The sequence below is a fragment of the Gammaproteobacteria bacterium genome (assembly GCA_016195665.1).
Taxonomy (GTDB): Bacteria; Pseudomonadota; Gammaproteobacteria; order SURF-13; family SURF-13; genus JACPZD01.
Genome location: JACPZD010000022.1, coordinates 1 through 57,181, shown reverse-complemented (window position 1 = coordinate 57,181; position 57,181 = coordinate 1). Strand labels below are relative to the sequence as shown.

Below are 57,181 nucleotides of genomic sequence, written 5' to 3'. Positions count from 1 at the left end.
ATAAAGTTTGTGGGCGGAGAGGCTCATGAGCTGTGCGCCCAGCGCGGCAAAGTCCACCTTGATCTTGCCGGCAGCCTGGGTGGCGTCGGTATGGAAAACGATTCCGGTCTTGTGGGTGGCCCTACTCAATGAGGCGATATCTTGCAGGATGCCGGTTTCGTTATTGGCCAGCATGATGGAGACGAGCCGGGTGTTGGAATGAAGGTGTGCTTGTAACGTGGCGGTGGTGACTCGCCCCAGTGTATCAACGGGGAGCGTGTCCACGTCCCAGCCTTGCTCAGCCAGTGCTTGCGCGGGGCTGCGTACCGAGGCGTGATCGACCGCGCTGATTAGAATGCGCCCCTTTTTGTATTGCGCTGCAATGCCCTTAATGGCGAGATTGTTGGCTTCGGTGCCGCTGCCGGTGAAGATGATTTGCTGCGGTTTGGCGTTGACGAGTTTCGCTACGTACTTACGCGCCCGGTCCACAGCAGCACGTGCGGCGCGTCCGAGACTGTGGGCGCTGGAGGCGTTGCCGTACTGATCGCTGAGATAGGGCAACATCGCATCCAACACCCCCTCGGCCAGCGGGGTGGTGGCGTTGTGGTCGAGGTAAGCGGGCATCAGCCGGGGGTGACGGCCTCTTTTCCCCGCGCAGGTTTAGCCTGTTCACGCGGGAAAAAATGCAGGAGTTCTTCTTGGCGCGCGGAAACCTCTTGGACACCACGGCGTTCTATCAACTGGGCCAGGCTGATGTCATTCAAAAACTCATGAATCTGATTGCTGAGATCGGACCATAAATCATGGGTGAGGCAGCGTTCTTCACCCTGACAATTCATCTTGCCGCCGCAGCGGGTGGCGTCCACCTTTTCGTCCACCGCGCTGATCACGTCGGCGACCGAGATCGCGGCCGTGGGATGACCCAATCTGTAGCCGCCGCCCGGGCCGCGCGCGCTTTCCACCAAGCCCTGTTTGCGCAGCTTGGCGAAGAGCTGTTCGAGATACGAGAGCGAGATGTCTTGCCGGCGGGCGATGTCGGCGAGCGTGACCGGCTTCTTCTGCTGGTGTATGGCCAAATCCAGCATCGCGGTGACCGCATAGCGGCCTTTGGTGGTTAAGCGCATGGTGCTCTCTCCTTCATGAACATATTCGGCCGAATGAATTCGGCCCTAGCCGCTCCCGGCTTCCTGCCTCTCGCGACATTAGTACATCCATGTACGTCACAATTCGATGGGGGTGGTCAGGGGCTTGTCCTTATCCGTTTGCATGTCAGACATTTCCACGTCCGGCAGCTTGACCTCCTCGATCTGCGCGCCTAACTGGCGCAGCGCCCGGTTCATCGCCTCGATCTGCTTATCCATCACGTGCACATGATCGAGCAGCGTATCAATGGCGTTGGCCACCGGATCGGGCATGTCCTGGGCGCCGCCGTAGGCCTCGAAACCGATTTTCTTGGCGAAATCCTTGCGCCGTAGCATCTCTTCGTCGCTGGCGCGCTTGACGATATGCCCCGGGATACCTACCACCGTCGCGCCGGAGGGGACGTCTTTGACCACCACCGCATTGGAGCCGATGCGCGCGCCCTCCCCCACCGTGATCGGACCCAATACCTTGGCGCCCGCGCCGACCACGACATTGCTGCCCAGGGTGGGATGCCGTTTTCCCCTGCGCCAGGTGGTGCCGCCCAGGGTCACGCCGTGATACAGCGTGCAGTCGTCGCCGATCTCGGCGGTCTCGCCGATCACCACACCCATGCCGTGGTCTATAAAGAAGCGCCGGCCAATAGTCGCGCCGGGATGAATCTCCACGCCGGTGAACCAGCGCGCCACGGTGGACAGCCAGCGCGCCAGCCACTTCCAGTTCGCGCGCCACAAACGGTGGGTCAGCCGGTGCCACAGCACCGCGTGCAGCCCGGGGTAAGTGGTCAACACCTCCCAGGTAGTGCGCGCCGCCGGGTCGCGTTCAAAGGTGCAGCGGATGTCTTCTTTCAGACGCTCAAACATACTGCATTATATACCTGACTAATTTCGTCAACAATACCTATTCCTCATGCCTCAGTTTGTTTTGGGTCTGCGCGGCAGCCAATATGCCCCGCAAGATATTAACCTCGATCTTGTCCAGTTGAGGGCGATTGAATAAGCGCCGCAACCGGCGCATCAACTGGCGCGGGTTGGCCGGGTCGAGAAAGCCGATGTCCGTCAAGGCCTGCTGCATGTGGGCATAAAGCAACTCCAGTTCCGCTGCGGTGGCGGGTTCTTCCTCCGTGTCACTGATTGCGTGCGGGGTGGGCTCCAGACTCGTCAACATAATTTCGTAGGCCAGGATTTGCACCGCGGCGGCGATATTGAGAGAACTGAAATCCGGGTTGCTCGGGATGCGCACCAGGGCGTTGCAGCGCTCCAGCTCGCTATTGGTAAGACCGGAATGTTCCCGCCCGAACACCAGCGCGACGGGCGCGCGGGCGCACTGTGCGATCACCTGCCGTGCACATTCGCGCGGTGTCAGCTCCGGCCAGGCAATGGTACGCTGCCTGGCGCTGGCGCCGATCACCAGGACGCAGCCGGCCAGCGCCGCGTCCAGCGTCTCAAAGACCTGCGCCCCAGCCAAGACGTCGTCCGCACCGGAGGCCCGCGCGGTGGCTTCGGCGCTGGGGAAGACCTTCGGTTGCACCAGGTTGAGGCCGGACAGATTCATGGTCTTCATGGCGCGCGCGCAGGCGCCGATGTTGCCGGGATGGCTGGTGTTTACCAGGACGATGCGGATATTGGAGAGAGACACAGATACAAGATACAAGAGAAAAGATACAAGGGGAAAGGGAAAAGGCGCATGCAAAGCACCTCATTTGGTCTGCGGCCTGTATTTTTCCCCTTTTCTCTTGTATCTTGTATCTTTTCTCTGAATTTATGCACCCCCTGCTCAATATCGCGGTACGCGCCGCCCGCACCGCCGGCAACACTATCGCGCGCGCCGCCGAACGGCTGGACAGCTATGGAGTCTCGCTGAAGGGCAAAAACGATTACGTGAGCGAGGTGGACCTGCTCGCCGAGCAGGATATCGTCAAGGTCATCCGCAAGGCCTATCCCAGCCACGCCATTTTGGCCGAAGAGAGCGGCGCCCATGCGGGCGACGACTACCAGTGGATCATTGATCCGCTGGACGGCACCACCAACTTTCTGCACGGCTTTCCGCAGTTCGCCGTGTCCATCGCCGTGCAGCATAAAGGCGAGCTTGAGCACGCGGTGGTCTACGATCCCCTGCGTCAGGAGTTATACACCGCCAGCCGGGGCGCCGGGGCGCAACTCAACGATCGCCGCCTCCGCGTGACCAAGGCTAAGACATTGGACGGCACACTGCTCGGCACCGGTTTCCCTTTTCGCAAAACCGAACACCTGGACGCCTATCTGCACATGTTCAAGGAACTCACGCTGCTCACCGCCGGCATCCGCCGCGCCGGTTCCGCGGCGCTCGATCTCGCCTATGTGGCGGCGGGCCGTCTGGACGGTTTTTGGGAGATCGGCCTCGCGCCCTGGGATATGGCGGCGGGCGCCTTGCTCATCACAGAGGCGGGCGGTATGGTGGGAGACTTCGGCGGCGGACAGGATTTTTTGACTACCGGCAATATCGTGGGAGGCAGTCCCAGGGTCTACAAGGCCCTCCTTAAGACCCTTCACCCCTATCTCACCGCGGGGCTGGAAAAATAGCGCTGTCTGTTTGAAAAATCTGTGGGATAATTTCAGGGAAGCACCTCTGAGAAATATATCGCCAACCGCCAAGACGCCAAGGTCACCAAGAAAAAAGGATTGAATTGTAAGGAAAAATCTTGGCGTTCTCGGCGTCTTGGCGGTTCAACATGACACATCAGGGATTTCCTTTTAGATTAGTAATCAGAGTGAGGTAATGCTATGGACGACAACAAGAAAAAGGCCTTGAGCGCGGCGCTCGGCCAGATTGAAAAGCAATTCGGCAAGGGCGCGGTGATGCGCATGGGTGACGCGGGCATGGTGCGGGACGTGGAGGCTGTCTCTACCGGCTCGCTTGGTCTGGACATCGCGCTCGGCATCGGCGGCCTGCCGCGCGGGCGGGTGGTGGAAATTTACGGCCCGGAGTCGTCCGGCAAGACCACTCTCACCCTGCAAGTCATCGCCGAGGTGCAGAAACTGGGCGGCGCCGCCGCCTTCGTGGACGCCGAGCATGCCCTCGACCCGCAATACGCGCAGAAGCTCGGTGTGAACGTGGACGATCTCCTGGTCTCGCAGCCTGACACTGGCGAACAGGCGCTGGAAATCACCGACATGCTGGTGCGTTCCAGCGCCGTAGACATCGTGGTGGTGGATTCGGTCGCCGCGCTCACCCCCAAGGCCGAGATCGAGGGCGAGATGGGCGATTCGCACATGGGCCTGCAGGCGCGCCTCATGTCGCAGGCGCTCAGAAAACTCACCGCCAACATCAAGCGTTCCAACACGCTGGTGATCTTTATCAACCAGATCCGCATGAAGATCGGCGTGATGTTCGGCAACCCCGAGACCACCACCGGCGGCAACGCCCTCAAATTCTACGCCTCGGTGCGCCTCGACATCCGCCGCATCGGCTCCATCAAAAAGGGTGACGAAGTCATCGGCAGCGAGACGCGCGTCAAGGTGGTAAAAAACAAAGTGGCCCCGCCGTTCAAGCAGGCCGAATTTGAAATCCTCTACGGCGAAGGCATCTCGCGCGAGGGCGAGGCCATCGAACTGGGCGTGCAGGCCGGCATCGTGGAGAAGTCCGGCACGTGGTACAGCTACGGCGGCAACCGCATCGGCCAGGGCAAGGACAACGCACGCACCTTCCTGAAGGAACACCCCGACATCGCGCGCGAGATCGAAGATCTAATCCGCGCCAAGCTGATTACCAAACCCGTCCCGAGCGAAACGGAGCCTGCCGAGGTTGAGGGCTGATATTTTACAGTATTCGGTAAGTCTGCTTGCCCGGCGCGAGCACAGCTCTCTCGAATTGCAGCGCAAATTACTTGCCAAGGGCTTTCCCGAGCCGCTCATCGAAGCGACCCTGCAACGGCTTGCCGCCGACAAACTACTCAGCGATGAACGCTTCGCCGAGGCCTATGTCCAATCTCGTATGAATAGAGGTTTTGGGCCGCTGCGCATCGAGGCCGAATTGCGCGAACGAGGAACACCCGCAGACCTGATTAAGGCGTGGGTAACCCCAAACGCCCAACACTGGCGTGAGCAGGCGCGTGTGACCTGGCGCAAGCGTTTTGGACGGGAGCCGAAGGACTATCAGGAACGCGCGCGGCAAATGCGCTTTCTGCAACAGCGCGGTTATACCACCGATCAGATCAATGCCGTATTTAAGACCCTCAAGAACTATGATGACCAGTAGCGATTTACGCAAGGCCTTTCTGGATTACTTCCACCAGCACGGTCACACCATCGTGCCGAGCAGTCCGCTCATCCCGGCCAACGACCCCACCCTGCTGTTCACCAATGCCGGCATGGTGCAATTCAAGGAGGTGTTCCTCGGCCTCGACCATCGCCCCTACCAACGCGCCGTGAGCAGCCAGCGTTGCGTGCGCGCAGGCGGCAAACACAACGATTTGGAAAATGTCGGTTACACCGCGCGCCATCACACCTTCTTCGAGATGCTGGGCAATTTCAGTTTCGGCGATTACTTCAAGCGCGAGGCCATAGGCTATGCCTGGGAATTTCTGACCCGGGTTTTGAAGCTGCCCGCGGAGAAACTGTGGATCACCGTGTACGAGGAAGACAACGAGGCCGCCGACATCTGGCTCAATGAGATCAAGACGGACCCCAAGCGTTTCTCGCGCTGCGGGATGAAGGACAACTTCTGGTCCATGGGCGACACCGGCCCGTGCGGCCCGTGCTCGGAGATCTTCTACGATCACGGCCCCGGCATAAAAGGCGGCCCGCCGGGCGGTAAAGAAGCGGACGGCGACCGTTACGTCGAGATCTGGAATCTGGTGTTCATGCAATACAACCGCAGCGCGGACGGCACGCTCACCCCACTGCCGCACCCGTCGGTGGACACCGGCATGGGTCTCGAACGTCTTGCCGCCGTAATGCAAGGCGTGCACAGCAACTACGAGATAGACCTGTTCCGGAATCTCATGCAGGCCGCCGCCGCGCTGGCCGGCGTCACCGATCTCGACAACAGCTCGCTGCGGGTGATCGCCGATCACATCCGCGCCTGCTCTTTTCTGGTGCTGGACGGCGTGGTCCCTTCCAACGAAGGACGCGGCTATGTGTTGCGCCGCATCATGCGCCGCGCGCTGCGGCATGGACATAAATTGGGCCTCACCGAGCCCTTTTTTTACAAACTGGTTGCGCCGCTCGCCAAGGAAATGGGCGCGGCATATCCCGACCTGCCCAAGGCCCGGACGCAGATCGAGCGCGTCTTGCGTCAAGAGGAAGAACGTTTCGGGCAAACCCTGGAACAGGGCCTGCGCATTCTGGAGCAGGACATCGCCGCACTGAACGACGATCTCATTGCCGGCGAAACCGTGTTTCGTTTGTATGATACCTACGGCTTTCCGGTGGACCTCACCGCCGACATCGCGCGCGAGCGCGGGTTGCGTATAGACATGGCCGGTTTTGAACAGGAGATGACACAACAGCGCGAGCGGGCGCGCGCCGCGAGTCACTTCACCGCGGTACAGGTGGAGCAGGCCGAGGTTGTGGAAACCGACTTCACCGGTTACGAGACCTTGACGGGACAGGGCCAGGTCGTCGCGTTGTATATAGATGGCAAACCGGTCACCGAGGTCAACGCCGGACAACACGCCGCGATGATACTGGATCGCACGCCCTTTTATGCCGAGTCGGGCGGGCAGGTCGGCGACCGCGGTTATTTGCACAAGACCCATGCCACGTTTGAAGTCCAGGACACGCGCAAACACGGCGCCGCCCACGCCCACTACGGCGTGCTCAAGTCCGGCCACATCAAGCTCGGCGATCACCTGCAAGCCCAGGTGGACGGGCAGGCCCGCATCGCGACCGCTTACAATCACTCCGCCACTCACCTGCTGCACGCCGCATTGCGCCGCGTGCTGGGCGAGCACGTCCAGCAAAAGGGATCGCTGGTGGATGCGGAACGCCTGCGCTTTGATTTCGCTCACTTCGAACCGGTGACGGCGGAGCAGATCAAGGAGATCGAGCACCTGGTCAACGCCCAGATCCGCGCCAACAACGCCGTCGAGACACGCATCATGTCGATAGACAAAGCCATGAAGAGTGGCGCACTGGCGTTGTTCGGCGAAAAATACGGCGAACAGGTGCGCGTGCTTCGCATGGGCGATTTCTCGACCGAACTGTGCGGTGGCACGCACGTGAACCGCAGCGGGGACATCGGACTCTTCAAGATCGTCAGCGAAGGCGGTGTCGCTGCGGGCGTGCGCCGCATCGAGGCGGTCACCGGCGAGGCGTCGCTGAAAATATTGGAAGAAAACGAGCAGCGTCTGCTGCGGGTGGCCGACCTGGTCAAGGGCGGGCGCGACAACGTGGACGACAAGGTACGGCAGTTGCTGGAGCGTACCCGCAGGCTTGAAAAGGAACTTGAACACCTCAAGGGCAAGCTCGCCAGCTCCGCGGGCGACGACCTCGCCGGGCAGGCGCAACAGATCAACGGCATCCAGGTGCTCGCGGCGCGGCTGGACGGCGCGGACGCCAAATCATTGCGCGACACCGTGGATCAACTCAAGAACAAACTCGGCTCCGCCGCCGTGGTGCTGGCGGCGGTGAGCGAGGGCAAGGTCAGCCTGGTGGCGGGTGTCACCAACGACTATAACGCTCGCATCAAGGCGGGAGACCTGGTGAACATGGTCGCCCAACAGGTGGGAGGCAAGGGCGGCGGGCGCGCCGATATGGCGCAGGCCGGCGGCACTCATCCCGAGGCGCTCGATGGTGCGCTCAAATCCGTCGCCGAGTGGGTACAGACGCAGCTTCGTTAAACTCCATAGCTACTTTTTGTTTGTCTATTTCACCATCAGGTGCTAATCTGCGCCATTTTCACAAGACGCTAAGATGTCATTGATCGTACAAAAATACGGGGGCACCTCGGTCGGCAGTCCGCAGCGCATCCAGCACGTTGCGGAAAAAGTCATGAACTGCCGCGAGCAAGGCGATGATGTCGTCGTCGTGGTGTCCGCCATGAGCGGCGAGACGGACCGCCTGATCCGGCTCGCCAAGGAGATCGCTCAGCGTCCCAGCGCACGTGAACTCGATGTCCTGCTCTCCACCGGCGAACAGGCGACCATCGCCCTGCTCAGCATGGCGCTGGAGGAACGCGGCTGTAAGGCGCGCTCGTACACCGGCGCGCAGGTGCATATCCTCACCGACAACGCCTACAACAAGGCCCGCATCGTGGACATAGACTCCGCGCGCATCCATAAGGATCTCGCCGAGGGCCGCGTGGTGGTGGTGGCCGGTTTTCAGGGCGTGGACTGCGAAGGCAACATCACCACTTTGGGGCGCGGCGGCTCGGACACCACCGCGGTCGCGCTCGCCGCGGCGCTCAAGGCGGACGAATGCCAGATCTACACCGACGTGGACGGCGTCTACACCACCGACCCTCGCGTGGTGCCGCAGGCGCGCCGCCTGGACCGCATCACCTACGAGGAGATGCTGGAGATGGCGAGCCTGGGCGCCAAGGTGTTGCAGATCCGCTCGGTGGAATTCGCCAGCAAGTACAACGTGCCGCTGCGCGTGCTCTCTTCCTTTGAAGAAGGCGCAGGCACCCTGATCACCTCTGAGGAAGCCGCCATGGAACAAGCCCTGATCTCCGGCATTGCATTCAATCGTGATGAGGCCAAGCTCACTATGATCGGGGTGCCCGATCAGCCCGGCGTGGCGTATCGTATCCTCGGCCCCATCGCCGAGGCGAATATCGAGGTAGACATGATCGTGCAAAATGTCGGCGAGGACGGTCTCACCGATTTCACCTTCACCGTACACCGCAACGACTACGACAAGGCCCTGGAGATCGTCAAGCGTACCGCCCAGCAAATGGGTGCGCGCGAGGTCGAGGGCGACAACCACATCGTCAAGGTCTCTATCGTGGGCGTAGGCATGCGCTCCCACGCGGGCATCGCCAGCCAGATGTTTCAAACCCTGGCCGGGGAAGGCATCAACATCCGCATGATCTCGACCTCAGAGATCAAGATATCCGTGGTGGTGGACGAAAAATATCTGGAGCTTGCGGTGCGCGCCCTGCATGCGGCATTCAAGTTAGACCAGGCCGAGCCGAAATAGAAAGGCAGGCTGATCTAATACGGCATATTTCCTGGACGGCGGCTCGAGATTGCGGGTTATAATGCCTCACTTTACTGACTTATTAGCGGGCTCACAGGGGTGAGCCCCCTAGGATGGCGAGCCGCAGCCACACTTCATTGAAGTGATGTAACAAGGAGTCAACGAATGCTGATTTTGACGCGACGGGTAGGCGAAAGCCTGATGATAGGCGATCAGGTAACGGTCACCGTGCTCGGGGTAAAAGGCAATCAGGTACGCATTGGCGTCAATGCACCCAAGGATGTCACCGTGCACCGGGAAGAAATCTACGAGCGTATCCAGAAGGAAAAGTCGGAGGGCGAGCGGCGGGATTAGGGCGAGAAGCGGGATAGGAGCTTCGAGCGCTCATACGATGGATGTATGGGCCGGACTTCGAGCGAAGCAGGATTGCACAGCGCTGAAGCGCGAACGACAGTACAGGATGTACTGGCTGGGGTCCAGATAATGAACTGAAGTCTCGCCATGGATGGCTTTACTAAAGATCCAATGGCAGGAGCCGCGAACGCCCAGCCATGGAGGGCTGGGCCGGGGGCCGATCAAGAAAATTGAAGCCTCGCCAGGGAGGGCGTCATAAGATGTTAAACATATTTGGAGAGATGGCCGAGAGGTCGAAGGCGCTCCCCTGCTAAGGGAGTATGGGGTTAAAAGCTCCATCGAGGGTTCGAATCCCTCTCTCTCCGCCATATCTTCCTTATGAGGAGGCTGGTTTTTTAGCCTCCTCATAAGGAAGATTATACGATAGGCATTCGAACCCTCGAGAAATCATAAGCAGGGTTCGACCAAATCGCCTGGAGCGATTTGGAGCAGCCGAAGGCTGGCCCGCAGGGCGGAGTACAAGGAAGTGCGGAGTAATCCCTCTCTCCGCCATATCCCTAGTGAGCCATCCCTTAATCGGGTAAAATACCCAACACGCGCCCGTAGCTCAGCTGGATAGAGTACCTGGCTACGAACCAGGCGGTCGGGAGTTCGAATCTCTCCGGGCGCGCCATCTTCCAATGAGGCATCCGTCAATCATTAATCATTGACAAACAGCCGGCTTTAGCTTCTAAATATAAAGGCCAATCTCGCATTTCCCTAATAAATCGAAGGAGTATAACGATGAAACTAAAAAACTACCTTACTTTATCTGGCCTCATCACGCTGCTTATGTTCAATGCGGAAGCCCTTGCGGGTTTCGTTCCGCCACCCCCGGTGCAAGCGCCTGCGCTGGATGAATGGGGTTTGCTCGGTCTAAGCATGCTCGTGGGCGTAGCCGGATTGGTTGCACTCTTCAAAAAACGCAAATAGCCTATCCTAAGCATTCTGGAATGCCATCCTACATGTAGAGGAAATAGCTCATGAAATTAAAAGAACATATTGTCCTTGCAGCCCTATCTTTGTTATTCTCTGCTCAGGCCTTTGCGCAAGCACCACCCCCGGTGCAAGCGCCCGCGCTGGATGAGTGGGGTTTAGTCGGTCTGACCGCACTCGTGGGAGTAGCCGGGTTAATCGCGCTCTTCAAACGCAAGTAATCCCTAAAGCATTCTGGAATGCCTTCTGCCAATTTGGATAAGTTGAGGCAGCTAGGCGGGTATTTCGTCAGGCTGCGGGGGCGATTTTTCACCCGTGACGGCGCCCTTCATCTCCCGCGCCGCCAATTCCTTAAACTGACCTTGGGCGCGGCGCTGCTGGCGTGGTCCGGTTATCTTGTTCAACGCATCCTCTGGCCATCAGCACTCGGCAAGGATGAACTGCACACCCTGGCCTATTACCTCGACACGCTCATCCCGGCCGATCAAACGCCCAGCGCCACAGCGTTGGACGTAGACAAAAAGATCGCCGCGGCGGCCACCCCGAATCATCGTCTCCGGCGCCTGATAAAAACGGGCTGCACCTGGCTGGATACACAGGCCAAAGATCACTATGGTGTTGAGAATTTTTCTTCCCTTTCCGAAACGCAGAGGGAACACGTCATCGCCCTGGCCGCAGCAGAAAAAATGGACACGCTGCCGCGCGTCTTTTTCGAGCGTCTGCGCCAAGACGCCTTTTTTCACTACTATGCCCAACCCCCGAGCTGGGCCGGACTGTCGTATGCCGGCCCGCCCCAACCCAAGGGCCACCTGGACTTCTATCTGCCGCCACGGGCTGCTTCCTGATGCAGGGACCTCAGTACGACGCCGTCATCGTGGGTTCCGGTGCGGGAGGGGGGGCCAGCGCCTGGGCGCTCACCCGCTATGGGATGCGAGTGCTGGTACTCGAAGCGGGACCCGACTATAACTTCACCAAGGACTATTTACTGGACCAGAACAGTTGGGAACAAACCCTTTTCCCCACTCGGCCGCGCAGTCAGGTACGCTACAGCTTTGCACCGCTACAGAAATTAGACCCCCGTTGGCAGCATCTGCGTTCCTGGAATCACATCACCGGGGCCATGAATCCCGGCGAGACCCGCAAGGGCAATGCCTACCATCACGTGCGCGGGGTAGGCGGCAGCACCCTGCACTTTACCGGCGAGGCGCATCGTCTCCATCCGCAAGCGATGAAGATGTACAGCCGGTTTGGCGTGGGTGCGGATTGGCCGTTCGATTACCAGGAACTCGAACCTTTCTACTGCGAAGCGGAGCGCATCGTCGGTGTCGCCGGGCCGACTGAGAATACAACACGACCGCGCAGCGAAGCGTATCCTCTCCCGCCCCACCGCTTGAGCTACACGAGCAGCAAGATTGTTGAGGGGGGTCGTAAACTGGGCATGCATTGGGAGATGAACCCGATCGCCACACTCTCCGCTTCGTATGACGGCCGCCCGGCGTGCAACTATTGCGCAAATTGCAGCCGCGGCTGCCCGCGCAGCGATAAAGGCAGCGTGGACGTCACCTTTATCCGTAAGGCGCGCGCGTCCGGACTGTGCGCCATCCAGAGTCTGTGCCAGGTGCTGCATATCGAAGCCGGGGATAACGGCAGGGTAACCAGCGTGTATTATGCGGATCGTACCGGCGCACAGCATAAAGTCTCTGCACAGGTGGTCATCGTCTCCTGCGGTGCGGTGGAGACGCCACGGCTATTGCTGACTTCCAGCAATCGGCACGCGCCGCATGGACTCGCCAATGAAAGCGGTTTGGTGGGCCGTAATTTTATGGAGACTCTGGCTTGGGACAGCGCCGGACTGCATCCGGAGCCGCTGGGCAGCATGCGCGGCGTGCCGTCGGATATCATCTGCTGGGACTTTAACGCCCCTGACGCCGTAGCCGGGATCGTGGGCGGCAGCCGGTATGCCCCGAGCACGGCGTCAGCCGACTTGATAGGTCCAATCAGTTACGCGACCCGTGTGATCAAGGGCTGGGGCCGGCAGCACAAGGCCGACATGCGCGCCAGCTACGGCCGGGCGCTCGTCATGGGGGCGGTAGCAGAATGCCTACCCAACGAGAAATCCTTTATTGACCTTGATCCTGATGAAAAGGACGAGTTCGGCATGCCCATCGCCCGCATCCACAGCCACCTCGATGAGATGGCGCTGCGCAGAGTGGAGTTCATGGCCAAGACGTGCCGAGAGATGCTAGACGCCGCCGGGGTAGAGCAGCTATTCGAGGAATACGGGAGCTATGATTTCTTCTCCTCCACGCACGTGTTTGGCACCTGCCGGATGGGAAACGACCCGCAACATTCCGTCGTGGACAGCCATTGCCGCAGCCATCGCTGGCGCAATCTCTTTATCGTGGACGCCAGTGTGTTCCCCAGCACGGGGGGCGGCGAAGCGCCCTCTCTCACCATCGAGGCGCTAGCGATACGCACCGCCGCGCACATTCACGAGCTAGCGCTACGCAAAGAAATATGAAATTGCGTCGTTACCAGCACCTCAGCCACTTCGCCCATTGGACACCTAGCCAGAAAGAATCCAGGAATGATTGTCTGGCTGGAAATAAGGTGTTAAAAGGGGACGCTACCCTTATTCATCATTCGTTTTTCTCGGTCGCCCGCGTGGGCGGTACTGTAACGCTCTGCCCGTCAATTTCTCAAGTTTCTGGATGAACTTCTCTGATCGCAGGGCAGGCCTTTATCCACGTTACGCCGTAATACTTCCAGCTTCTCCGGCTCGTCACCCTCGGCTAGCCAGGCTGACCAGTCGCCTATGCCTTCAAACTGCCTGCGCCACGTCGGCTTTGTCGTCAGTAACGGGTCTGGTCTCAATCCGCAGTGCCAGCCCGCGCTGGACCAATGGTAATTCTCCGCCTTCCGAACCATTCTGGCTCTTATCGGGTTACGCTCCACGTAGCGTATAGCCGCCCAAAGATAGTCATCATCCAGGGCAGAAGAGAAATACCGTCCTTGCCATATATGCCCTTTCCAGCCGCGCTCACGATTGATCCGCTGGGCATAGCGCATGTGTAAGGGTTTAAGTACTTGTTGCAGGCCCTCCTCGGTAGACGGTACGGCGATGAAGTGTATGTGGTTGGTCATCAGACAATACGCGAGAATATCCCCCTTCAGTGCGGGCAAGGCGGGGCATAAGCAGAATTTATCATTATGGCGGCCAAGAATAAAGGGTAGCGTCCCCTTTTGTTCAAAACCAGCAAGGTCGAAGTGTTCGACGCCCCGCGCGGCCGCGGCCCATACGGCATCTGCACCGCGCCGGATGGCAGCGTGTATTACGCTTCGCTCGCCGGTTCACACATTGCGCGCATCGACACCCAAACCGGCAAGGCAACAATCATCGAGCCACCCACGCCTAAGCAGGGCGCGCGCCGCGTGTGGGCGGATTCCCAAAACCGCATCTGGGTCAGCGAATGGCTCTCCGGCCAGGTGTCGATGTACGACCCCAAAACTAATCAGTGGCGCGCCTGGAAAGCCCCCGGCGACAGCCCGCAGATCTACGCCGTGTACGTGGACCACAAGGACATCGTCTGGCTGTCTGATTTCGGTGCCAACGCCACGCTGCGTTTCGACCCCAAAACCGAAAAGTTCACCGTGCTCAAGAGCAACAGCCGCAATGCGCGCGTGCGCCAGATCCTCGGCCGGCCCGGCGAGGTGTGGTTGCCGGAGTCGGGGGCAGATAAGCTTGTGGTGATTCGGGAGTGAGGAAAGAGAATGACTAGTGCGCGCCCCAATGGGCGCGCACTTCGTCACGATGCAGAGCCAGCCATTGCAGTGCGATGATAGGGCTGGCAGAGCGGATTCTGCCTTCCGTGACGGCGCGCAACGCTTCCTGCAGCGGCAGCACGTGCACCATGATGTCTTCTCCCTCCTCGTGAACGCCGTGCACGCCGTTCACCGTGGTGCTGTCCACGCGCCCGCAGAACAGGCTGATGCGCTCGCTCGTGCCGCCTGGGCTGACCAGAAACTCGCAAATCGGCTGTAGCTCCAGGAGCACGCAGCCCGCCTCTTCCACCGCTTCGCGCCGCACCAGGCTCTCCTCACCCTCGCCCGCTTCCATCACCCCGGCCACGATCTCCAGCAGCCACGGGCCATGCGCGTCGTCGAGTGCGCCGATACGGAACTGCTCAATCAGCACTACCGCATCTCGTTCAGGGTCGTAGGGCAGCACGGCGGCGGGGCGTGGCCGCGCTCGAACAGCTCGCGCGTAAGCACACGACTCATCCCTCCGGAAAACAATTCATGACGCAAGCGGTAGCGCTCCAGGCGAAAGAAACCCTGATAGCGTACCTCGCGCTCGATAATTTCATATTTTCGCGTCATAGAGGTCGCGCCTAATCTTCCAGATAGGTGTAACCGGTCAAACCCTCTTGCAACTCCTGCAAGCAGCCCTCACGCTGCGCCGCGTTTAATGTCGAGGCGGCGATCTTGGCGCGAAAGGTCTGCAACAACTCCTCGGCATTGAAATTCACGTAACGCAGCACGGTGTCCACGGTGTCGCCGCGCAGCGGCTGCACCAGCTCATAGCCGCCGTCGGGGCGCAGCTCGACGTGCACCGAATCGGTGTCGCCGAACAGGTTATGCATGTCGCCGAGGATTTCCTGATAGGCGCCGAGCAAGAAAAAACCCAGCAGATAGGGCTCGTCTGCGCGCAGCGGATGCAGCAGTAGACTGGTCTCCACACCTTCGCCATCCACATAGAGATCAATGCGCCCGTCCGAGTCGCACGTCATGTCTTGCAGCGTGACGCGGCGCGCGGGGCGCTCGTCCAAGCGATGCAGCGGCATTATCGGAAAGATTTGATCTATCGCCCAGGCGTCGGGCATGGATTGAAACAGGGAGAAATTGCAGAAATATTTGTCGGCGAGTTTTTCGTTCAACTCATCCAGCATCTCTCGCCCCGCGCGCGGGCCGTTCTGCAAGAGTTCGCGCACCTTCCAGCAGATCGCCGAATAGATCTGCTCGGCGCGTGCACGCTGCTCCAGACTCAGCACGCCGTGCGTGAACATCTCATTGGCCTCGGTGAGCCCGTGCACGGCGTCGTGATAGACCTCTACCGCGGAGCGGCTCGACAGGCTGCACAAGCCCTCCCACAAATCGCGGATGATGCGCGGCTCATCCTCGCGTACAGCCGTCACTGAATTTTCGCCCGGGGCGCGCTCCACGTCTATGATATTGGTGATGAGCATTGCGTGATGGGCGGTCATTGCGCGTCCCGCCTCGGTGATGATGTGTGGATGGGGCAGATTGCGAACCGCGCAGATCTCATACAAGGCATGCACCACGTTGTTGGCGTACTCCTGCACGCTGTAATTCATGGAACAAAAGCTGCGCGAACGCGTGCCGTCGTAATCTATGCCCAAACCGCCGCCCACGTCCACGCATTGGAGCGCCACGCCTTGCGCGTGCAGTTCTGCATAGTAACGTGCGCACTCGTGCATGCCGAGCTGAATGTCGCGGACATTGGCGATCTGCGAGCCCATGTGGAAGTGCAGCAGTTGCAGGGTATCGAGCATATCGGCCTCGCGCAGCCGCTGCACCACGCGCAGCACCTGCGCGGCGGACAAACCGAATTTGGACTTCTCGCCGCCGGTGTTCTGCCACTTGCCCGCGCCGATGGATGCGAGCCGCACGCGCACGCCCAGCAGCGGTTTGATATCCAGCGCACGCGCCTCCTCGATCACCAGTTCCAACTCCGCAAGGCGCTCAATCACGATGTACACGCGGTGGCCAAGTTTTCTACCGATGAGGGCAAGGCGCAGATACTCGCGGTCTTTATAACCGTTGCAGATCACCACCCCGCCGTTTTGGGCAGACAGGGCGAGCACGGCCAGTAACTCGGGCTTACTGCCGGCCTCCAGCCCGACTCGTGGCCCGCCGTGTTTGAGGATCTCCTCAACGACGTGACGCTGCTGATTGACCTTGATGGGATACACGGCGGTGTAGCTACCCTGGTAGGACTCCTCCTGCATGGCGCGCGCAAAGGTCTCGCACAGCGTGTCCACGCGCTGGTGCAGGATGTCTGAAAAACGCACCAGCACGGGAAGCTTCAGACCCGCCGCGGCGATCTCCCCGCTGAGCTTATGGAGATCAATATCCCCTTGCGCCGCGCGGCCGGGACGCGCGACGAGACGCCCCTGTTCGCTGATATCGAAATAACCGCCGCCCCAATGCTTAAGGTTATACGCCTCACGCGCCTGCTCTATCGTCCAATCACTCATAGCGCCCCTTTCATATCCCGGTCCCGCTGCCGCGTCCAATTCTGCTATTATCGCCGTTCCTGGCGAGTTCACCAAATGGGAATAAACATGACGTTAGACGACACCTGGTACACCGAGCAATGGGAGGGGCAGGGCTCGGCGATTTCACTCAAGACCAAGGCCAAGCTGCACGATGAGCAGTCGCCCTATCAGCGCATCGAGATCTACGAGACCGAAACCTTCGGCCGGCTCATGACCCTGGACGGGCTGGTGATGGTGACCGGCCGAGATAATTTCATCTACCACGAGATGATGTCCCACCCTGCCCTGTTCACGCATGCCGCCCCGAAGGACGTGCTTATCATCGGCGGCGGCGACTGCGGCACGCTGCATGAGGTGCTCAAACATCCTGTGCAACGCGTTACGCAAGTGGAACTGGACGAGCGGGTGACCCGTGTAGCCGAAAAATTCTTCCCCGAACTCACCGCTTCTAATAATGATCCGCGCGCCCGGTTTCACTTTGGCGACGGCATTAAGTGGATGAAAGAGGCTCAGCCGGAGAGTTGTGATGTCATTATCGTGGACGGCACCGATCCGATCGGCCCCGCAGCGGGCTTATTTTCCGAAGTCTTTTACCGGGATTGCCGGAGAGCCCTAAAACCGGGCGGGATTATTGTGGGGCAGAGCGAGTCGCCATTATTTCACGCCGATTTAATTATCGCCATGCACAGCGCCCTGCGCGCGGCGGGCTTTGCCGATGTGAGCACCTTGCACTTTCCGCAATGTACTTATCCATCAGGCTGGTGGAGCGCGACCTTGGCTGGGAAAGATACATCGGTCGCAAGCTTTCGTGAACAGGCCGCGCACAGTAAAGCCTTTACCACCCGCTATTACAATGCCGCGCTTCATAAAGCGGCGTTCGCGCTTCCGGAGTATTTACACGAGCAGCTACAAGTAAGGTAGGGTGGGCACGCCTTATGTGCCCACGTGACGGTGGGCACAGAAACGGTACCCACCCTACACTGTCTTAAACCAACACCAAATTATCCCGATGGATCAACTCCGGCTCATCCACATAGCCTAGCAGATCTTCAATCCTGTCACTCGGCTGACGCATGATTTTGCGCGCCTCGTCGGCGCTGTAATTCACCAAGCCGCGCGCGATCTCTTTGCCTTCGGTGCTCATACACGCCACCACTTCGCCGCGCACAAAGTCGCCCTCCACCGCCGTCACGCCAACCGACAACAAGCTTTTACCCGCTTCGCGCAATACCTTAACGGCGCCGGCGTCGAGGGTCAAACGTCCGCGCACCTGTAACTGAGCGGACAGCCACTGCTTGCGCGCCGCCATCGGCTCCTGAGCAGGCAGCAGCAAGGTCCCGAGCTGTTCGGCTTGCGCGATGCGCACCAGCACCTCCGGCTCTCGCCCGGATGCGATCAGGGTTGCGCACCCGGAGCGGGCGGCGCGGGCGGCGGCCTGGATCTTGGTGAGCATGCCGCCGCGGCCAAATGCCCCGGAGGCGCCGCCCGCCATGATCTCCAATTGAGGATCGCCGGCGGGCGCTTCATGAATCAATTTGGCGTCCGGATTTTGGCGCGGGTCGCTCTCGTACATACCGGCCTGGTCGGTGAGGATGACCAGCAATTCGGCCTCGACCAGATTGGCGACCAGGGCCGCCAGGTTGTCGTTGTCGCCCAGGCGGATCTCGTCGGTGGCGACCGTGTCGTTTTCGTTGATGACCGGGATGACGCCGAGCTTAATCAGGGTATGCAGCGTGCTGCGCGCATTGAGATAGCGGTTACGGTTGGAAAGATCCTCGTGCGTCAGCAGGATTTGCGCGGTGTGGATGGCGTGGGTCTGAAAGTGTGACTCGTACGCCTGCACCAGGCCCATCTGCCCGACCGCCGCGGCGGCCTGAAGGTCATGCAGAGCGACGGGGCGTTTCGTCCAGCCGAGGCGTTTCATGCCCTCGGCCACCGCGCCGGAGGAGACCAGCACCAACTCCGTACCGCGCTCGCGCAGCCGTACCATCTGCTCCACCCAGCCTCTGATAGCGACGGTGTCGAGACCGCGCCCATCGGCGGTCAGCAGTGCGCTGCCGATCTTGATGACCCAGCGGCGCGATTTTCCGAGTTGTTGTCTGTGTGACATGGAAGACAAGATACAAGAGAAAAGATACAAGATACAAGATACAAGATACAAGTGAACACGGATGCGCGCGCTTTACTCTTCCCTCTTTTCCCTTTTCCCTTTCCCCTTTTCCCTTGTATCTTGTATCTGTTTTTCCAGATACTCCATAATATCGAAAGTCAGCTTACGGCATCCCTCGCCGTTGATGGCGGACACCGCGTAGGCCGGGGCACGCCACTTGAGCCGCTTGACGATGTCGCGCATACGCGCCGCGCGTTCGCTCTCGGGCACCCTATCCATCTTGTTCAGCACCAGCCAGCGCTCGCGCGCCGCAAGCTCGGGGCTGAACTTTTTAAGCTCGGCCCCTACCTTGCGCACCGCCTCTACCGGGTCAGCGCCGTCATCGGCTGCTACATCTACCAGGTGCAGCAGCACCCGGGTGCGTGCCAGATGCTTCAGGAATTGCACACCGAGGCCCGCCCCCTCCGCTGCGCCTTCTATGATGCCGGGGATATCGGCGATCACAAAACTGCGATGATTCTCCACGCTCACTACCCCCAGGTGCGGGTGGAGGGTGGTAAAGGGATAATCGGCAACCTTCGGCCGCGCCGCAGACACCGCGCGGATGAAGGTAGATTTGCCCGCGTTGGGCATGCCGAGCAGGCCCACATCGGCCAGCAACTTTAACTCCAGGCGCAGGTTGCGCGTCTCGCCCGGCGTGCCGGGGGTGAATTGGCGCGGCGACCGGTTGGTGCTGCTCTTGAAGCGCGCGTTGCCCAATCCATGGAAGCCGCCGCGCGCGACCAGCAGGGTTTGGCCGGGCTGGGTCAAATCGCCCATCAACTCGCCGGTGTCGGTATCCATGACCAGCGTGCCGACCGGAACTTTGATCCAGACATCCTCAGCGCTCCTTCCGGTGCAATCACTGCCCATGCCTTTCTGGCCGTTCATGGCACGGAACTGCCGCTGATAACGGAAGTCCACCAGGGTATTCAGCTCCGGAGCGGCGATCAGATGCACGCTGCCGCCATCACCGCCGTCGCCGCCGTTGGGGCCGCCGTAGGGAATGAATTTCTCGCGACGAAAGCTCACGCACCCGGCCCCGCCGCTTCCTCCTTCTACCCGGATTAAGGCCTCATCAATAAACTTCATAGTCTGCTACCGTCAAGAGTGAGAAATGTAAGCCGGGGGAGGCAGCCTTAGCAAAAAAAAAGCGGCCGAAGCCGCTTAATTTTACATCATCTTTCTAATGACCTCGTCATTATTACCGCTTCTTATGGCGGCATGGCCAGCAGTATCCCCGAATTACTTCTTGGCCTTCTTGGGGGCTGCCTTTTTCCTGGCTACAGTCTTCCGCTTTGGTGCTGCCTTCTTGACAGTCTTCTTAGGGGCTGCCTTCTTCTTAGCTGCGGCCTTTTTAGGAGCTGCCTTCTTCTTTGTTGCTGCTTTCTTAATTGCCATTTTTACGGTCTCCTTCTTAGTAGTTGTCTTCGTCTTTTTTACTACCAGCTTCTTGGATGCTGCCTTCTTCTTTATGGCCATCTTTTTGGCCCCCTTCTTGGACGCTGCCTTTTTTATTGCCTTCCTTGGAGCTGCCTGCTTGGTTGCTGCTTTCTTCCGTGGTGAGACTTTTCCGCCGGTCTTTTTGGCCACAGCCTTCTTGGCGGCGGGCTGCTTTGCGGCCGCCGGTTGGGCGCCGGCTTTAGCAGCGGCGGGCTTAGGCGCGGCATGCACGGCAGGCTTCGCTGGCGCCACCGCAGGAGCCGGAGCCGCCGCAGCCGCGGGCTGTTTGCCCACTTCATCCGCCAATTTAGAAGCCGCCCGGTTAATATCGGCAATTTCGCCAACACCTTGAACGGCGCGCAGCTTGCCCTGCTTGCGATAATAGGAAAGCAACGGAGTGGTCTGCGCCTCATACACCCGCAGCCGGCTGCCTATGGTTTCTTCGTTGTCATCGGCCCGGTGCCGCAGGTTGCCGCCGCACTTGTCGCATTTGTCGTCCAGCCTGGAGGGAGAGGTATAGATATTGTAGGTCTGGCCGCAGGATTCGCAGGTGCGCCGGCCGGTGAGACGCTGCATCAGGATGTCAACGTCAACCTCGATGAGCAGCGCCATTTGCAGAGGTTGGCCCAGCCTTTCCAGCAGGCTGTCCAGCGCCTCGGCCTGCTGGATATTGCGCGGGAAACCATCGAGGATAAAGCCCTTGCGGGCATCGGGCGCCCCCAGGCGATCCTGTATCATCCCCAACACGATTTCATCGGAGACCAATTGGCCGGCATCCATGATGACCTTTGCCAGCCGCCCCAGCGGCGTGCCAGCGGCGACGGCGGCACGCAGCAAATCGCCAGTGGAGATTTGTGGAATCTTATATTTTTCGGCCAGCAACTTGGCCTGTGTACCCTTACCCGATCCGGGCGCCCCTAACAGAATTATTCTCATAAGGCCTTCCCCTTTCTTGCAGTGGTCATTTTTGATCTCAGTTCACCTTCTCCTGCGGGTAATTATGAGCTGTTATTCATAGCCTTCATCCACGGCACGCGCTAAGCTACTCTTAGATTCATATAGAAGTCAACGAACTCCGTGAAAAAATTTTCAATCTAGAGTATCCTTGGGCAAATTTATAAGCCGGATATTTAACCGTATCCGATGACATTTCGTCCAGAGTAGGGAGTTAAAAGATCAAAAAACAGCTCGCCGCACACGGAGCGTCTGCAATGCAAAGTGACTACCCGTTAGTATGCCTGCTTATGCTGCACAGGGAAGAGCGACAGCGAAGGGTTCTGCGAATGTCGCGGACGGTCGCTCCCGGCATCCTGCCTACCGCGACATTAGTACGTCCCTGTACGTCACAGGATGCGTAAGAGCGACCCCGAGCGCGAATATCCAAACATCTTTTTGTTGACCTTAAGTTGAGAACCTCTATGCCAAAGAAGAATGCCTTTTACGCTCAATCCGGCGGCGTCACCGCCGTCATCAACGCCTCCGCCTGCGGCGTGATCGAGGCCGCGCGCAAACACAAGGACAAGATCGGCAAGGTCTATGCCGGGCGCAACGGTATTATCGGCGCGCTCACCGAAGACTTGATAGACACCGGCAAGGAATCCGCCAAGGCCATCGCCGCACTGCGCCATACCCCCTCCGGCGCCTTCGGCTCGTGCCGCTTCAAACTCAAGAGTTTAGATCAAAGCCGCGACGTACACGGAAGTACTAGTGTCGCGGGAGGCAGGACGCCGGGAGCGACCGCCGAGTATGAGCGTCTCATCGAAGTCTTCAAGGCGCACAACATCGGCTATTTCTTTTATAACGGCGGCGGCGACTCCGCCGACACCTGCCTCAAGGTCTCGCAACTCTCCGAGAAACTGGGTTATCCGCTGCAAGCGGTCCATGTGCCCAAGACCGTGGACAACGACCTTCCTATCACCGACTGCTGCCCCGGCTTCGGCTCGGTCGCCAAGTACATCGCCGTCTCTACCCGCGAGGCGAGCTTCGACGTGGCCAGCATGGCCAAGACCTCGACCAAGGTATTTGTCGTCGAGGTGATGGGCCGCCACGCAGGCTGGATCGCCGCGGCGGGGGGGTTGGCCTCGAGCAAGGACTGCGAAATCCCTATCGTCATCCTATTCCCCGAGGTCCCCTTCGTTCAGACAAAATTTCTCGCCAAGGTAGACGCGCTGGTGAAAAAATTCGGCTATTGCTCGGTGGTAGTCTCCGAGGGCGTGAAGGGCGCGGACGGCAAGTTCCTGTCGGATCAGGGTCTGCGCGACGCCTTCGGCCACGCGCAACTGGGCGGAGTCGCGCCGGTGGTGGCTAACATGATTAAAGAGGGGCTGGGACTCAAGTATCATTGGGCGGTGGCGGATTATCTGCAACGCGCCGCGCGCCATATCGCCTCCAAGACCGACGTGGCGCAGGCCTATGCCGTGGGCAAGGCAGCGGTAGAATTTGCCCTCAAGGGTCACAATGCCGTGATGCCCACGGTGGAGCGCGTCTCCAGCAAACCTTATAAGTGGAAAGTAGGCATGGCGTCGCTTGCCAAGGTCGCCAACGTGGAAAAGATGATGCCCAAGGACTTCATCACGCCAGACGGCTTCGGCATCACCGACAAGTGCCGCGTCTACCTGGAGCCGCTCATCTCCGGCGAAGACTATCCGCCTTACAAAAACGGTCTGCCGCAGTATGTGCGCCTCAAGAACACGGCGGTGCCGAAGAAGCTCAAAACAGCTTTTGAAGTAAAAAAGTAGGGCCGAATTCATTCGGCCAACTTTCGTAACTTAACCAGGGAGAAAACGTAATGTCAGCAGCTCTCATCATCAGTCTTGCCTGCGCCTTCGCCGCGATCGTCTACGGCGCAGTGTCCATGCGCTGGATACTTGCCAAGTCCGACGGCAACGAGGCCATGCGTAAAATCGCCGCCGCAATCCAGGAAGGCGCCATGGCCTACCTGAATCGCCAGTACAGCACCATCGCCCTGGCCGGCGTGGCGCTGTTCCTGGTCATCGGCTTTGTGCCCGCCCTGGGCTGGAAGACCGCCATCGGCTTTGCCCTCGGCGCGGTTCTGTCCGGCGCGGCAGGCTACATCGGCATGATCATCTCGGTACGCGCCAACGTGCGCACCGCCGAGGCCGCGCGCAGCGGCATTAACGCCGCCCTGCAGGTCGCATTCCGCGGTGGCGCCATCACCGGCATGCTGGTGGTGGGTTTAGGGCTGCTCGGCGTGGCGGGCTACTATGCGCTCGCCCCGCTGTTCGGTGCGACCCAGGAAGAGACGCTGCACGGCCTGGTCGGCTTCGCCTTCGGCGGCTCGCTGATCTCCATCTTCGCACGTCTCGGCGGCGGCATCTTCACCAAGGGCGCGGACGTGGGCGCGGACCTGGTGGGCAAGGTAGAGGCCGGCATCCCGGAAGACGATGCGCGTAACCCGGCGGTGATCGCCGACAATGTGGGCGACAACGTGGGCGACTGCGCCGGTATGGCCGCCGACCTGTTCGAGACCTACGCGGTAACCATCATCGCCACCATGCTGCTCGGCAGCCTGGTGCTCGCCACCGCGGGCGCGAACGCCGTGCTCTATCCCTTGATGCTGGGCGCGGTGTCCATCATCGCCTCCATCATCGGCACCTTCTTCGTCACCGCGCGCGAGGGCGGCAAGATCATGAACGCACTGTATCGCGGCCTGATTGTGGCCGGGGGACTCTCCGCCATTGCGTTTTATTTCGTCACCCAGTGGCTGATGGCGGATAATGGCAGCTACACCGTGATTAATCTCTACGGCGCCGCCCTCATTGGCCTCATGGTTACCGCCGCGCTGGTGGTCATCACCGAGTACTACACCGCGACCGAGTACTCGCCGGTGCGCTACATCGCCGAGGCCTCCACCACCGGGCACGCCACCAACATCATTTCCGGTCTGGCCATCTCCATGAAGTCCACCGCCCTGCCGGTGATCGTGATCTGCTTAGGTATTTTAGGCGCCTACCAGCTCGCCGAGCTGTATGGCATTGCCGTTGCGGTGACCTCCATGCTGTCCATGGCGGGCATCATCGTGGCGCTCGACGCCTACGGCCCGATCACCGATAACGCGGGCGGCATCGCGCAGATGGCGGGCTTGCCCAAAGAGGTGCGCGACGTCACCGATCCGCTGGACGCGGTGGGCAACACCACCAAGGCGGTCACCAAGGGATACGCCATCGGCTCGGCCGGTCTTGCGGCGCTGGTGCTGTTCGCCGACTACACCCACGCCCTCAAGTCTCACCTGGGCGGCGAGCAGACGTTTGACCTCTCCAATCATATGGTCATTATCGGTCTCTTGATCGGCGGCATGGTGCCCTATCTGTTCGGCGCGCTCGCCATGCAGGCCGTGGGCCGCGCGGCCGCGTCGGTAGTGGTCGAGGTGCGGCGTCAGTTCAAGGAAATCCCCGGCATCATGGCGGGCACCGCCAAGCCCGATTACTCGCGCGCGGTGGATCTGCTCACCAAGGCGGCTATTAAAGAAATGATTGTGCCGTCATTGCTACCGGTCTTGGTTCCGGTCGCCGTAGGTCTGATACTGGGCCCGCAGGCGTTGGGCGGCGTGCTGCTCGGCACCATCGTCACCGGCCTGTTCGTGGCCATCTCCATGACCACCGGCGGCGGCGCCTGGGATAACGCCAAGAAATACATCGAGGAAGGCCACTTCGGCGGCAAAGGCTCGGAGGCCCATAAAGCCGCCGTCACCGGCGACACCGTAGGCGACCCCTACAAGGATACAGCCGGTCCCGCGGTCAACCCGATGATCAAGATCATCAACATCGTGGCCTTGTTAATCGTCCCTCTCTTATAAGAGACTTTCATCAATTCCCCCCTCTCCCGCGAAAGCGGGGAGAGCGAAGCGAGGGGGGCGTAGCCGATGGGGAGAGGGTTCCTTCAATCTCCTGCCATAACGGAGACGGACTTATGCCTAGCGGTTGGCTGCGCGAACTTCGTTATGTCATAGGGCTCGCCCTCGCCGCCCTGATCCTGGGACTGATCGCCGGTCATCTCATCCTGGCCGGGTCGCTAACCCTGCTCGCCTACCTCGCCTCGCACCTGGTTAATATTTATCGCCTGCTGCACTGGCTCAAAAATGAAGAAAAGTTTTCCCCCCTGTTCTCCGTGGGAGTATGGGAGGATATTTCCACCGAGATATACCGTCTGGAGGCGCGCACCCGCAAGCAAAAGCGCAAGCTGGCAAGCGCCGTGGACCGTTTCGAGGAGGCGGCCGCCGCCTTGCCGGACGGGATCGTGGTGTTGGGGCCTCACGGTGAGATCGAATGGTTCAATGCCGCGACCGGCTATTTGCTGGGCCTGCGCTCCCCTCAAGATCTGGGGCAGCGTATCGTCAACCTGCTGCGCCACCCCGATTTTATCGGCCTGCTCAACTCGGCTGACCCCTCCAAAACAGCGGAGCTGCCCTCCTCCGTCAACAGCGAGATCGTAGTGACTATCCAGATCGTCCCCTACGGCAAAAAGCGTCAGTTGCTGGTGGCGCGCGACAGCACGCACGTGCACCGTCTGGAACAGGTACGGCGCGATTTTGTGGCCAATGTCTCGCATGAATTACGCACGCCGCTGACGGTGTTGAACGGTTATCTGGAAACCCTGACGGAGGCCTACGATGAGTGTCCCCCTCATTTGCTGCGTTCCCTGGAACTGATGCAGCATCAGGCCGAGCGCATGCAACACATCGTCACCGACCTGCTGATGCTGTCGCGGCTGGAGATGAATCATAGAATCCACAATGAACAGATCATCGCCGTCCCCGACTTGCTGGAGACCATCGTCCGGGATGCGCGCGAGCTCAGCAAGGAGCGCGGTCACTCCATCACGCTCGATGCAGACCCAACACTTAAAGCCTACGGCAACGAGGAAGAATTGCGGAGCGCCTTCTCAAATCTGGTATTTAATGCCGTGCAATATACGCCCGCTCACGGTGAGATCGCGGTTCGCTGGCTCCGTGATGCGCAGGGGGGGCACATGGTGGTGCGAGACAATGGAGTGGGTATCGCCGCGCACCATATCCCGCGTCTTACCGAGAGATTTTACAGGGTGGATGCGGGGCGTTCACGCGAGAGCGGCGGCACCGGGCTTGGGTTGGCCATCGTCAAGCACGTACTGAACCGTCACGCCGCGCAACTCCGCATCGAAAGCGAACCCGGCAAGGGCAGCACGTTCAGTTGTGATTTTCCCCATTCGGCGATTACAGGCCCTGCTGAAGTTCCGGAAAACTGAAAGTCAATTTATTACCGCGGAGGACGCAGAGGAATAAGATCAAAATAGTTTGTTTCTCCTCTGCGTCCTCCGCGGTAAATTTTAGTGGCTAGCTAGTGGCTGGCTTTAATTGGCTTAACCAGCAACTTATCGGTATAGGCCAGGATTAGCGCCGAGATCACAAAGGTAATATGGATAATCACCTGCCACTTTATGGTCGCCTCAGCCATATCGGCGGCATTGATGAACGTCTTGAGCAGGTGAATGGAGGAGATACCGACCAGAGCCATCGCCAGCTTCACCTTGAGCGTCCCCGCGCTCACATGGGAAAGCCACTCAGGGTTGTCGGGATGATCGTGCAGATCCAGCCGCGAGACAAAGGTCTCGTAGCCGCCGATGACCACCATAACCATAAGATTGGCGATCATCACCACATCAATCAGCCCCAGCACTATGAGCATGATCTCGGCTTCGGTTAAGCTGGTGGTCTTCGCAACCAGGTGGCCCACCTCCACTGCAAAGTGGTAGACATAGACGCCCTGGGCGATAATCAAGCCAACATAGAGCGGCGCCTGCAGCCAGCGGCTCCAAAAGATAAACTTCTCAAGCAGGTTAATGGTCTTGCTCATGCATCGCCCCTTGGCCATAATCGAGCGCCAATAATACCAAAATAGACTGACTATTTTATCATTTGCATTTACCGTCCCGCCCCTATCCCCTAGAATAGGCCGACTTTATCCAACTCGGGTCTACTCATGATTTTTGGCTACCTGATTCTGATGTTGCTGGTGATATTGGTCGCGGCAGAGATATTCTGCAATGCCCTGGAGCACCTCGGTGAACGCCTGAAAATCTCGGAGGGCGTGGTGGGCTCGTTGTTCGCCGCCGTCGGCACCGCGCTGCCGGAAACCATGGTGCCGATCCTCGCCATCTTCGCGGGCACGGAGAACATGGAACTCAATCACGAGATCGGCGTCGGCGCCATCCTCGGCGCGCCGCTCATGCTGTCCACGCTGACCCTGTTTCTGCTGCTCGTCGCCACGGTGAAAAAACGCGGGCTGAATGGCCATTTCGCACCGGAAAGGACCGGGCTCACACGCGACCTCAATTTCTTTCTGCTCGCCTTTTCGCTCGCCGCCGTCGCGCTGTTCGTTCCGCATGAGTTCAACAGCGTGCGCGTCGCCATCGGCTTTGGCCTGGTGCTGACCTATTTTGTCTATATCCTGCTCACCCTGCGCGCCTCGGCCCAGCTGGTACAAGATGGTCACGCCACCGAGGCGCACGGCGCGATGCTGTTGTGCCGTGTGGGATTGCCGGCAAATTATCCGGTTATCCTGGCGCAACTCGGCATGGGCCTTGCGTTACTGGTGCTGGGCGCCAAGGGTTTCATCCACGGGATTGAAGAGGCCGCGCCGCTGATCGGTATCTCGGCCTTGCTGCTGTCGCTGCTGATTATCCCCATTGCCACCGAACTGCCGGAGAAGGTCAACAGCATCCTGTGGATACGCAAGCGCAAGGACACGCTCGCCTTCGGCAACGTCACCGGCGCGATGGTGTTTCAGGGCACATTGCTGCCCGCCATCGGCATCATGCTCACCCCCTGGGGGCCGCGCCTGGACGTGGTACTCGGCGTGATGGTGACTTTAGCGGCGGCGCTGTGGATACGCCTCATGCTGCAACGCGGTCAGTTGCGCGTCTGGCATGTGAGCGTGAACGGGATACTGTACGCAGGCTACATCGCGGTGGTGCTAAACTTCACCTAATGAAACTCTGAATAATTCCATCATGGCGCTACGCAGTCCTGCTACGCTTAGGGAAGCTCTGAAAAATATATCGCCAACCGCCAAGGCGCCAAGGTCACCAAGAAAAAAGGCTTGAATTGTAGGGAAAAAATCATGGCGCCCTTGGCGTCTTGGCGGTTCAGCATGAATAAATCAGGGATTCCTTAGGTGTTCAGGACTTGCCATCCATGGCAAACCCGCTTGCAGCTTCGCTGCTCTCCCATGGAGTTTTCAGCGCCTGGCTTTCCCTTATAGGTCTAATAGCGGGCTGTTTTCCAACAGTCTGCTAGGCCCTCATAGTCTTCAGCTTGTTGATCACCTTGACGACTACGAAAATGGCCAGCGCGATGATGAGGAAATCCACCAAGGAGCTAATAAAGCTCCCGTATTTAAGCAGCGGCGCACCGGCCTGTTCCGCGGCCTCCAGGCTCGGATAGTCTTGCGAGCTTAGATTGAGATACAAGTGAGAAAAGTTGACGCCGCCCAGCAGCATCCCGACAGGCGGCATGATGATATCCTTGACCAGTGACTCGACCACTTTACCAAAGGCCACACCAATCACGATACCGACGGCCATGTCTACCATAGTTCCCTTGACGGCGAATTCCTTGAACTCGGAAATAAAACTCATAAGCCATCTCTCCTCATAGTTATTGTAAGTAGACCTCAAATACCCGAGACAGTCGCCGGCGCCAAGGCCACATCGCTTGTCCTTTTAACTACCCTGGAGCAGGGACGAGCGCAATCGGCTTAAATCACGCTGCTGGATTTATATCGAAGAAATAACTTTAATTTAGATATGTAACTAATTGATAACAATAAGTTATAAGACACGCTCTGGCAACCGCCCTGTCAACGACACCATTCCTCAACCGCCTTTCTGGCCTCAACGGTCGCCTTTTCACGTTCCTCTTCACTGAAGATAATTTCCTGGCCACCTTCGGCGGGCTTATAAATATATCGCGCCCTCTCATAAAGTTTTAACTTGTCTTGAGCTTCTATGCAGCGCTGTTTGCGCTCTTCGGACTTCTGTTTGGCCTTGCGGTTGTCCTCTTCCTTAAGCTTTCGCTCTTCCTCCATCGTCTGGAGCAATTTATCGCGCTTGGCGTTGCGCTCGCTGAGGCTGTTATCCGTGGCGGGGGGTGATTTAGGGACGGCGATCTTACTGGCGTTGCTGTTACCGGGGCGGTCACCGTAATGCACCTTGCCCTGCTCATCCACCCATTTATAGACGCCCGCCGCCTGCGCCGCCGCGGAATACGGAACCGCCGGGCTGAGGAAAAATATGAGGAGAACACCAATCCCAAAGCGCCGCATGAGCACCCCCTTTGTGCAAGTGGTGACCCATACTACTGAAGCTGCTCGCCGAGGGCAAGCGGAGATATTTAGAACTTATCCATAAATAATTTACCGCAGAGGGCGCAGAGAAATCAAGAAGGATTTGTTTCTCCTCCGCGTCCTCCGCGGTGAAGCTTTTTCACCGCAAGGGACGCAGGGGAACTATTTATGGATATGCTCTTAAGAGGGGGAAAAACCCCACGCAAAGACGCCCAGCGTCTTTGCGCGAGTTTTAGCAAAGCTTAGGAAGAAACTCGCACGACCTGCTCCACCGCCTTCATGCTGAGGCGGATGCGGCCCTGCTTGTCAATTTCCAGTACCTTGACCTTGACCATTTCGCCTTCCTTGAGCTTGTCGCCGACGTTCTCGACGCGCTCCTCGGAGATCTGCGAGATGTGCACCAGGCCGTCTCGGCCGGGGAGGATGGTGACGAAGGCGCCGAAGTCCATGAGCTTGGCGACGCGACCCACGTAGATCTTGTCCACCTCGACATCGGCGGTGATCTGTTCGATGCGGCGGCGGGCCTCCAGGCTCGCGGCGTTGTCCACCGAGGCGATCTTGACCGTACCGTCATCGGATATATCTATGGTGGCGCCCGTCTCCTCGGTAAGGGCGCGGATGGTGATGCCGCCCTTGCCGATCACATCGCGGATCTTGTCGGGATGGATCTTGAAGGTGACGATGCGCGGCGCGTAGTCGGACATCTCCTTGCGCGGCTCGGTGAGCACTTTATTCATCTCGCCGAGGATGTGCAAGCGCCCTTCCTTGGCCTGCGCCAGGGCGGCGGCCATGATCTCCTCGGTAATGCCGTCAATCTTGATGTCCATTTGCAGCGCGGTGACGCCTTGTGCGGAACCGGCCACCTTGAAATCCATGTCACCGAGATGATCCTCGTCACCCAAGATGTCGGACAACACCGCAAAGCGGCTGCCCTCTTTGATGAGGCCCATCGCAATGCCCGCCACCGGGGCCTTGATCGGCACACCGGCGTCCATCAGCGCGAGGCTGGAGCCGCACACGCTCGCCATCGAGCTGGAGCCGTTGGACTCGGTGATCTCGGAGACCACGCGGATCACATAGGGAAACTGGTCCATATTGGGCATCACTGCGATCAGGCCGCGCTTGGCCAGGCGGCCGTGACCGATCTCGCGGCGCTTGGGGCTGCCGACCATGCCGGTTTCGCCGACACAGGAAGGCGGGAAGTTGTAATGGAGCATGAAGGGTTCCTTGCGTTCGCCCTCTATCGCGTCTATCAACTGCGCGTCGCGTCCGGTGCCCAGGGTCGCAACCACCAGCGCCTGAGTCTCGCCACGGGTAAACAAGGCGGAGCCGTGGGTGCGCGGCAATACGCCGGCGCGGATGCGGATGGGGCGTATGGAGCGCGTGTCGCGGCCGTCTATGCGCGGCTTGCCCTCGATGATCTGTTCGCGCACCACCTTGCTTTCCAGCTTTTCAATGGCGTGACCGACCGCCTCCTCGTTCCAGTCGGCGGCAGCATCGCCGGCGAGCTTGGCGGCAAGCTCGGTGCGGATCTGGGCCAGCCGGTTTTGACGCGCCTGCTTCTCGCGGACCTGATACGCCTCGGCAATCAGCGCATGGCCGGCGGCTTCTATGGCTTGATGCAGACTATCGTCCTTGGCCGCAGGCTTCCAATCCCATGACTTTACTCCGGCCTGCGCGGCCAATTCGCGGATGGCGTTGATCGCCGTCTGCATCTGCTGGTGGCCGAACATCACGGCGCCGAGCATGACCTCTTCAGGCAATTGCTTGGCCTCGGACTCGACCATCAATACGGCGTTCTGGGTGCCGGCGACGACCAGGTCGAGGTCCGACTTTGCCAATTGGCTGAAGGTAGGATTGAGCACGTATTCACCGTCGCGGTAACCGACCCGCGCCGCGCCGATCGGCCCCATGAAGGGCATGCCGGAAATCGCCAGGGCGGCGGAGGCGCCGAGCATGGCGGGGACATCGGGATCAATTTCCTTATCCAGCGAGACGACGGTGGCGATGATCTGAACTTCGTTGGTGAAACCCTTGGGGAACAGCGGGCGGATGGGGCGATCTATCAGACGCGAGGTCAGCGTCTCTTTCTCGCTGGGCCGGCCTTCGCGCTTGAAGAAGCCGCCGGGGATCTTGCCCGCCGCGTAGGTGCGTTCCTGATAATTGACCGTGAGCGGGAAAAAATCGCGGCCCGCTTCCGCTTCCCTGATACCTACGGCGGTGACCATAACCACGGTGTCGCCCATGCTGATCATGACCGACCCGGAGGCCTGCCGGGCAATTTCGCCTGTTTCGATGGTGACAGTATGGTCACCGTACTGAAAACTCTTTTTAATGGGGTTCACTGCGTGTTCCTTACGTGCTGAATTCGGATAAAACGGAGGGAGAACATGTCTGGGACGGAGTTATTTGCGCAACCCGAGTCGAGTGATGAGTTCACGGTATTTTTCGATGTTCTTCTTCTTTAAATAATCCAGAAGCTTGCGGCGTTGGCTGACCATGCGCAACAGGCCCTGCCGGGAATGGTGATCGTGGGCGTGCACCTTGAAATGGCCGGATAGATGGTCAATCTGCGCGGACAACAGTGCAACTTGAACCTCGGGTGAACCGGTATCTCTCGGCGCACGCTGGTATTCCTTCGCTACAAGCCCTTTTTGTTCGCTGTTCAGTGGCATAGTTAACTCCTGACTCTCATCATCTCGAATTTAATAGCATATTATAAAAAAAACGGCCCTGAATTGAAAGACAAATAACGGCCGCATCTCAAGTAAGCGGCTAAACCGCAAGAGTGATGAGCCGCTTGGGCGCCACCCTGCCGTCCGCAAGCACCTGGCCTATACCTAAAAAGCCCTGCCGCGAATAGAGTTTGACCCAGCCATCCAGCGGCGCCTCGGCGACGCGCACCGCCTGGCCTTGGCCCAGATAGTAGGCCGCATCGTCTGTAAGGCTAACCTCCGGCCAGTGTTGCAACACACACTGCATGGGCAACAACGCCTGCTCCAGCACATCGGCGCCTTCTGCGGCCATACACTGCAAATCCTTCAGGCTGTGCATTTGACCTTCGCTGAAGCCGCCGACGGACAGTCTGCGCAAGGCGGCGACATGGGCCCCGCAGCCCAGCACCGCGCCTATATCCTCGGCCAGGGTGCGGATGTACGTGCCCTTGGAGCAGGACACCTCCAGTTCGATCTCGTCGTTCTCGTAGCGCAGCAGTTTCAGGCTGTGGATCACCACCTCACGGGGTGTGCGTTCCACACTCAGGCCGCGCCGGGCGAGACGATAAAGGGGTTGTCCGGCCTGTTTGAGGGCGGAATACATCGGCGGGATCTGCGACAGCGGCCCCGTAAACCGTGACAGCACCTCTTCCACCTTCTCCCTCGTGAAGCCGGCAACCGGTTTTACGGCGATGACCTCGCCCTCGGCGTCACCGGTGGTTGTGGCGACGCCCAACCGGCACACCGTGCGATAGCGTTTATCCGTGTCCAGCAAAAAACCGGCGAACTTGGTGGCCTCGCCCAGGCAGATCGGCAACATGCCGCTGGCCAGCGGGTCGAGGCTGCCCGTGTGTCCGGCCTTGCGCGCCTGATAGAGACGCTTGACGGTCTGCAAGGCGGCGTTTGAGCTGAGTCCCACCGGCTTATCCAGCAGGACGATGCCGTGGATGTCTTTGTATACCTTACTCATCGCTGGTTTTATGTGTACGGTCTTCACTGACCGCGGTATCAATCAGGGTAGAGAGCCGGGAACCGTATTTCAAGGTGGGGTCGTAGACAAAACGCAACCGGGGCGTGACCCGCATCTTGGTGCGCTTCGCGAGTTCATGGCGCAGGTAACCCGCCGCCTTGTTCAGCACATCGAGACTGGCCTGCGCGTCATGCTGCTCGTCCAGCACCGAGATGAACACCTTGGCATGGGCCAGGTCGCGCGATACCTCCACCGCGGAGACAGTGACCATCCCCAGCCGCGGATCGGCGATCTGCTGCTGGATCAGTTGCGCCAACTCGCGCTGTATCTGATCGCCCATGCGTTGGGTGCGGTTGAATTCTTTCATAGAGGCAGATACAAGAGGAAAGATACAAGATACAAGTAGAACCCCTCTCTTTGGCGTTATGATTTGGTTTTTCTTGTATCTTGTATCTTGTATCTTTCCCCTATAATTTACGAACCACCTGCACGCGCTCGTACACTTCGATCTGATCGCCGACCTTCACATCGTTGTAGTTTTTCACACCTATACCGCACTCCGTCCCGGCGCGCACTTCGCTGACATCGTCCTTGAAGCGGCGCAGCGACTCGAGTTCGCCTTCATACACCACCACGTTGTCGCGCAGCACCCGGATCGGGTTGTTGCGGCGCACCGCGCCTTCCACCACGATGCAGCCGGCGATCGCACCGAGCTTGGATGATTTGAACACGTCGCGCACGGCAGCCAGGCCGATGATCTGTTCCTTGAACTCGGGGGCGAGCATGCCGGTCATGGCGGCGCGCACCTCGTCAATGACGTTGTAAATGACGCTGTAGTAGCGCAGGTCCACGCCTTCCTCGGCGACCAGGCGGCGCGCGGTGGCGTCCGCGCGGGTGTTAAACCCGATCACGATGGCGCCGGAGGCCACTGCAAGGTGGATGTCCGACTCGTTGATTCCTCCCACGCCGCTGGCGATGATGCGCACCTTGACCTCATCGGTAGAGAGCTTCTGCAACGCCTCGCTGAGCGCCTCGACCGAGCCCTGCACGTCGGCCTTGATGAGGAGGTTGAGGGTGCTGATCTTACCTTCCTCCATGCGCGAGAAGACATCCTCGAGCGTGGCCGACTGCTGGCGTGCGAGTTTTACGTCGCGGAACTTGCCCTGGCGGAACAGGGCGATCTCGCGGGCCTTGCGCTCGTCGGCGACCACCACCACTTCGTCGCCGGCGTTGGGCGTGCCGGCCAGTCCCAGCACCATCACCGGCATGGAGGGCGTGGCTTCGGTAAGCGATTTGCCGGTTTCGTCAAGCAATGCGCGCACCCGGCCGTATTCCGAACCCGCCAACAAGATGTCGCCCTTGCGCAAGGTGCCGTTCTGAACCAGCACGGTCGCGACCGGCCCACGGCCTTTGTCGAGGCTGGACTCGATCACCACGCCGGAGGCGAGGCAGTCTTTGACGGCGGCCAGTTCCAACACCTCGGCCTGCACCAGAATGGAATCGAGTAAGGCATCCACGCCCGCGCCGGTCTTGGCCGAGACGCTGGCGAAGATCGTATCGCCGCCCCAATCATCGGGCACGACCTCCTGTTTGACCAATTCTTGCTTGACGCGATCCGGATCGGCCTCGGGCTTGTCTATCTTGTTGACCGCGACTACGATCGGGACGTTGGCGGCCTTGGCGTGTTGAATGGCCTCGATGGTCTGCGGCATCACGCCGTCATCGGCAGCCACCACCAGCACCACAATGTCGGTGATCTTGGCGCCGCGCGCGCGCATGGCGGTGAACGCGGCGTGGCCCGGCGTATCGAGGAAGGTGATCATGCCTTTCGGCGTCTCCACGTGGTAGGCGCCGATGTGCTGGGTGATACCGCCCGCCTCGCCGGTCGCCACCTTGGTGCGGCGGATATAGTCCAGCAGCGAGGTCTTACCGTGATCCACGTGTCCCATGATGGTGACCACCGGGGCGCGGGAAATTCTCTCTCCGCTGATCTCTCCTGTCAGGCCCAGATCCATCTCCAGGGCGTTTTCCTTCAGCAGTTTGGGGGTATGTCCCATTTCTTCGACCACGACCGCGGCGGTGTCCTGATCCAGCACCTGGTTGATGGTCACCATGCTGCCCATCTTCATCATGACCTTGATGACCTCGGCCGCCTTGACCGACATCCGCTGCGCCAACTCCGCCACGGTGATAGTCTCGGGGATGCCTACCTCGCGCACGATGGGCGCAGTGGGTCTCTCAAAGCCGTGACGGGTCGGCGACGCGACGGCGGCGCCCCGGAACTTGGTTTTCTTTTTGCGGCGGCTCGCCATGTCGGTCGCGACGTGTAATTCCTCGCGGCCGTATTTGGTATCCCGCTCGCCCTTGTCGGCGCGCCATTTGGGTTTCTTCTCGGCCTCGGGGGCGGGCTTGGCGGATTCCTTTGCCGCAGCGGCGCCGGGAGACTCTTTCTTAGGCCTCTCTTGCTGTTCCGCCTTGAGCTTGGCCTCCTGCTCGGCCTTGAGCCGCGTCTCCTCCTCGATCCGGGCAGCCTCGGCCCGTAATTTTTCCTCTTGTTCCTGTTTGAGCTTGACGCCCTCTTGCTCGACGGCTTCGCGCTCCACGCTCAGTTGCTCGGCGCGTTCCTGTTCCTCGGCCAGCACGACGCTGCGCTTGACATAGGTGCGCTTCTTGCGCACCTCCACGTTCACCAATTTAGCCGTCTTGCCTTGCGCACCGGTCTGCTTCAAGGCGCTGACCGTCTTGCGCTTGAGGGTGATCTTGCGCGGCTCGGTCGCGCCCAGGGTGTCGCCCTCGCCATGACTGCGGCGCAGATAACTCAGCAACTTGAGCTTCTCGTTGTCATTGATCGTCTCGTCGGCGCTCTTGACGGTCAGGCCCGCTTCACCCAGTTGGGTGAGCAGGTGCTCAACCGGGATGCCGACGACATCGGCGAATTGTTTTACAGTGACATCAGGCATTCAATTAACTCTAGGCGGCTTTAGTGTTTCTGTTCGTTGGCAAACCACGGCGCACGCGCCGTCATGATGAGTTTACCGGCGCGCTCGCTGTCGAGGCCGGCGATCTCCGCCAGATCATCCACCGACTGTTCGGCCAGATCTTCCATCGTTATGATACCGTGGCTCGCCAGTGTGTGCGCAAGCGGCTCGTCCATCCCTTCCATTTCGAGGAGGTCGGCCGCCAGCTCGGGCGTGCCCGTCCTTTCCTCCGTGGCGATCGCGCGGGTGATCAGCACATCCTTGGCGCGATTGCGCAGCTCCTCGACCAGTTGCTCGTCGAATTCCTCGACGGCCAGCATTTCCTGCACCGGGACGTAGGCCACCTCCTCGATGCTGGAAAAACCTTCCTGCACCAGGATCGCGGCGACGTCCTCGTCCACATCGAGTTGAGCGCGGAACATGGCCTGCAAAGACTCCGCCTCGGCCTCGCTCTTTTCATCGGCCTGGGATTCGGTCATGACGTTCAGTTCCCAGCCGGTAAGCTGGCTCGCCAGCCGTACATTCTGGCCGCCGCGGCCGATGGCTTGCGACAGTTGGTCTTCGGCCACCGCCACGTCCATGCTGTGAGCCTCTTCGTCCACCACGATGGATTTGACCTCGGCGGGGGACATGGCGTTAATCACGTACTGGGCCGGGTTTTCATCCCACAGAATGATGTCCACGCGCTCGCCCGCAAGTTCGCTCGATACCGCCTGCACCCGTGAGCCGCGCATGCCGACGCATGCCCCGACCGGGTCTATGCGCGGTTCCTTCGATCTCACCCCGATCTTGGCGCGCAGGCCCGGATCGCGCGCCGCGCCCATGATCTCGATCAGGCCCTCGCCCACCTCCGGCACTTCCAGCTTGAACAGTTCGATCAGCAGTTCCGGCGCCGTGCGGCTCACAAACAACTGCGGTCCACGCGCCTCGGAACGCACCTCGCGCAGATAGCCGCGTATCCGGTCGCCCGGCCGCGCCGGCTCACGCGGGATCATGTCGTCCTTGCCGATAAGGGCCTCTGCATTGCTGCCGAGATCGAGTATGACGCTGCCGCGCTCCACCCGCTTGACCACGCCGGTGACGAGCTGACCCCGACGCTCCTTGTACGCCTCGACCACCTGGGCGCGCTCCGCGTCGCGCACCTTCTGCACGATGACCTGGCGCGCGGTTTGCGCCGCGATGCGCCCGAAGCTCACCGACTCCATCGGTTCTTCGATGAACATGCCGAGCGCTATGCCCGGGTGAACGTCTTCCGCATCCATGAGTTTGATCTGGGTGCTGGGGTTAAACTCCTCCGCGTCATTGGGCACGACCAGCCACTGACGGAAGGTCTGGTATTCACCCGTCTCGCGATTGATGCTCACCCGGACCTCAATCTCCTCGCCCAGATGACGCTTCTTGGTGGCCGTCGCCAGCGCAGCCTCGATGGCCTCGAAAATAATAGCCTTCGCCACGCCCTTCTCGTTGGAGACGGCGTCAACCACCAGTAATATCTCTTTATTCATACATCACCTTATAAAGACAGATACAAGGGGAAAGGTACAAGATACAAGATACAAGTAAAGCAAAAGCTGAATTACTGCTCCATCAGCTTGATTCACTTGTATCTTTTCTCTTGTATCTTTTCCCTAGTTTTAAATTCAGGCGCCACATGCGCCTTGGCAATAGCGGCGTGGGGCAATACACGTTCCACGCCATTTTCAACAATCACCACATCCGTACCGCGCATACCTTGCAACACGCCTGTAAAGTTACGCTGGCCGGCGATCGGCGTTTGCAGCCGGATCTTTACCGTACTGCCCGCGTACTTCACAAAATGCTCGGGACTGAACAGCGGCCGGTCCAGCCCCGGCGAGGACACCTCCAGGTCGTAATGACCATGAATCGGGTCCTCCACATCCAGCACCCCGCTCACCTGGTGGCTGACCTTTTCGCAATCCTCCAGGCCGATGCCGTGCGGGCTGTCTATATATATCCGCAGCAGCGAGTGCCGGCCCTGCGGCATATACTCCACGCCCACCAGCTCAAAGCCTAAAGCCCGCACCGCGGGCTCTATCAACTGCTCGAGTTGTAAATCCCTCTTAGGCACCGTCCACCAACCCTAGAAACAAAAAGTGGGCACGAGGCCCACTTCCTTAACTACGTTATTCTTTGGTAGCGGGGGCAGGATTTGAACCTGCGACCTTCGGGTTATGAGCCCGACGAGCTGCCAGACTGCTCCACCCCGCAATAGACTGACAAGTATAGTAACTTACAGCCTGTTTTTCAAGCCCAACAGGCGCTTAAAGCGGGGTTTCGCGTAAAAACCTGTGAGCGGCGCACCGAGTTCGCTACACTGCCCGCATGACACAGACACTCCCATCCCCTCCCCAGAATACCCCCGTGATGCAGCAGTATCTGCGCATCAAGGCCGAGCACCCGGAGCAGTTGTTATTCTACCGGATGGGGGATTTTTACGAGTTGTTCTTCGACGACGCACGCAAGGCGGCGGCGCTGTTGGACATCACCCTCACTGCGCGCGGCCAGTCGGGCGATCAGCCTATCCCGATGGCGGGGGTGCCGGTGCATGCGGTCGAACCCTATCTCGCCAGACTGGTCAGGCAGGGCGTCTCGGTTGCGATCTGTGAACAAATAGGCGACCCCGCCAAGGCCAAGGGGCCGGTGGAGCGCAAGGTGGTGCGCATCGTCACCCCCGGCACGATCAGCGACGAGGCCTTGCTGGAGGAGCGCCGTGACAATTTATTAGTGGCCGTGAACGAGGAGCCCTCTGGCGGAGGCGAACCGCTGTTCGGCATCGCCGCGCTGGACATCAGCAGCGGGCGCTTCAGCCTGCTGGAGACATCCGGCGCCGAGGCGCTGGCCGGTGAGCTTGCGCGGCTCAATCCCGCCGAGCTGCTCATCGGCGATGCGCTGGCGCGTTATCCCTTTGTGAAAGAGCGGCGCGGTGTGCACCCTCTCGCGCCATGGCAGTTTGATACCGACAGCGCGCTGCGCGGGTTGTGCGCGCAGTTCGGCACCCGCGACCTCAAGGGCTTCGGCGGCGAGGATTTGCCGGTGGCGGTAGGCGCGGCGGGCTGTCTCTTGAACTATGCCCGCGACACGCAACGCAGCCCTCTGCCCCACATCCGCGCCCTCAGTGTCGAACGGCGTGAGGAGGGTCTGATACTGGATGCCGCGAGCCGCCGCAATCTGGAACTCGAAACCAACCTTGCCGGTGCACAGGAGCACACCCTAGCCGGTGTAGTGGACCGTACCGCGACCGCGATGGGCGGCCGCTTGCTGCGGCGCTGGATACAGCGCCCGTTGCGTGATCGCACGATACTAAGTCAACGCCTGGATGCCATTGGCATTCTAATTGAGCGGCGTCTCGCGCTAACGCTGCACGATCAGCTTCGCAGAATCGGTGACATGGAGCGCATCCTGGCGCGGGTGGCGCTGCGCAGCGCGCGGCCGCGTGATCTCGTGCAACTGCGCGCCGGTTTGGCGGCGTTGCCTGATGTACTGAGCGCATTACACATACACAATGCGGCGGCGCTGGCGCAAGACATCACGCCGTATCCGGAGATACATGATCTCCTGGCGCGCGCCCTTATCGAGACGCCGCCGATGCTGATCCGCGACGGCGGCGTCATCGCGCAAGGTTACGACGCCGGACTCGACGAGCTACGCACCCTGCGCGAAAACGCGGGGCAGTATTTGCTCGATCTGGAGCAGCGCGAACGCGCGCGTAGCGGCATCGGCGCCCTCAAGGTGAGTTACAACCGCGTGCACGGTTATTACATCGAGGTGACGCGCGCCCAATCCGAGCATGTACCCGCCGACTACCAGCGCCGCCAGACCCTGAAGGGCGCGGAGCGTTACATCACGCCGGAACTGAAGCAGTTTGAAGATAAAGTGCTGAGCGCGAACGAACGGGCGCTGGCGCGCGAAAAGGGGCTCTACGAAGAACTGCTGGATAAACTCAACGCCGAGCTGGCCGGATTGCAAACCACTGCAGCGGCGTTGGCGGAACTGGATGTGCTGGCCAATCTTGCCGAGCGCGCCGAAACTCTGAATTGGAGCGCCCCCACTATCACGGACACGCCGGGCCTGTGCATCGAAGGCGGCCGCCACCCGGTGGTCGAGCAGGCCCTGGACGTCCCCTTCACGCCCAATGATTTGCTACTCGATGACGCGCGCCGCATGCTCATCATCACCGGCCCGAACATGGGCGGCAAATCCACCTACATGCGCCAGACCGCGCTCATCGTGCTGCTTGCCCACATCGGCAGTTACGTGCCCGCGCGGCGCGCCGTGATCGGCCCGGTGGACCGCATCTTCACACGCATCGGCGCCGCGGATGATCTCGCCGGCGGGCGGTCCACTTTTATGGTGGAGATGACCGAGACCGCGAGCATCCTGCACAATGCGACTGCGCACAGCCTGGTGTTGATGGATGAGATCGGGCGCGGCACCAGCACCTTCGACGGTCTCGCGCTCGCCTGGGCCTGCGCGGCGCATATCGCCCGCGAGGCGCGCGCCTACACCTTGTTTGCCACGCATTACTTCGAGTTGACCAGCCTGCCCGAGGAGATCGAAGGCGTGGCCAACGTGCACCTCGACGCCGTCGAGCACGGCGAGGGCATCGTGTTTTTGCACGCCGTCAAGGAAGGCCCCGCCAATCAGAGTTACGGACTGCAAGTCGCCGCGCTGGCCGGCGTGCCGCGCGTCGTGATCACCCAAGCCAAACAGCGGCTGAGACAGCTCGAATCCCAGCATCTTCCTCATAGTATCGGCGTGCAGCGCGATCTCTTTCCTCCCGCGCCTATCCATCCGCTGCTGGAAGCGGCCGCCGCACTGCGGCCGGATGAGATGAGCCCCAAGGAAGCCCTGGAAACTCTTTACCGGCTTAAGGGTCTCTTAAACGTGAGGAGTGAGGAGTGAGGAGTGAGGAGTGAGGAGTGAGGGGTGAGGGGTGAGGGGTGAGGAGTGAGGGGTGAGGAGTGAGGGGTGAGGAAAATCAGCTTTACGCCTCACGCCTCACGCCTCACGCCTTACCTTGGGTTAAACCCCTAGCCCCAACACCACACTCATGTCACAATGTATTATTTACACTGCGAGCCACCTCTCCCCGCCAAACGATGAAAATCTTTTTCGACCTGTTTCCGCTGCTGCTGTTCTTTATCGCCTTTAAGTACTACGTCATCTACGTGGCGACGGCGGTGGCGATTGCGGCCTCCTTTCTGCAAGTCGGTCTGTTTTGGCTTAAACACCGGCGTTTCGAGCGCATGCATCTCATTACCCTCGCCGTCATTGCCGTCTTCGGCGGTCTCACCCTGATATTGCATGACGAGACCTTCATCAAATGGAAGCCCACCATTCTCTATTGGGTGCTCGCGGCGGTGGTCCTCGCCAGCCACTTTGTGGGGCGCGAGACCGTGATTCAGAAGTTGTTGGGCGCACAGATGACGTTGCCGCAGCGCCTCTGGCACCGCTACAATCTGAGCTGGGGTATCCTTTTTGTCATACTCGGCGCGCTTAACCTGTATGTGGCCTTTTACTATGCGCTTGACCAGGACGCGGAGACGCGCCGCAACATCTGGGTCAACTTCAAGGTGTTCGGCCTGATGGCGATCACCTTCGTGTTTGTCATCATCCAGGCCTTTTATCTTTCGCGGCATATCAAGCCCGACGACACGTCCGAAGGCGAGCGTTGATGTTCTACGCCATTTTGGGGGAAGACGTCCCAAACAGTCTGGAAAGGCGCATGGCGGCGCGATCCGGCCATCTGCAACGCCTCACCCGGTTGCGTGATGAAGGGCGGCTGTTGTTGGCCGGGCCTCACCCGGCGATAGACAGCGAAGACCCCGGCCCTGCCGGTTTCAGCGGCAGCCTGGTGGTGGCGGAGTTTGCATCGCTGCGGGACGCACAGGACTGGGCCAACGCGGACCCCTATCTCAGTTCGGGGGTATATCAGCGCGTCACGGTCAAACCCTTCAAGAAGGTGCTGCCATGATGGCGGCGGGGCGCGCCGATATGATCCGCGAGCGCCTGGCCGTACTTGCCCCGGAGCAGTTGGAAATCCTCGACGAAAGCCACAAACACGCCGGTCACGCGGGCGCGCGGAGCGGCGGCGGGCACTTCAAGCTCGTCATTGTGTCCAACGTTTTTAACGGCAAGGGGCTGCTCCAGCGCCACCGGATGGTATATGATGCGTTGGGTTCAGCGATGCAGACCGATATACACGCCCTGACCATCAAGGCCCTCACCCCTGAAGAATTATCAACCTAGCCCCTACATTACCCACATTAAAGGACATAGAGTATGTTTAAACTTAAAAATACCCTGCTGCTCGCAGCAGTCGTCGGCCTTGCCGCCCTCACTGGCTGCAATAAATCCCCAGACCAGGGTGGCAAACCCACCACCGGCGGCGCAGAGAAGACGAGCGCAGCCGCAGCCGGTGAACCCGTGGCCGTGGTCAACGGCACGGCCATCGGCAAAGACGCCTTAGACGCCTACACCAAGCAACGCAATGCCTCACGCCCGGACGCCGGACCCGATGACACCAAGGCCGCACTGGACGAACTGATCAGCCGCGAGGTCATTTACCAGGACGCCCTGGCCAAGGGCCTGGACAAAAAGCCCGAGATCGTCGCCGAGCTTGAAAACCAGAAGCGCAACATCCTCGCCAACATGGCCATCCGCCAGCACATCGAGTCCAGCCCCATCACCGATGAGGCGATGAAGAAGGAATACGAATCGCACATGGGGAATGTGAAAACCAAGGAATACAAGGCCAAGCACGTGCTGGTAAAGACCGAGGACGAGGCCAAGGCCATCATCGCGGAGCTCGACAAGGGTGGTGATTTCGCCAAGATCGCCAAGGAGAAATCCATAGACACCGGCTCCGGGCAGAACGGCGGCGATCTGGGCTGGTTCGATCCGCGTCAGATGGTCAAACCCTTCGCCGATGCGGTCACCAGCATGGAAAAAGGCACTTATAGCAAGACCCCTGTTCAGTCGCAGTTCGGCTGGCATGTGATTCTGGCGGAAGACAGCCGCGATGTCGCGCCGCCCGAGTTCGACAAGGTCAAGGAAAACGTGCGCGGTGTGATGCGCAATAAGCAGATCAAGGACTATCTGGAAGGTCTGAAGGCCAAGGCCAAGGTGGAGATCAAGCTGGCCGCCGCACCGGCGCCTGCCGCACCTGCTCCGGCGGCTGCCCCGGCCGTAACCCCGGCGCCTGCTCCTGCTGCCGCACCGGACTCAACGCCAGCGCCGCAACCTGCCGCAGAGCCCGCCAAGAAGTAGTCTTCGGTACCTCCGGAACAGGCCAGGGACGGCCTGTTTTATTCGTGCTGATATAGGATAGAATTTTTCCACCCCTATTTACACGACACGCTACCATCATGGAGGAGTCCCATGACTAAAATCGCCCTCGGCAAACCCGTCCCCGACTTCAAACTGCCCGCCACCGGCGGCAAGACCGTCGGCCTCGCCGATCTCAAGGGTAAAAATGTCGTGCTGTATTTTTATCCGAAGGACAAAACGCCCGGCTGCACCCTGGAAGGGCAGAACTTTCGTGACGAGCAGTCCAAGTTCGCCAAGCTCGATACGGTGGTGCTGGGTGTCTCCCGCGACAGCGTCAAATCTCATGAATCTTTCAAGCAGCAAGAGGCCTTTAACTTCGACCTGTTAGCGGACGAAGACGAAAAGGTCTGCCGGATGTTTGATGTCATCAAGCCGAAAAACATGTATGGCAAAGAAGTGATGGGCGTGGAACGCAGCACTTTTTTGATTGATAAAAAGGGCGTGCTGCGCAAGGAATGGCGCAAGGTCAAAGTGGATGGCCATGTGGATGAAGTGCTGGAGGCGGTGCGGAGTTTAGGATAATTGTAGGGCCGAATTCATTCGGCCCACTACCCCAAAATATGGCAAGAAAAGAAATCACCGGCAAACGCATCTTTGTGCTCGACACCAATGTGTTGATGCACGATCCTGCCGCGATCTTCCGCTTCCAGGAGCACGACGTGTACATCCCCATGGTCGTGCTGGAGGAGCTGGACGCCGGCAAAAAGGGCATGTCGGAAGTCGCGCGCAACGCGCGTCAGGTGAGCCGCTTCCTGGATGAGCTGATGTGCAACGCCAGCAAGGAGGAGATAGATCAGGGCCTGCAGTTGCCCTCCCTCAACCATCTCTCCAGCGCCGGCGCCGATGCAAGCCGCGGCCGGCTATTCTTCCAGACTCACGCCCTGGAGACCACCCTGCACGACGCCTTGCCCGGCAACAAACCCGACAACAACATCCTCGCCACCGCCGTTGCGCTGCAACGGCAACGCCCCGACGTCACGGTGGTGCTGGTCACCAAAGACATCAATCTGCGCATCAAGGCGGCGGTGCTCGGCATTTATGTCGAGGACTATTACAACGACCAGGTGTTGGATGACGTCAATCTGCTTTACAGCGGCTATGCGGAATTACCCCAGGGCTTTTGGGACACGCACAGCAAGGACATGTCCTCCTGGAAGGAGAGCGGCCGCACCTTTTACAAGGTCACCGGTCCCGGCGTCGAGCAGTGGCACCCCAATCAATTTCTTTATGACTCGGCAGAGGGTGGTTTTCAGGCGGTCGTGCGCGACCTGCAAGGCCCGACGGCCACCATCGAACTGGTGCGCGACTATCACGGCGCGCGACACACCGTGTGGGGCATCAACGCACTCAACCGCGAGCAAAACTTCGCGCTCAACCTGCTCATGGACCCCGACATTGATTTCGTAAGCCTGCTCGGCATCGCCGGCAGCGGCAAAACCCTGTTGACGCTGGCCGCGGGGCTTGCCCAGGTGCTGGAAGAAAAACGCTATGCCGAGATCATCATGACGCGCGTCACCGTGCCGGTGGGCGAGGACATCGGCTTTTTGCCTGGCACGGAAGAAGAAAAAATGACGCCGTGGATGGGCGCGCTGATGGACAATCTGGAAGTGCTGACCAAGTCCGACGTGGGCGGAGATTGGGGACGCGCCGCGACCAATGACCTGATACGCAACCGCATCAAGATCCGCTCGCTCAATTTCATGCGCGGACGCACCTTCCTCAATAAATTCATCATCCTCGACGAGGCGCAGAACCTCACCTCCAAACAGATGAAGACGCTGATTACCCGCTCCGGCCCCGGCACCAAGGTGGTGTGTCTCGGCAACATCGCGCAGATAGACACCCCCTATCTCACCGAGACCACCTCCGGCCTGACCTACGTGGTGGATCGCTTCAAGGCATGGGAGCACAGCGGCCACGTCACCCTCACCCGCGGAGAACGCTCGCGCCTCGCCGATTACGCCTCGGAGGCGCTGTAGGCCATCTTGCGGCGAAAAGCTTCACCACAGAGGACGCGGAGGAAAAAACAGATTTACTCAGTAATCGTGTTTCTCTGCGTCCTCCGCGGTAAATGGGATTCTATCCAGCCGCGCCAGCTCGCGGTTATGCCGAGTGTTCAATAACAGTTGCGCAGCCATCGCGCTGACCAACGCAAGAAACATATCCCACTGCGTATCCCACGGGTCGCCCTGCGTGCCGAGAAAGGCCTGGACGGCTTGCTCGAAAAGTAATGCCGCCAGCCATTCGATCAACTCGTAACTGGCGCTGATAGCCAGACATATCGCCGTGACGATCACAAACAGCCACTTCCCCGGCCGTAGCGGCGAGCAACGCAGCAGAATCTCCCGCGCCACGATGGCCGGCGCCACACCCTGCAGGATGTGCCCGACCCGGTCGTAGTAGTTACGGGCGAGATCAAAGGTGTCACGCAGCCAATTAAACAGCGGATTTTCGGCGTAGGTGTAATGACCACCGAAGATCAGCACCAACCCGAACAACCACAACAACTGATAACTCAGCATGCTGAGTTCGAAGCGGCGGTCAGCACTACGATGCCGATCATCACCGGCACCGTCTCCATGAACCACGTCAGCCGGTCAGCCACCGGATCTATGCCCGAGAGTATCAGCAGCGCGGCGATGCTTACCAACAGGACAGTTTCATGGTGTTCGGGTAGCTTAGTCCTATGTAATTAAAGGCTAATTTATCAGATAAGCTATTGCCAATTGCAAATAGATGCTTTATACAAGCGCTTTAGCTGAAGCTTTACTGGGTAAAAGGGTTAAAACCTGACTGGGGGATACTATGTCGGCCTCGAAGCTCGTGGGTGGGTTGCTGCTGATAATTGGTCTGGCCATTGCCTATTTCGGACTCTACAGTTCCGATTCGGACGGATTGTTAGTGTCTGCTGCGCTGCACTTCTCCGAGCACATGCAGATGATGTGGGAACAGATGCCACAGGGGCCGCGCATTTATCTGGCCGTCGGCATTCTGCTCTTTCTCATCGGTCTACTGCTCATCATCAAATGTCCCAAGACAAAATCATCCAACCGTTTCTTTTGAGGGGGGACTGAAAGGCTTAATCAGTGGGGGGCGCGACTCCACTCGCGTCCTGTTAGACCCTAACATGCATCGGGTTTAGAATTGACCTATACATTTTGAATGGGACCCTGCCAAGGCCCGAGAACTTCCACAAGCACAGGGTAACATTTGAGGAAGCTTCCAGTGTGTTCTACGACCCGTTGGCAGTTACGGGCGCCGACCCGGACCACTCGGAAAGTGAAGAAAGGAGGGTCACTTTCGGAATGTCCTCATCGGGTCGGCTTTTGGTCGTAGCTCACACCGGGCGCGGTGATGCAATCCGAATCATTAGCGCCCGCGTCGCCACACAACATGAAAGGCACATTTATGAAGAAGGTTAAACCCACATCTGACAAACTTCGGGCCGAGTACAAGCGGTCCGACTTCGGGAAGCTTGAACGCGGAAAGTATTACGAGCGCGTTACGGCAAGCTCTAACGTTGTAGTTCTGGATACCGAGGTGGCAGCCATCTTCCCTAACTCCGCTGCGGTTAATAAGGCTCTGCATTCGCTAGTTGATGTCGCACAGAAAGCCTCGCGTCTAACGCGTCGTCCACCCGGTCGCGCCAAACAACGCCGTGCCAGTTAGCATCTGAGATGCAGCAGGGTTCGTGTTCATTGTATGACTATCGTATTGATTGCTACAGGTTTATATGGCTCAGATAGTCATACAATGAACCTGACCCGTTTATCCGTTTGTAGACCCGTTTATCCGTTGTATGGCTCAGATAGTCATACAATGAACCTGACCCGTTTATCCGTTTCAGGTTTATATGGCTCAGATAGTCATACAATGAACCTGACCCGTTTATCCGTTTATTCGTTTATTTGGACCCGTTTATTTGTATTTGACCCGTTTATTAGAGAAAAGGGTCATTTAACCATTACCCCTGCGCATCGCGCGAGCCAGTGAATGTTATACGGAGGAGCCACCATAAACTACCTGAGCTGCTTGGGGTTCAACCGTAGCCTGCAAATGCGCTGCACGGCGTAATAAAGCACCGTTCAACTTGAACTTACGCAGCCAAGAAAAGATATGCTAAAGTTGAAGCCTATGAGATGATACCCAAATGTCAGTACCTGATCCCCTTATTACCACCTCTCCAGACCGGCTCAGCGGGACACCCGTCTTCGCTGAGACCAGAGTGCCCGTACAAACCCTCGTTGACTACCTCGAAGCGGGGGATTCATTGGACGATTTTTTGGCGGACTTCCCGAGCGTTTCCCGCGAGCACGCCATTGCCGTGCTGGAGCTTGCCAAGTCTGCGCTTCTTGCCAAGGCCGTAGCGGCGTAGCCTTACACGGCGGTCCGGGTGCGCGTTCTGCTAGATGGTTGCGTGCCGAAGGGCCTTGCCGAGAAGTTGCCGATACACGAGGTTCGAACCGCCCCGGAGATGGGCTGGGGCGATCTTGATGACGACCCCCTGCTGGATGCCATGGCCGGGCGCTTCGATGTCCTGGTTACGGTTGACAAGAGCCTGCCTAATCAACAACAACTCAACTATCGGCCTTTTGCCGTTATTGTGCTTCGCGCCAAGACAAACCGGTTGAGCGACCTTCTTCCGCTTGTCCCGGCACTGCAACTTGCAGTCGCAGAACTTCGCCCGGGCCGGGTCCGTGAATTGGCTGGCTAACAAAACACTCCGGGGGCGAGCGCTAAAGCCGCGCTGCGTCAGCTTAAACCTCAGTTTTCCCTCACGAGACTGCTATCTCACCGCGCGCCTGCGCTGCACGGCGTAATAAAGCACCGGGATCACCACCAGCGTCAACAGGGTAGAGACCAGCACGCCGAACACCAGGGCGATGGCCAGGCCGTTGAAGATCGGGTCGTCCAGGATAAACAATGCTCCCAGCATGGCGGCCAGGCCGGTGAGCACGATGGGTTTGGCGCGGGTGGCGGCGGCGTGGACCACGGCTTGCTCCAGGGGCGCGCCGGCGCGCACTTGTTGTTCGATAAAATCCACCAGCAGGATCGAGTTGCGCACCATGATGCCGGCCAGGGCGATCATGCCGATCATGGAGGTGGCGGTGAATTGCGCGCCGAGCAGGGCGTGGCCGGGCATGACGCCGATCAGCGTCAGCGGGATGGGGGCCATGATGATGAGCGGCGTGAGGTAGGAGCGAAACTGCGCCACGACCAGCAGGTAGATCAGGATAATCCCCACGGCGTAGGCGATGCCCATGTCGCGGAAGGTCTCGTAGGTGATCTGCCACTCGCCGTCCCACTTGAGGCTGTACTGATAAGAATTGCCGGGTGCACGAAAATAAAACTGCTCCAGCGTCTGCTTGCTGAGTTTGGCCGCGATCTCGAACATGGCGTACAGCGGGCTATCGAGCGTGCCCGCCATATCCCCCGTGACATAAACCACCGGCAACAGATCTTTGTGGTAGATCGTCTGTTCGCGCCGGCTTTCGACAACGGCAGTGAAATCGGACAGCGGCACGAACCCGCCTTGCGCGGTCGGTACGCGCAGGTTTAATAATGCTTGTTCATCGGCCTTGTCTGCAACGGAAAATTCAAGGCGTATCGGAATCGCATACTTGGCCTTGGCGTCATGCAGATAGCTCACATCCTCGCCGCCGAGCGCGGTGGCGAGCGCCTTGACGACCGTCTCCTGACTGACGCCCAATAGCGCCGCCCTCTCCCGATCCACGCGAAACAGCCGCTTGGGCGGGGCGGCCTCGATGCTGTTATCCACATCCACCACGTCAGGGGTGCTTGCAAACATCTCGGTCACCTTGCGCGCCGTGGCGATTTGCCCCGCATGATCGAGGCCGTAGATCTCGGCGATCAGCGGCGCGAGCACCGGCGGGCCGGGCGGGACCTCGACGATCTTGACGTTGGCGTTCAGGCGGCGGCCGATTTCCTGTAGCGGGGCGCGCACCGCGAGGGCGATGGCATGGCTGCTGCGCGTGCGCCGCGATTTCTCGGCAAGATTTACCTGGATATCACCGACATGGGCGCCGCGCCGCAGGTAATACTGACGCACCAGGCCATTGAAGTTGATCGGCGCGGCCGTGCCCGCGTAGATCTGATAGTCCGTGACCTCGGGCACCGTGGAGAGGTAGGCGCCGAGTTCGCTCAGCACGCGGGCCGTCTTTTCCACGGCCACACCCTCCGGCATGTCCACGACTATTTGGAATTCCGATTTGTTGTCAAAAGGCAGCATCTTCAACACGACCAGTTTTACGCCCGCAAGCCCCATCGAGATCAGAATGAGCACGGCGATCGTCAGCCACAGTAGCCAGCGCCGTACCGGCGCTTGCAGAAACGGGCCGATCAGCTTGTTGAACAGGCCCGCCAGACGCGACTCCGAAATGACATCGGCGGCCGCGTGGCCGTGCGCTTGGCGCAATAATTTCAGACTCAGCCAGGGCGTGATGATAAAGGCCACCGCGAGCGAGATCAGCATGCCCATGCTGGCGTTGATCGGGATCGGGCTCATGTAGGGGCCCATCAGGCCGCTGACAAAGGCCATCGGCAACAGTGCCGCGATCACGGTGAAAGTCGCCAGGATGGTCGGGCCGCCCACCTCGTCCACCGCGCGCGGGATGGCCTCGCTGAGGCTGAGCCCGTTGACCAGGCGATGGCGGTGAATGTTTTCTACGACCACGATAGCGTCGTCCACCAGGATGCCGATGGAGAAGATCAGCGCGAACAGCGATACGCGGTTGATGGTGAAGCCCCATGCCCATGAGGCGAACAGGGTGAGCGCGAGCGTGACGATGACGGCCACACCGACGATGACGGCCTCGCGCCAGCCCAGCGCGATCAGCACCAGCAGCACCACCGAGGCGGTGGCGAAGAGGAGTTTGGTGATGAGGTGTTCCGCCTTTTCATTCGCGGTCGCGCCGTAGTTGCGCGTGACCGTGACCTCGACGCCCTCGGGCACGAAGGTGCCGCGCAGTTGCTCAATGCGCTGAATCACCTGATTGGCGATGGTGACTGCATTGGCGCCGGGCTGCTTGGCGATCGCCACGGTGACCGCAGGAAATTCGCCGCGCACGCCTTTTCCGGAAGCCGGTCCCGTGCCGTGCCACACATACTGCTCGGGCTGATCGGGACCGCGGCTGACCTGTGCGACATCGCCGAGATACACCGGCCCGCCGTTGTGCATACCTACCACCAGGCGGGCTATTTCACCGCTATCGGCTAAAAACTCGCCGGCCTGTATTTGTATTTCCTGATCGTCCTTCACCGCCGCGCCCGCGATCAACGAGCTGTTGGCGGCGCGCAGGGACTTGCGCAGGTCTTCGAGGGCGATGCCGAATCCCGCGAGGCGCACCGGGTCGAGCACGACATGCACCACCCGGTCGGGCCCGCCGATCGTGTAGATATTACGGGTGCCGGGCACGCGCTTGAGTTCCGCCTCGATGGCGTGCGCCACCCGTTGCAGATCATGGCCGCCCACGGCCGCATTCTTGCTCCACAGCGTAAGCGTGACGATCGGCACGTCGTCTATGCCCTTGGGTTTGATGAGCGGCTGCCCCACGCCGAGGCGGGCGGGCAACCAGTCCTGGTTGGAATAGATGGCGTTGTACAGACGCACGATGGCGCGGGTGCGGTCCTGGCCGACCTTGAATTGCACGGTGAGCACGGCGCGGCCGGGCTCCGACACGGAGTAAATATGCTCGACGCCCTCGATCTCGGAAAGCACCTGCTCCGCCGGGGTGCTGATGAGGCTCTCGATCTCGCCGGCCGAGGCGCCGGGATAGGCGATGAACACGTTGGCGAAGGTGACGGCGATCTGCGGCTCTTCCTCGCGCGGCGTAATGACGATGGCGAGCAGCCCGAGCAGCAAGCCGGTGAGCGCGATGAGCAGGGTCAGCTCGGAATCGAGAAACCGCCGCGCGAGCGTTCCCGCTAGACCGAGCCGTTCATTCACGGCTTTGATCCCGGCGCGGTTTTGACATAGGCCGTTGCGCGGGCGGGATCGAGGGCTATGGTCTCACCCTCGCTTAAACCCGACAATACCTCGATGAGATCAGCGCCCAAGGCAACGCCGACGCGGATCTGACGCAGCATGACCTTCCCTTGTTTATCCACCACGTACACCCCGGTAAGCTCGCTGCGGCGCGCCACGGCGGTGCCGGGGATCGCCAGGCGCCGCTCCTCGCCCGTGACAAACACCATCCTGGCGAACATGCCCGGCAGCACGCCTTCCAGGTTGGGCGGAAGCTCCGCGCGCACCTTGTAGGTATGGCTCACCGTGTCGGCATTGGGCGTAAAGATCAGCCGGGTGGATTCCAGCGTGCGGTCGGGCTGAGTCAGAATCACGCGCGCCTGTTGCTGGCCGCGCACGGCGGTGATCTGCTGCTGCGGTATGCTGGCGGTGGCGCGCAGGGTTTCCAGCGAATAGCCGCTCATCAAGGGCTGGCCGGCACTCACCGTCTCGCCGATCTCGACATGACGCTTCAGCACCACGCCGCTGTAAGGTGCGGTAATCACGGTGTAGCCGAGCTGTTCACCGGCCTGGGTGAGCGTCGCGCGCGCCGCCTCGACGCGCGACTGCGCCGCCTTAAGATCGGCGCCGGCCTTGTCTAAAGCGGCCTTGGGCAGCAGCCGCTTCTCGTAAATCGCGCTGACGCGCCCGAATTCGGCTTGCGCCTCTTTATGACGCGCCTCCGCCTCGCGCAGCGCCGCCTGCTGGGCCTCAAGGCCCGCGCGCTGCTCGGCGCCGCGGATGCGCACCAGGACGCTGTCCTTGGGCACCAGGTCGCCCACGTCAAAGTTGATCTCGACCACCCGGCCGGTGACCTGCGCCGCGACCGTAGACTGCTGCACGGCCTCGATGACGGCATCGAAGCTCTGTTCGCGCGGCAGGGTGTGGTAGCGGACCTCGGCCACCTCAAAAGGCAGTTCGACTGCTTGGGTAGTGCTCGCCACAACCAAACCAAACAAACTCAATCCAACAATGTGAGGCAGGCGCATGAGGGTCCCTCCTATTCCAAGGATAGAATAAATTTCCACTGCTGCGGCGTCACCGGCAGCACCGACAGGCGATTGCCGCGTTGCAGCAACGGGAACTCCGCCAGAGCATTATGGGACTTCAATTCGGTTAGGCTTATCGTGCGCTTGAGTTTACGCACAAAACGCACATCCACCCGGTACCAGCGTGGCTTTTCCGGATCGCTGCCGGGATCGAAATGGTGGTCTTCAGGATCGAAGGCGCTGCTGTCAGGATAGCCCGCCCGCACAATCTCCATGATCCCGGCGATGCCCGGCGTGTCGCAACTGGAGTGGTAAAAGAAGGCCTGATCGCCTATCTTCATCCGGTCACGCAGCATGTTGCGCGCCTGGTAATTGCGCACCCCGTCCCAGGGTTCGGTCTGTTTGGGCCGCTTTTTGAGGTCATCAATACCGAAAGTTTCCGGCTCCGATTTCATCAGCCAGTAATTCATCGTCATTCCTCACCCATGTTAAAATCATCTTTGCCTTCCCTGGCGCGACATCAGTTCATTACATAGGCCCCAGCCAGTACATCCATGTACTGTCGTTCGCGGCTCCTAGACCCGCCGCTCACCCCTGATTTGCTAATGATACCTAAAGCAGGGTTTTGTTGCCCCCACTATTCCGTTAAACTTATTGTATGAGTCAGCCAAAACCTGCCCCCGCCAAACCCAGAGTGTTGGATGACGGTGCGCTGCGACAACTTGCGCTCGCGGTCATCAGGATCGAAGCGAATGCCGTGGCGGCGCTGGCCCAGCGCATAGACGACGATTTCGTCCGTGCCTGCCACATACTGCTCGGTTGCGAGGGCCGCATCGTGGTATTCGGCATGGGCAAATCAGGCCATATCGGAAGCAAGATCGCGGCCACCCTGGCGAGCACCGGCAGTCCCGCCTTTTTTGTGCATCCCGCCGAGGCGAGCCACGGAGACATCGGCATGGTCACCAACAAGGACGTGGTGCTGGCGCTATCCTATTCCGGCGAGACCGAGGAGGTGCTGACTATCCTGCCGCTCATCAAGCGCCTCGGCGCGCCGCTCATCGCTCTTACAGGAAATCCGAACTCCACCCTGGCGGGTATGGCTACGGTGCACATCAACGTGAACGTCGCCGAGGAGGCCTGCCCGCTGGGGCTTGCGCCGACATCCAGCACCACCGCCACGCTGGCCATGGGCGATGCGCTGGCGGTCTCGCTGCTGGAGGCGCGAGGCTTCACGGCCCAGGACTTCGCCCGCACCCATCCCGGCGGGCGCCTGGGCCGCCGCCTGTTATTGCTCATCGGCGATGTCATGCGCACCGGCGAACAGATCCCGAAGGTGACTGAACAGGCCCGGCTGAGCGAGGCTCTGGTCGAGATGACCCGGAAGGGCCAGGGCATGACCTGCATCGTGGATGACGCCCAACGTGTGCTGGGGATCTTCACCGACGGCGACCTGCGCCGCACGCTGGAGCGCGAGGTCAACGTGCACACCGCCCTCATCAGCGAACTGATGACCCGCAACTGCAAGACGACCAGCCCCGAGCTGCTGGCCGCCGAAGCCCTGCAACTCATGCAAAAACACAAGGTCAACGCCCTGCCGGTCGTGGATCACGAACAACGGCTGGTAGGCACGCTCAGCATGCACGATTTGCTGCGGGCGGGGGTGGTATGAAGGCAGATAAAAGATACAAGATACAAGATACAAGAAGCTGCCAAACGTGGCAGCCGTTTACTTGTATCTTGTATCTTGTATCTTGTATCTGTATTTAATATGCAAGACATCCTCAACCGCGCCGCCCGCATCAAACTCGTGGTCTTCGACGTGGACGGCGTGCTCACCGACGGCAGCCTGTTTCTCGGCGACGACGGCCTCGAGTACAAGGCCTTTCACTCGCGCGACGGACACGGCATGAAGATGTTGCAGCACTGCGGCGTCGAGATCGCCGTCATCACCGGACGCACCTCCAAGGTCGTGGAACTGCGCATGGCAAGTATAGGCATCGAGCACGTTTACCAGGGCCGCCTGCAGAAGCTGCCTGCCTTCGAAGAGTTGATCGCCAAACTGAAACTGGAGGCGGGCGAAGTGGCCTATGTCGGCGACGACGTGGTGGACCTGCCCATTATGCTCCGGGTGGGCCTCGCCATTGCGGTACAAGACGCCCACCCGCTGGTAAAAAAACACGCCCACTGGCAGACGCCGAACGCAGGCGGGCGGGGCGCGGGGCGCGATGTGTGCGAACTGATCATGGAGGCCCGGGGTGTATTGGAGGCCCAACTGCAGGGTTACCTCAGCTAGTGCGTCCACTGCACGACATCTTCGATAAACGCACCCTGTTAATACTGGGCGCGTTGTTCTTGCTGGCCCTGTTCAGTCAGTGGTTGCTCAGCGTCAACAACGGGCTATCCCTCTCCAAGGATACTGTCCGCCACGATCCCGACTACACCATGGAAAATTTTATTATCACCACGATGGGGGCCACGGGTTCTCCGGAGCATCAGTTGCAGGCGCGCTACCTGGCCCACTATCCCGACGACGGCAGCGCCGAATTCACCGCCCCGCAATTCACCTTCTATGAGCGCGATGACGGTCCCTGGCAGGTCTCCGCCGGGCGCGGTTGGGTCGGTCCGAAGCAAAAATTTGTGGTATTGCGCGATAATGTCCTGGTCGAAAACACGCAGGCGGCGCCCGGAAAAGCGATGCGCATGACGACCTCGGAATTACAGGTGCTGCCCGATGACAAATTTGCACAGACCGGGCAGCCGGTGACCTTGCAGAGTCAAAACTCGCTGACTCATGCGGTGGGTATGCGTCTTTATCTCGATGAAGAACGGCTGCAATTGCTCTCCAAGGTAAAAGGAACCTATGCGCCCAATCCTTAGCGCCTTGCTTACGCTGCTGGCGGCGTGCTGCGCCGCGCCGGCCTTCGCCCTGTCCAGCGACAAGGAGCAGCCCATCAACGTGGAGGCCGACAGCGTAGAGATAGACCATAAACAAGGGGTGAGCGTCTATAAAGGTAATGTCACCCTCACCCAGGGCAGCATCCACCTCGACGCCGACATCGTCACCCTGTACAGCCGCAACAACGACATCGAAAAGGCCTTCGCCGAGGGCAAACCGGCGCATTACCGGCAGCGCCCCGACGGGAAACAGGAGGATGTCCGCGCCCAGTCCCAGCGGATGGAGTATTACACCGGCACCGGCAAGCTGATCTTGCTCGAGGGGGCCCACGTCTGGCAGGAACAAAACCAATTCAGCGGCAACCGTATCGAATACGACGTCGAGCGCAGCGTCGTGAACGCCAGCATGGCCAAGTCAGGCAAGGAGCGCGTTCGGGTCATCATCCAGCCCAAGAAAAAATCGAGCGGCCCCGCGCCCCCCACCCAGCCATGAGTCTTTCTTAATGAGTCTATTGCAGGCTCTACACCTCGCCAAACGCTTTAAAACACGCGACGTGGTCAATGATGTCTCGCTGGAGGTGCAGAGCGGGGAGATCGTGGGCCTGCTCGGCCCCAACGGCGCGGGCAAGACCACCTGTTTTTACATGATGGTGGGCCTGATCTCCTGTGATCAGGGCACCATCAGTCTCGACCACCACGACATCACCCACACCCCCATGCACGTGCGCGCGCGCCTGGGCCTCGGGTATCTGCCGCAGGAGCCGTCGGTGTTCCGCAAGCTGACGGTCGCCGATAATATCCTGGCCATCCTGCAGGCGCGCCAAGGGCTTAGCCGTGACCAGCAGGAGCGGCAGCTCGAGGAATTGCTTTATGAACTCAATATCCACCACCTGCGGGATAACATGGGCGTTAGTCTTTCGGGCGGCGAACGGCGGCGCGTGGAGATCGCCCGCGCGCTGGCCTCCGAGCCGCGTTTTATCCTGCTGGACGAGCCTTTCGCCGGGGTGGACCCCATCTCGGTGCTGGACATCCAGGCCATCATCCGGCATCTGCGCGATCGTGACATCGGGGTATTGATTACCGACCACAAGGTGCGCGAGACGCTGGGCATCTGTGAACGCGCCTACATCATGAACGCGGGCAGGCTCATCGCGGAAGGCAGCCCCGGCGAGATCCTGCGGGATCAACACGTCAAGGAAGTCTACCTGGGCGAGCACTTTACGCTCTGAATTCATGATCTTCGCTGTTATTCCCCTAGTTTGTTGGCCGTCCCCTGCCCCACCGCCAAGAATTCGGCTAAAATAGGGTCGGTATGATTTATGCTAGAGCATTTTTGATTTAAGTATTTACATTTATGTGTTATAGTGTCCCTGTCATAGGGGAGGGGCGACTATGTATGCGTATTCAAGAGACTTGCGTGACCGTGTGTTAGGTGCGCTGGAGCGCGGGGAACGTCCGACCG

Annotated in this window: 54 protein-coding genes, 3 tRNA genes and 3 pseudogenes (1 of these 60 cut by a window edge); 35 read left to right on the top strand and 25 right to left on the bottom strand. The window is 59.8% G+C overall.

Annotation, left to right across the window (positions count from 1 at the left end; translation table 11 throughout):
• From HY028_06005 to trmJ, 4 genes are all read right to left on the bottom strand, one after another.
• Positions 1-603, bottom strand: partial view of a cysteine desulfurase gene (locus HY028_06005; GenBank protein MBI3344389.1) — the 5' portion only. It extends 531 nt beyond the left edge of the window; only the first 603 of its 1,134 coding nucleotides appear in the window; its start codon is at positions 601-603; its stop codon lies off the left edge, out of view.
• Positions 603-1,103 (bottom strand): Fe-S cluster assembly transcriptional regulator IscR, encoded by a 501-nt coding sequence (iscR, locus tag HY028_06000; GenBank protein MBI3344388.1) that lies wholly within the window; start codon positions 1,101-1,103, stop codon positions 603-605. Before iscR ends, HY028_06005 begins: the two co-directional genes overlap by 1 nt.
• A gap of 96 nt (positions 1,104-1,199) precedes the next feature.
• On the bottom strand, positions 1,200-1,982 hold the full coding sequence (cysE, locus tag HY028_05995) for a serine O-acetyltransferase (protein MBI3344387.1): 783 nt from the start codon (positions 1,980-1,982) through the stop codon (positions 1,200-1,202).
• A gap of 37 nt (positions 1,983-2,019) precedes the next feature.
• Entirely contained in the window at positions 2,020-2,772 is a 753-nt protein-coding gene (gene trmJ / locus HY028_05990; GenBank protein ID MBI3344386.1) for a tRNA (cytosine(32)/uridine(32)-2'-O)-methyltransferase TrmJ, read from the bottom strand.
• A 110-nt stretch (positions 2,773-2,882) separates the two neighbouring features.
• Here trmJ and suhB point away from each other — a divergent pair, with 110 nt between their 5' ends.
• The 12 genes from suhB to HY028_05930 all read left to right on the top strand — a co-directional run bounded on the left by suhB (position 2,883) and on the right by HY028_05930 (position 13,089).
• Positions 2,883-3,680 (top strand): inositol-1-monophosphatase, encoded by a 798-nt coding sequence (suhB, locus tag HY028_05985; protein ID MBI3344385.1) that lies wholly within the window; start codon positions 2,883-2,885, stop codon positions 3,678-3,680.
• Between the two features lie 201 nt (positions 3,681-3,881).
• Positions 3,882-4,913, top strand: a complete 1,032-nt coding sequence (gene recA, locus HY028_05980; protein MBI3344384.1) for a recombinase RecA — start codon at positions 3,882-3,884, stop codon at positions 4,911-4,913.
• Positions 4,894-5,355, top strand: a complete 462-nt coding sequence (locus tag HY028_05975) for a regulatory protein RecX (protein MBI3344383.1) — start codon at positions 4,894-4,896, stop codon at positions 5,353-5,355. The genes recA and HY028_05975 overlap by 20 nt, the downstream gene beginning before the upstream one ends.
• A complete protein-coding gene (alaS, locus tag HY028_05970) occupies positions 5,342-7,939 on the top strand; it encodes an alanine--tRNA ligase (protein ID MBI3344382.1) in 2,598 nt (865 codons plus the stop codon). Before HY028_05975 ends, alaS begins: the two co-directional genes overlap by 14 nt.
• Positions 7,940-8,012: 73 nt before the next feature.
• Positions 8,013-9,239, top strand: coding sequence for an aspartate kinase (locus tag HY028_05965; GenBank protein ID MBI3344381.1), 1,227 nt, complete (start codon positions 8,013-8,015; stop codon positions 9,237-9,239).
• Positions 9,240-9,404: 165 nt separating this feature from the next.
• A complete protein-coding gene (gene csrA / locus HY028_05960; GenBank protein ID MBI3344380.1) occupies positions 9,405-9,593 on the top strand; it encodes a carbon storage regulator CsrA in 189 nt (62 codons plus the stop codon).
• A 275-nt stretch (positions 9,594-9,868) separates the two neighbouring features.
• Positions 9,869-9,961 (top strand) — tRNA-Ser (locus tag HY028_05955).
• 228 nt (positions 9,962-10,189) lie between these two features.
• Positions 10,190-10,266 (top strand) — tRNA-Arg (locus HY028_05950).
• Between the two features lie 110 nt (positions 10,267-10,376).
• Positions 10,377-10,565 (top strand): hypothetical protein, encoded by a 189-nt coding sequence (locus tag HY028_05945; protein ID MBI3344379.1) that lies wholly within the window; start codon positions 10,377-10,379, stop codon positions 10,563-10,565.
• Positions 10,566-10,615: 50 nt separating this feature from the next.
• Entirely contained in the window at positions 10,616-10,789 is a 174-nt protein-coding gene (locus HY028_05940) for a hypothetical protein (GenBank protein ID MBI3344378.1), read from the top strand.
• An 18-nt stretch (positions 10,790-10,807) separates the two neighbouring features.
• On the top strand, positions 10,808-11,413 hold the full coding sequence (locus HY028_05935) for a gluconate 2-dehydrogenase subunit 3 family protein (protein ID MBI3344377.1): 606 nt from the start codon (positions 10,808-10,810) through the stop codon (positions 11,411-11,413).
• The gene (locus HY028_05930) at positions 11,413-13,089 is read left to right on the top strand and encodes a GMC family oxidoreductase (protein MBI3344376.1); all 1,677 of its coding nucleotides are present in this window, start codon (positions 11,413-11,415) and stop codon (positions 13,087-13,089) included. Before HY028_05935 ends, HY028_05930 begins: the two co-directional genes overlap by 1 nt.
• Positions 13,090-13,259: 170 nt before the next feature.
• On the opposite strand, the gene HY028_05925 is transcribed toward HY028_05930, so the two are convergent.
• The gene (locus HY028_05925) at positions 13,260-13,712 is read right to left on the bottom strand and encodes a transposase (GenBank protein MBI3344375.1); all 453 of its coding nucleotides are present in this window, start codon (positions 13,710-13,712) and stop codon (positions 13,260-13,262) included.
• A gap of 183 nt (positions 13,713-13,895) precedes the next feature.
• Here HY028_05925 and HY028_05920 point away from each other — a divergent pair, with 183 nt between their 5' ends.
• On the top strand, positions 13,896-14,330 hold the full coding sequence (locus HY028_05920; GenBank protein MBI3344374.1) for a hypothetical protein: 435 nt from the start codon (positions 13,896-13,898) through the stop codon (positions 14,328-14,330).
• Positions 14,331-14,343: 13 nt separating this feature from the next.
• On the opposite strand, the pseudogene nudF reads toward HY028_05920, so the two are convergent.
• Both nudF and speA read right to left on the bottom strand, forming a co-directional pair.
• Positions 14,344-14,948 (bottom strand): annotated as a pseudogene (gene nudF / locus HY028_05915) (ADP-ribose diphosphatase).
• Positions 14,949-14,959: 11 nt separating this feature from the next.
• The gene (gene speA, locus HY028_05910) at positions 14,960-16,846 is read right to left on the bottom strand and encodes a biosynthetic arginine decarboxylase (protein ID MBI3344373.1); all 1,887 of its coding nucleotides are present in this window, start codon (positions 16,844-16,846) and stop codon (positions 14,960-14,962) included.
• Positions 16,847-16,933: 87 nt separating this feature from the next.
• Between speA and speE the strand changes: the two genes are divergently transcribed.
• Positions 16,934-17,788 carry a polyamine aminopropyltransferase gene (gene speE / locus HY028_05905; protein MBI3344372.1) on the top strand — a complete coding sequence of 285 codons (855 nt, stop codon included), beginning with the start codon at positions 16,934-16,936 and terminating at the stop codon, positions 17,786-17,788.
• 64 nt (positions 17,789-17,852) lie between these two features.
• Here speE and HY028_05900 read toward each other — a convergent pair whose 3' ends face one another.
• The 3 genes from HY028_05900 to HY028_05890 all read right to left on the bottom strand — a co-directional run bounded on the left by HY028_05900 (position 17,853) and on the right by HY028_05890 (position 21,395).
• A complete protein-coding gene (locus tag HY028_05900; protein MBI3344371.1) occupies positions 17,853-18,977 on the bottom strand; it encodes a glutamate 5-kinase in 1,125 nt (374 codons plus the stop codon).
• A gap of 72 nt (positions 18,978-19,049) precedes the next feature.
• Positions 19,050-20,108 (bottom strand): GTPase ObgE, encoded by a 1,059-nt coding sequence (obgE, locus tag HY028_05895; GenBank protein MBI3344370.1) that lies wholly within the window; start codon positions 20,106-20,108, stop codon positions 19,050-19,052.
• Positions 20,109-20,261: 153 nt separating this feature from the next.
• Positions 20,262-21,395, bottom strand: a complete 1,134-nt coding sequence (locus tag HY028_05890; GenBank protein ID MBI3344369.1) for an adenylate kinase — start codon at positions 21,393-21,395, stop codon at positions 20,262-20,264.
• Positions 21,396-21,877: 482 nt separating this feature from the next.
• Between HY028_05890 and HY028_05885 the strand changes: the two genes are divergently transcribed.
• From HY028_05885 to phoR, 3 genes are all read left to right on the top strand, one after another.
• A complete protein-coding gene (locus HY028_05885) occupies positions 21,878-23,197 on the top strand; it encodes a 6-phosphofructokinase (GenBank protein MBI3344368.1) in 1,320 nt (439 codons plus the stop codon).
• Positions 23,198-23,247: 50 nt separating this feature from the next.
• Positions 23,248-25,275 (top strand): sodium-translocating pyrophosphatase, encoded by a 2,028-nt coding sequence (locus HY028_05880; protein MBI3344367.1) that lies wholly within the window; start codon positions 23,248-23,250, stop codon positions 25,273-25,275.
• 113 nt (positions 25,276-25,388) lie between these two features.
• Positions 25,389-26,702: a phosphate regulon sensor histidine kinase PhoR gene (gene phoR / locus HY028_05875; protein MBI3344366.1), complete on the top strand. Its 1,314-nt coding sequence runs from the start codon at positions 25,389-25,391 to the stop codon at positions 26,700-26,702.
• Positions 26,703-26,794: 92 nt separating this feature from the next.
• On the opposite strand, the gene HY028_05870 is transcribed toward phoR, so the two are convergent.
• Entirely contained in the window at positions 26,795-27,310 is a 516-nt protein-coding gene (locus HY028_05870) for a TIGR00645 family protein (GenBank protein ID MBI3344365.1), read from the bottom strand.
• 126 nt (positions 27,311-27,436) lie between these two features.
• Here HY028_05870 and HY028_05865 point away from each other — a divergent pair, with 126 nt between their 5' ends.
• On the top strand, positions 27,437-28,444 hold the full coding sequence (locus HY028_05865) for a sodium:calcium antiporter (GenBank protein MBI3344364.1): 1,008 nt from the start codon (positions 27,437-27,439) through the stop codon (positions 28,442-28,444).
• Positions 28,445-28,748: 304 nt separating this feature from the next.
• Here the strand turns inward: HY028_05865 and mscL are convergent, their stop codons facing one another.
• The 10 genes from mscL to HY028_05815 all read right to left on the bottom strand — a co-directional run bounded on the left by mscL (position 28,749) and on the right by HY028_05815 (position 38,691).
• Entirely contained in the window at positions 28,749-29,093 is a 345-nt protein-coding gene (gene mscL, locus HY028_05860) for a large-conductance mechanosensitive channel protein MscL (GenBank protein MBI3344363.1), read from the bottom strand.
• A gap of 221 nt (positions 29,094-29,314) precedes the next feature.
• Positions 29,315-29,779, bottom strand: coding sequence for a DUF4124 domain-containing protein (locus tag HY028_05855; protein ID MBI3344362.1), 465 nt, complete (start codon positions 29,777-29,779; stop codon positions 29,315-29,317).
• 263 nt (positions 29,780-30,042) lie between these two features.
• A complete protein-coding gene (gene pnp, locus HY028_05850; GenBank protein ID MBI3344361.1) occupies positions 30,043-32,145 on the bottom strand; it encodes a polyribonucleotide nucleotidyltransferase in 2,103 nt (700 codons plus the stop codon).
• Positions 32,146-32,205: 60 nt separating this feature from the next.
• Positions 32,206-32,475 carry a 30S ribosomal protein S15 gene (gene rpsO / locus HY028_05845; protein MBI3344360.1) on the bottom strand — a complete coding sequence of 90 codons (270 nt, stop codon included), beginning with the start codon at positions 32,473-32,475 and terminating at the stop codon, positions 32,206-32,208.
• A gap of 100 nt (positions 32,476-32,575) precedes the next feature.
• Positions 32,576-33,484 carry a tRNA pseudouridine(55) synthase TruB gene (gene truB, locus HY028_05840; GenBank protein ID MBI3344359.1) on the bottom strand — a complete coding sequence of 303 codons (909 nt, stop codon included), beginning with the start codon at positions 33,482-33,484 and terminating at the stop codon, positions 32,576-32,578.
• Complete coding sequence (gene rbfA / locus HY028_05835) at positions 33,477-33,851, bottom strand: 30S ribosome-binding factor RbfA (protein ID MBI3344358.1); 375 nt, start codon at positions 33,849-33,851, stop codon at positions 33,477-33,479. The genes truB and rbfA overlap by 8 nt, the downstream gene beginning before the upstream one ends.
• Positions 33,852-33,951: 100 nt before the next feature.
• Positions 33,952-36,444: a translation initiation factor IF-2 gene (infB, locus tag HY028_05830; GenBank protein MBI3344357.1), complete on the bottom strand. Its 2,493-nt coding sequence runs from the start codon at positions 36,442-36,444 to the stop codon at positions 33,952-33,954.
• Positions 36,445-36,464: 20 nt separating this feature from the next.
• Positions 36,465-37,967 (bottom strand): transcription termination/antitermination protein NusA, encoded by a 1,503-nt coding sequence (gene nusA, locus HY028_05825; GenBank protein MBI3344356.1) that lies wholly within the window; start codon positions 37,965-37,967, stop codon positions 36,465-36,467.
• A 92-nt stretch (positions 37,968-38,059) separates the two neighbouring features.
• Positions 38,060-38,551: a ribosome maturation factor RimP gene (gene rimP, locus HY028_05820; GenBank protein ID MBI3344355.1), complete on the bottom strand. Its 492-nt coding sequence runs from the start codon at positions 38,549-38,551 to the stop codon at positions 38,060-38,062.
• A gap of 63 nt (positions 38,552-38,614) precedes the next feature.
• Positions 38,615-38,691, bottom strand: a tRNA-Met gene (locus HY028_05815).
• A 114-nt stretch (positions 38,692-38,805) separates the two neighbouring features.
• Here HY028_05815 and mutS point away from each other — a divergent pair.
• From mutS to HY028_05780, 7 genes are all read left to right on the top strand, one after another.
• Positions 38,806-41,385: a DNA mismatch repair protein MutS gene (mutS, locus tag HY028_05810; protein MBI3344354.1), complete on the top strand. Its 2,580-nt coding sequence runs from the start codon at positions 38,806-38,808 to the stop codon at positions 41,383-41,385.
• A 197-nt stretch (positions 41,386-41,582) separates the two neighbouring features.
• Positions 41,583-42,158 (top strand): septation protein A, encoded by a 576-nt coding sequence (locus HY028_05805; protein MBI3344353.1) that lies wholly within the window; start codon positions 41,583-41,585, stop codon positions 42,156-42,158.
• Positions 42,158-42,457 (top strand): YciI family protein, encoded by a 300-nt coding sequence (locus tag HY028_05800; protein ID MBI3344352.1) that lies wholly within the window; start codon positions 42,158-42,160, stop codon positions 42,455-42,457. Before HY028_05805 ends, HY028_05800 begins: the two co-directional genes overlap by 1 nt.
• Positions 42,457-42,732, top strand: a complete 276-nt coding sequence (locus HY028_05795; protein MBI3344351.1) for a BolA family transcriptional regulator — start codon at positions 42,457-42,459, stop codon at positions 42,730-42,732. Before HY028_05800 ends, HY028_05795 begins: the two co-directional genes overlap by 1 nt.
• A 33-nt stretch (positions 42,733-42,765) precedes the next feature.
• A complete protein-coding gene (locus HY028_05790; GenBank protein ID MBI3344350.1) occupies positions 42,766-43,752 on the top strand; it encodes a peptidylprolyl isomerase in 987 nt (328 codons plus the stop codon).
• Positions 43,753-43,863: 111 nt separating this feature from the next.
• Positions 43,864-44,334 carry a peroxiredoxin gene (locus HY028_05785; GenBank protein ID MBI3344349.1) on the top strand — a complete coding sequence of 157 codons (471 nt, stop codon included), beginning with the start codon at positions 43,864-43,866 and terminating at the stop codon, positions 44,332-44,334.
• Between the two features lie 38 nt (positions 44,335-44,372).
• Positions 44,373-45,791 carry a PhoH family protein gene (locus HY028_05780; protein MBI3344348.1) on the top strand — a complete coding sequence of 473 codons (1,419 nt, stop codon included), beginning with the start codon at positions 44,373-44,375 and terminating at the stop codon, positions 45,789-45,791.
• Positions 45,792-45,848: 57 nt separating this feature from the next.
• Here the strand turns inward: HY028_05780 and HY028_05775 are convergent.
• A pseudogene (locus tag HY028_05775) lies at positions 45,849-46,393 on the bottom strand (DUF2238 domain-containing protein).
• Positions 46,394-46,617: 224 nt separating this feature from the next.
• On the opposite strand from HY028_05775, the gene HY028_05770 reads away from it, so the two are divergent.
• The 5 genes and pseudogenes from HY028_05770 to HY028_05750 all read left to right on the top strand — a co-directional run bounded on the left by HY028_05770 (position 46,618) and on the right by HY028_05750 (position 48,526).
• Positions 46,618-46,875, top strand: coding sequence for a hypothetical protein (locus HY028_05770; GenBank protein MBI3344347.1), 258 nt, complete (start codon positions 46,618-46,620; stop codon positions 46,873-46,875).
• Between the two features lie 88 nt (positions 46,876-46,963).
• Positions 46,964-47,234: pseudogene (locus HY028_05765) on the top strand (BrnT family toxin).
• Between the two features lie 280 nt (positions 47,235-47,514).
• Positions 47,515-47,805, top strand: a complete 291-nt coding sequence (locus HY028_05760) for a hypothetical protein (GenBank protein ID MBI3344346.1) — start codon at positions 47,515-47,517, stop codon at positions 47,803-47,805.
• A 157-nt stretch (positions 47,806-47,962) separates the two neighbouring features.
• On the top strand, positions 47,963-48,187 hold the full coding sequence (locus tag HY028_05755; GenBank protein MBI3344345.1) for a DUF433 domain-containing protein: 225 nt from the start codon (positions 47,963-47,965) through the stop codon (positions 48,185-48,187).
• A gap of 18 nt (positions 48,188-48,205) precedes the next feature.
• Positions 48,206-48,526, top strand: a complete 321-nt coding sequence (locus HY028_05750) for a hypothetical protein (GenBank protein ID MBI3344344.1) — start codon at positions 48,206-48,208, stop codon at positions 48,524-48,526.
• Between the two features lie 72 nt (positions 48,527-48,598).
• Here the strand turns inward: HY028_05750 and HY028_05745 are convergent, their stop codons facing one another.
• Genes HY028_05745 through HY028_05735 form a run of 3 tightly spaced genes read right to left on the bottom strand, consistent with a single transcriptional unit; the run spans position 48,599 to position 53,294 of the window.
• A complete protein-coding gene (locus HY028_05745) occupies positions 48,599-51,778 on the bottom strand; it encodes an efflux RND transporter permease subunit (GenBank protein ID MBI3344343.1) in 3,180 nt (1,059 codons plus the stop codon).
• Positions 51,775-52,824, bottom strand: a complete 1,050-nt coding sequence (locus HY028_05740; GenBank protein MBI3344342.1) for an efflux RND transporter periplasmic adaptor subunit — start codon at positions 52,822-52,824, stop codon at positions 51,775-51,777. The genes HY028_05745 and HY028_05740 overlap by 4 nt, the downstream gene beginning before the upstream one ends.
• A gap of 11 nt (positions 52,825-52,835) precedes the next feature.
• The gene (locus tag HY028_05735) at positions 52,836-53,294 is read right to left on the bottom strand and encodes an EVE domain-containing protein (protein MBI3344341.1); all 459 of its coding nucleotides are present in this window, start codon (positions 53,292-53,294) and stop codon (positions 52,836-52,838) included.
• Positions 53,295-53,482: 188 nt separating this feature from the next.
• Between HY028_05735 and HY028_05730 the strand changes: the two genes are divergently transcribed.
• The 5 genes from HY028_05730 (at position 53,483) to lptB (ending at position 56,948) form a co-directional block, all read left to right on the top strand.
• The gene (locus HY028_05730; GenBank protein ID MBI3344340.1) at positions 53,483-54,493 is read left to right on the top strand and encodes a KpsF/GutQ family sugar-phosphate isomerase; all 1,011 of its coding nucleotides are present in this window, start codon (positions 53,483-53,485) and stop codon (positions 54,491-54,493) included.
• A 99-nt stretch (positions 54,494-54,592) separates the two neighbouring features.
• Positions 54,593-55,117 carry a 3-deoxy-manno-octulosonate-8-phosphatase KdsC gene (gene kdsC / locus HY028_05725; GenBank protein ID MBI3344339.1) on the top strand — a complete coding sequence of 175 codons (525 nt, stop codon included), beginning with the start codon at positions 54,593-54,595 and terminating at the stop codon, positions 55,115-55,117.
• Complete coding sequence (gene lptC / locus HY028_05720) at positions 55,117-55,701, top strand: LPS export ABC transporter periplasmic protein LptC (GenBank protein ID MBI3344338.1); 585 nt, start codon at positions 55,117-55,119, stop codon at positions 55,699-55,701. Before kdsC ends, lptC begins: the two co-directional genes overlap by 1 nt.
• Positions 55,685-56,212: a lipopolysaccharide transport periplasmic protein LptA gene (gene lptA, locus HY028_05715; protein MBI3344337.1), complete on the top strand. Its 528-nt coding sequence runs from the start codon at positions 55,685-55,687 to the stop codon at positions 56,210-56,212. The genes lptC and lptA overlap by 17 nt, the downstream gene beginning before the upstream one ends.
• A 10-nt stretch (positions 56,213-56,222) precedes the next feature.
• Entirely contained in the window at positions 56,223-56,948 is a 726-nt protein-coding gene (lptB, locus tag HY028_05710) for an LPS export ABC transporter ATP-binding protein (GenBank protein MBI3344336.1), read from the top strand.
• The last annotated feature ends 233 nt before the right edge of the window (positions 56,949-57,181 follow it).

What these genes read in the sequence shown, in the direction of transcription:
- HY028_05780 (MBI3344348.1), top strand. Translation starts at nt 44,373, where the DNA reads ATGGCAAGAAAAGAAATCACCGGCAAACGCATCTTTGTGCTCGACACC.
- phoR (MBI3344366.1), top strand. Translation starts at nt 25,389, where the DNA reads ATGCCTAGCGGTTGGCTGCGCGAACTTCGTTATGTCATAGGGCTCGCC.
- HY028_05930 (MBI3344376.1), top strand. Translation starts at nt 11,413, where the DNA reads ATGCAGGGACCTCAGTACGACGCCGTCATCGTGGGTTCCGGTGCGGGA.
- HY028_05790 (MBI3344350.1), top strand. Translation starts at nt 42,766, where the DNA reads ATGTTTAAACTTAAAAATACCCTGCTGCTCGCAGCAGTCGTCGGCCTT.
- rbfA (MBI3344358.1), bottom strand. Translation starts at nt 33,851, where the DNA reads ATGAAAGAATTCAACCGCACCCAACGCATGGGCGATCAGATACAGCGC.
- HY028_05965 (MBI3344381.1), top strand. Translation starts at nt 8,013, where the DNA reads ATGTCATTGATCGTACAAAAATACGGGGGCACCTCGGTCGGCAGTCCG.
- truB (MBI3344359.1), bottom strand. Translation starts at nt 33,484, where the DNA reads ATGAGTAAGGTATACAAAGACATCCACGGCATCGTCCTGCTGGATAAG.
- speE (MBI3344372.1), top strand. Translation starts at nt 16,934, where the DNA reads ATGACGTTAGACGACACCTGGTACACCGAGCAATGGGAGGGGCAGGGC.
- infB (MBI3344357.1), bottom strand. Translation starts at nt 36,444, where the DNA reads ATGCCTGATGTCACTGTAAAACAATTCGCCGATGTCGTCGGCATCCCG.
- HY028_05940 (MBI3344378.1), top strand. Translation starts at nt 10,616, where the DNA reads ATGAAATTAAAAGAACATATTGTCCTTGCAGCCCTATCTTTGTTATTC.
- HY028_05900 (MBI3344371.1), bottom strand. Translation starts at nt 18,977, where the DNA reads ATGTCACACAGACAACAACTCGGAAAATCGCGCCGCTGGGTCATCAAG.
- HY028_05795 (MBI3344351.1), top strand. Translation starts at nt 42,457, where the DNA reads ATGGCGGCGGGGCGCGCCGATATGATCCGCGAGCGCCTGGCCGTACTT.
- HY028_05805 (MBI3344353.1), top strand. Translation starts at nt 41,583, where the DNA reads ATGAAAATCTTTTTCGACCTGTTTCCGCTGCTGCTGTTCTTTATCGCC.
- iscR (MBI3344388.1), bottom strand. Translation starts at nt 1,103, where the DNA reads ATGCGCTTAACCACCAAAGGCCGCTATGCGGTCACCGCGATGCTGGAT.
- mutS (MBI3344354.1), top strand. Translation starts at nt 38,806, where the DNA reads ATGACACAGACACTCCCATCCCCTCCCCAGAATACCCCCGTGATGCAG.
- csrA (MBI3344380.1), top strand. Translation starts at nt 9,405, where the DNA reads ATGCTGATTTTGACGCGACGGGTAGGCGAAAGCCTGATGATAGGCGAT.
- lptB (MBI3344336.1), top strand. Translation starts at nt 56,223, where the DNA reads ATGAGTCTATTGCAGGCTCTACACCTCGCCAAACGCTTTAAAACACGC.
- cysE (MBI3344387.1), bottom strand. Translation starts at nt 1,982, where the DNA reads ATGTTTGAGCGTCTGAAAGAAGACATCCGCTGCACCTTTGAACGCGAC.
- HY028_05880 (MBI3344367.1), top strand. Translation starts at nt 23,248, where the DNA reads ATGTCAGCAGCTCTCATCATCAGTCTTGCCTGCGCCTTCGCCGCGATC.
- nusA (MBI3344356.1), bottom strand. Translation starts at nt 37,967, where the DNA reads ATGAATAAAGAGATATTACTGGTGGTTGACGCCGTCTCCAACGAGAAG.
- HY028_05890 (MBI3344369.1), bottom strand. Translation starts at nt 21,395, where the DNA reads ATGAGAATAATTCTGTTAGGGGCGCCCGGATCGGGTAAGGGTACACAG.
- HY028_05855 (MBI3344362.1), bottom strand. Translation starts at nt 29,779, where the DNA reads ATGCGGCGCTTTGGGATTGGTGTTCTCCTCATATTTTTCCTCAGCCCG.
- HY028_05885 (MBI3344368.1), top strand. Translation starts at nt 21,878, where the DNA reads ATGCCAAAGAAGAATGCCTTTTACGCTCAATCCGGCGGCGTCACCGCC.
- speA (MBI3344373.1), bottom strand. Translation starts at nt 16,846, where the DNA reads ATGAGTGATTGGACGATAGAGCAGGCGCGTGAGGCGTATAACCTTAAG.
- HY028_05865 (MBI3344364.1), top strand. Translation starts at nt 27,437, where the DNA reads ATGATTTTTGGCTACCTGATTCTGATGTTGCTGGTGATATTGGTCGCG.
- HY028_05730 (MBI3344340.1), top strand. Translation starts at nt 53,483, where the DNA reads ATGAGTCAGCCAAAACCTGCCCCCGCCAAACCCAGAGTGTTGGATGAC.
- HY028_05760 (MBI3344346.1), top strand. Translation starts at nt 47,515, where the DNA reads ATGACTATCGTATTGATTGCTACAGGTTTATATGGCTCAGATAGTCAT.
- HY028_05735 (MBI3344341.1), bottom strand. Translation starts at nt 53,294, where the DNA reads ATGAATTACTGGCTGATGAAATCGGAGCCGGAAACTTTCGGTATTGAT.
- HY028_05925 (MBI3344375.1), bottom strand. Translation starts at nt 13,712, where the DNA reads ATGACCAACCACATACACTTCATCGCCGTACCGTCTACCGAGGAGGGC.
- mscL (MBI3344363.1), bottom strand. Translation starts at nt 29,093, where the DNA reads ATGAGTTTTATTTCCGAGTTCAAGGAATTCGCCGTCAAGGGAACTATG.
- obgE (MBI3344370.1), bottom strand. Translation starts at nt 20,108, where the DNA reads ATGAAGTTTATTGATGAGGCCTTAATCCGGGTAGAAGGAGGAAGCGGC.
- HY028_05870 (MBI3344365.1), bottom strand. Translation starts at nt 27,310, where the DNA reads ATGAGCAAGACCATTAACCTGCTTGAGAAGTTTATCTTTTGGAGCCGC.
- rpsO (MBI3344360.1), bottom strand. Translation starts at nt 32,475, where the DNA reads ATGCCACTGAACAGCGAACAAAAAGGGCTTGTAGCGAAGGAATACCAG.
- suhB (MBI3344385.1), top strand. Translation starts at nt 2,883, where the DNA reads ATGCACCCCCTGCTCAATATCGCGGTACGCGCCGCCCGCACCGCCGGC.
- kdsC (MBI3344339.1), top strand. Translation starts at nt 54,593, where the DNA reads ATGCAAGACATCCTCAACCGCGCCGCCCGCATCAAACTCGTGGTCTTC.
- HY028_05785 (MBI3344349.1), top strand. Translation starts at nt 43,864, where the DNA reads ATGACTAAAATCGCCCTCGGCAAACCCGTCCCCGACTTCAAACTGCCC.
- recA (MBI3344384.1), top strand. Translation starts at nt 3,882, where the DNA reads ATGGACGACAACAAGAAAAAGGCCTTGAGCGCGGCGCTCGGCCAGATT.
- alaS (MBI3344382.1), top strand. Translation starts at nt 5,342, where the DNA reads ATGATGACCAGTAGCGATTTACGCAAGGCCTTTCTGGATTACTTCCAC.
- lptA (MBI3344337.1), top strand. Translation starts at nt 55,685, where the DNA reads ATGCGCCCAATCCTTAGCGCCTTGCTTACGCTGCTGGCGGCGTGCTGC.
- HY028_05740 (MBI3344342.1), bottom strand. Translation starts at nt 52,824, where the DNA reads ATGCGCCTGCCTCACATTGTTGGATTGAGTTTGTTTGGTTTGGTTGTG.
- HY028_05800 (MBI3344352.1), top strand. Translation starts at nt 42,158, where the DNA reads ATGTTCTACGCCATTTTGGGGGAAGACGTCCCAAACAGTCTGGAAAGG.
- HY028_05945 (MBI3344379.1), top strand. Translation starts at nt 10,377, where the DNA reads ATGAAACTAAAAAACTACCTTACTTTATCTGGCCTCATCACGCTGCTT.
- HY028_05935 (MBI3344377.1), top strand. Translation starts at nt 10,808, where the DNA reads ATGCCTTCTGCCAATTTGGATAAGTTGAGGCAGCTAGGCGGGTATTTC.
- HY028_05770 (MBI3344347.1), top strand. Translation starts at nt 46,618, where the DNA reads ATGTCGGCCTCGAAGCTCGTGGGTGGGTTGCTGCTGATAATTGGTCTG.
- HY028_05755 (MBI3344345.1), top strand. Translation starts at nt 47,963, where the DNA reads ATGTCAGTACCTGATCCCCTTATTACCACCTCTCCAGACCGGCTCAGC.